This window comes from Pseudomonas sp. FSL W5-0203 (assembly GCF_001896155.1).
Lineage (GTDB): Bacteria > Pseudomonadota > Gammaproteobacteria > Pseudomonadales > Pseudomonadaceae > Aquipseudomonas > Aquipseudomonas paracarnis.
This window is the reverse complement of the sequence record NZ_MPOR01000029.1, coordinates 1-55,569: the sequence shown is the minus strand read 5'-3', so window position 1 is coordinate 55,569 and position 55,569 is coordinate 1. Positions and strand designations below refer to the sequence as shown.

Genomic DNA, 55,569 nt, shown 5'->3' with positions numbered 1-55,569 from the left:
GCACCGGGATCGGCACGTTGATACCGACCATGCCCACCTCGATACGCCGCGCAAACTCACGAGCAATGTTGCCATCGCGAGTGAAGCAACTGACGCCGTTGCCAAACTCGTGGTCGTTGACCAACTTCACCGCTTCGGCAAAGTCGTTGACGCGCACACAGGCCAACACCGGGCCGAAGATTTCTTCGCGGTAGATGCTCATGTCCTGGGTCACGTGGTCGAACAAGGTCGCGCCGAGCCAGAAGCCGTTTTCCAGGCCGGGTTCGGTGGGCACGTAGTCACGGCCATCGAGCAGCAACTGCGCGCCGGCTTGTACACCCTGCTCAATGTAGCCACTGATGCGTTCCAGCGCGGCCCGCGACACGATCGGGCCCATCTCGGCTTTGAGATCGCGGCCATCGGTGATGCGCAGCAACTTGGCGCGTTCGGTCAAAGCGGCGATCACCTTGTCGCCCACATCACCCACCAGCACCGCCACCGAGATCGCCATGCAGCGCTCGCCGGCACTGCCGTAGGCGGCGCCCATCAGCGCATCCACGGTGCGTTCGATATCGGCGTCGGGCATCACCACCATATGGTTTTTCGCCCCGCCCAGGCCTTGCACGCGCTTGCCATTGCGGGCGCCGCTCTCGTAGATGTATTGGGCAATCGGCGTGGAGCCGACGAAGCTCACGGCCTTGACGTCCGGGTGTTCGATCAGCGCGTCCACCGATTCTTTATCACCCTGCACCACATTGAACACGCCTTTGGGCAGGCCGGCTTCATGCAGCAACTCGGCCATGAACAGCGACGCGCTCGGGTCAGTCGGGCTGGGCTTGAGGATAAAGGTGTTACCCGCCGCAATAGCGATGGGGTACATCCACATCGGTACCATCACCGGGAAGTTGAACGGCGTCACGCCGGCGACCACGCCCAGCGGCTGGCGCATCGTCCAGTTGTCCATGCCACGGGAGACCTGGTCGGAGTGTTCGCCCTTGAGCAGGTTGGGAATGCCGCAGGCAAATTCGAGAATGTCGATGCCACGGTCGACTTCGCCCTGGGCATCGGTGAAGACCTTGCCGTGCTCGGCGACGATGATGCGCGCCAGGTCGTCCTTGCGTTCGCGCAGCAGGTGCAGGTATTGGAACAACACGCGGGCGCGACGGATCGGCGGGGTGTCGGCCCAGCCGGCAAACGCAGCCTGGGCGGCGGCGACGGCTTCGGCCACGGTCTGGCGGCTGGCCAGGGCCACACGGGCGGTGACTTCACCGGTGGCCGGGTTGTAGACGTCCTGGTAACGGTCATCGCGGCTGACGCGCTGGTCGTTGATGTAGTGCTCGATGGTTGCAGTCATGGCAGTCGATCCAGATGGGTGGCGTTGGTCCACACGATAGGCTTTCGCTTTGTTCCGAACCAGAGCAGAATTCAGAACTTATTGTCCTTATATGCGAACAATACACCCATGGAAAAGGCTGAGATCGAAGGGTTGTGGACCCACATTCACTGGCTGTCAGTGCTGGAGGAACAAGGCACCTACACCGCTGCCGCCGCGCGCCTGGGGGTGAGTAAATCGGCGGTGAGCCAGCGCATTTCCGACTTGGAAAAGGCCACCGGCACGCGGCTGGTGACGCGCACCACCCGCAGCGTGCGGCTGACCGATGCGGGGCTGTCGTTGACCCGCGAAGTACGCAGCGCCTACGCGCAGATCGCCCGCAGTTTTTCCTCGGTGCGCGACTCGGTCGGGGAAATACGCGGGCTGGTGCGCCTGACCGCCCCCGTGGCGTTCGCCCGGCAACAACTGGTGCCGCACCTGTCCGGCTTTTTGCAGCTGTACCCTCAGGTGCGTATCCAATTGGACGTCTCCGATGCCTTGAGCTCATTGGCCGCCGAGGGTTACGACCTGGCGGTGCGCCACGGCTTCCAGGTGCCCGAAACCCACGTGGCCTGGAAGCTGTGCGACACCAACTCGGTACTGGTCGCCACCCATGACTACCTGCAACACCACGGTGACCCCCTCGAGCCGGGCGACCTGTCGGCCCACAACTGCCTGTTTTACCCACGCGGCACCGACCAGCCCGCCTGGACCTTTGAACGCGGCAGCCAGCCCCTCGAGCGCCTCACCGTGCCTATCGCCGGCAGCTTCGCCACTAATAACAGCGAAGCCTTGCGCGACGCCGCACTCAACCACCTGGGCATCGCCCTGCTACCGGACTTCAGCGCCCAGGCGGCGCTGGCCGCTGGCAAGGTGGTGCAGGTATTGAAGGACTGGACACTCAAAGGCGCATTTGCCGATGAGATTTACCTGATTCGGCCCTACTCACCCCATGTGCCCAAGTCGGTGAGTGCGTTGGTAGCCTACTTGAAGGCGCAGCTGTCGGGAGGGTTCCAATAGGTGGGAGCGCAGGCCTAATCCTGTCAAATACTTGCCTGATCCTCTGAACTTGAGGGCAATCGGATAGATAGCCCTTGCGCGTTGGTCTAGAGTTCGACGATGGGCGACTTCCAGTCGCACCGCTCCTATAAGAACTCAGCACCACCAACCGATGATCAGCAGGTGAGCCCGCATGGAATTACGTATCAACCAAAAGGCCTATCAGGTCGATGCCGAAGCCGACACCCCGTTGTTGTGGGTGATCCGCGATAACCTGGGCATGACCGGCACCAAATACGGCTGCGGCCTGGCCCAGTGCGGCGCCTGTTCGGTGCTGGTGGACGGCAATGTGGTGCGCGCCTGCGTGACGCCCGTGGCCGGCGTGGTCGGTCGCGAGATCACCACCATCGAGGCCGTCGAGGCCGATGACGTGGGCAAGCGTGTGGTGGCGGCCTGGGTCGAACATCAAGTAGCGCAATGCGGTTACTGCCAGTCCGGGCAGGTGATGGCGGCCACGGCGCTGCTCAAGCACACCCCCGCGCCGACCAAGGCGCAGATCGACGCGGCGATGGTCAACCTCTGCCGTTGCGGCACCTACAACGCCATCCATGCCGCCATGGATGCCTTGGCCGCCGGGAAGGAGACCGCCTGATGAACACCAACGAGATCATTCCCGGCGTGACCCTGGGCGAACCGATCAACCTGTCCCGTCGCCGCTTCCTGGCCAGCACCGCGGTGGGCGCGTTGGTGATCGGTTTCGGCTTGCCACTGGGCACCTCCCGCGTGCAAGCCGCGACCGGCGCCGCCGCTGAACGCGGCACTCAAGTACCCGCCTTCCTGGAAATTCGCCCCGACGGCAGCGTGCGCCTGCTCAGCCCCTTCATGGAAGGCGGCCAAGGCACTCACACCGCCATGGCGCAGATCGTCGGTGAAGAATTGGATGCCGACCCGGCCACGTTCATTGTCGAAGCGGCCCCGCCCGGCGAAGCCTATGTGGTGATGGAAAATGGCCTGCGCATCACCGGCGGCAGCATGTCGGTGCGCATGAGCTACCCGACCATGCGCCGCCTCGGCGCCCTCGCCCGCGCGATGCTGATGCAAGCCGGCGCCGAGCAACTGCGCGTACCGCTCAGCGAGCTGACCACCCAGCCCGGTCGCGTGGTGCACGCCGCTTCCGGCCGCTCCCTGGGCTACGGCGAACTGGCAGGTGCCGCCCTGGATATGCCGGTGCCCGACCCGGCCAGCATTACCCTGCGCGACCCGAGCCAGTTCCGCTGGATCGGCAAACCGGTCAAGCGCCTGGATGCCTATGACAAATCCACCGGCAAGGCGCAGTACACCATCGACCTGAAAATCGACGGCATGCTCCATGCCGCCGTCCAGCATGCGCCACGCCTGGGCATGACCGTGGGCAGCCTGCGCAACCAGGCGCAGGTGCAAGCCATGAAAGGCGTGCATTCGGTTCACACCCTGCCCGGCGCCGTGGCTGTGGTAGCCGAGCGTTGGTGGCATGCCAAGCGGGCCGTCGAAGCCATCCAGGTCGAATGGCTTGAAGCCGCCGCCGACTCCACCGTGCGGGCGATGCCGGCGGATTTTTCCAGCGACAAGTACCGCGACTTCCTCGCCGCCCAGCAAGGCCCGGCCCGCGATGACGAAAACGAAGGCGATGTGGCCGGCGCACTGGCCAGCGCCAAAACCCGCGTCGAAGCCACCTACCACAACCAGTACCTCAACCATGCCCAGCTGGAACCGCCTTCAGCCCTGGCACGCTTTAACCCCGACGGCACGCTGGAGGTGTGGCTGCCTAACCAGGCGCCGGATATGTTCCGTGCCGACATCGCCAAGCGCACCGGCCTGAGCACTGAGCAAATCACCCTGCACTCACCGTTGCTGGGCGGCTTTTTCGGCCGGCATTTCCTGTATGACTCGGCAAACCCTTACCCGCAAGCCATTGCGTTGGCCAAGGCGGTGGGCCGGCCGATCAAGCTGATCTGGAGCCGTGAAGAAGAATTTGTGCGCGATGTATTGCGCCCCGTCGCCGTGGTCAAGTTCCGCGCCGCACTGGATGACAAAGGCCTGCCGGTGGCCATCGAAGCGGTCAGCGCCACCGAAGGCCCCACAGAAGCCATCGCCGGCAAACAGGGCGACGCCATCGACCCTACCGCCCTGGAAGGCTTGTCGGGCAAGAGCTATGCGATCCCCAACAAACGCATTGCGCAGATCTACGTCAAAGGTCCCGCCATGCTCGGTTACTGGCGTTCGGTGGGTAACTCGCTCAATGACTTTTTCTACGAAGCCTTCCTGGACGAACTGGCCGACAAAGGCGGCCATGACCCCTATGAACTGCGCCTGCACCTGCTGCGCGACAACCCGCGCCTGACCACCCTACTGCAAGCGGCCGCCGAGCTGTCTGGCGGTTGGAAGCGTGGGCCCTACACCGCCGAAGACGGCACCCGCCGTGCACGCGGCGTGGCCATGGCCTCGCCGTTTGGCTCCCATGCAGCGGTGGTGGCCGAGGTGTCGATCGAGAACGGCCAGGTCAAGGTTCATCACATCTGGGAAGCGATTGACCCGGGCAGCATCGTCAACCCGGCGATTGTAGAGGCGCAGGTCAACGGTGCCGTGGCCTTGGGCCTGTCGCAAACCTTGTTGGAGGAAGCGGTGTACGTGGATGGCAAGCCACGGGCGCGCAACTACGACCTTTATCCGGTGCTGCCGCCTTCGCGTATGGCGCAGGTACACGTGAAGATCGTGGAGAGCGGAGAAAAAATGGGCGGTATCGGCGAACCGCCGTTGCCGGCTGTGGCCCCCGCCGTGGCGAATGCCGTGGCGCAGCTGACCGGCCAACGCATCCGCAGTCTGCCTTTGAGCCGTTACACCTTCAGCTAACCGACAGGGAATGCCCATGAATAACCGCCGATTCGCAAGAACCGCAGGGTGGCTGGTGCTGCCCTGCGTGGTCGCCGCCGGCCTGCTGGCCTGGTATGTCACCCGCGAGCCTGCCTCGCCTTTTGAACAGCAACAGGCCACGAGCTTCGACCCCGCGTTGGTCACTCGCGGCGAATACGTCGCGCGAGTGAGTGACTGCGTGGCCTGCCACAGCCTGGCCGGCAAGCAGCCATTCGCTGGTGGCCTGGAAATGGCCACTCCGCTGGGGGCGATCCACGCCACGAACATCACCCCCGACCGCGAGCATGGCATCGGTGCCTATAGCCTGGCCGACTTCGACCGCGCCGTACGCCACGGCGTAGCACCGGGCGGGCGACGGCTCTACCCGGCCATGCCCTACCCGTCTTATGTGAAGCTCAGCGACGATGACATCCAGGCGCTGTACGCATTTTTCATGAAAGGTGTGCAACCGGCCAACCAGCCTAATATCCCCAGCGACATTCCCTGGCCGCTCAACCTGCGTTGGCCCATCGCCCTGTGGAACGGTGTGTTTGCACCGACCGCGACCTATGCCGCCAAGCCCGGCCAGGACGCACTGTGGAACCGGGGCGCCTATATCGTCCAAGGCCCCGGCCACTGCGGCAGTTGCCACACGCCACGAGGGCTGGCGTTCAACGAAAAGGCCCTGGACGAATCCGGCGCGCCGTTCCTGGCCGGTGCCCTGCTCGACGGCTGGTACGCCCCCAGCCTGCGCCAGGACCACAACACCGGCCTGGGGCGCTGGAGTGAGGAACAGATCGTGCAGTTCCTCAAGACCGGTCGCAACCAGCATGCCGTGGTCTATGGCTCGATGACCGAAGCCTTCAACAACTCCACGCAGTTCATGCAGGACGATGACCTGGCCGCAATCGCTCGCTACCTCAAGTCACTGCCCGGCGACCCGCAGCGTGACGGCAGCCCCTGGCAGTATCAAGCGGCAACAGCGCGCCAGGATGCTCCCGGCGCCCATACTTACGCGACCCGCTGCGCCTCCTGCCATGGGCTCGACGGCAAAGGCCAGCCCGACTGGATGCCGCCCCTGGCCGGCGCCACCTCGGCCCTAGCCACGGAAAACGCCTCCGCGATCAACATCACCCTCAACGGCTCACAACGCGTGGTCACCGCCGGGATGCCAGACGCCTACCGCATGCCCGCGTTTCGTGAGCAATTGTCCGACCAGGAAATCGCCGACGTGCTGAGCTACGTGCGCGGTACCTGGGGCAACCACGGCGGCGCGGTCGATGCAAAGGCCGTGGGCAAGTTGCGTGGGCATACCGACCCGGCGAGCAGTAGCCCTATCATCCTGCATATGCGCTGATCGGTCGCGATCAACTATGGGAGCTGGCCATGCATTGCCCACAAAATCAGCGCCTGGCACAGGTCCCCTGTGGGAGCGGGCTTGCCCGCGAAGGCGGACTGTCAGTCACTGCATCGTTAACTGAACCACCGCTATCGCAGGCAAGCTAGCTCCCACATTCGGCAATGAGCATCAATGATATAAGCGGCGGCTGGCAGGCCGCTCTATTTGCTCTCGTCCGCCTTGCCTTCCCGCATCTGCACCGACGACTGGGTGCCACTGTTGTTGTCTTTAGTGGCGTTGTCAGCGTTGTCAAAACAGCCGTGCAGCAGGAACGCGCTGCACAGGCCCACGCACATATAAAGCTTCTTCATGATCGTTCACCTGTTGGCAAGTGTGTGTTATCGGCGTGACGAAAGCAGAATTCGTCCGCCCATGATCTATCTGTCTGGAACAGAAGCGCTGGCGTTCAAAAAATAGCCCCTTGGCTGACGAATGGGGCCGCGTGTTATTCAAACGGGATCACCGAAATCTTGCCGTTGCGCTCAAGAATCGCGAAGCGGATCTGCTTGAGTTCGACAAGCCCTTGGGTAGACCGGGCCGCCTCAAGAATGTCGCCCTCGTCCAGGCGCGCATGCTTGAGCCTTTTATGCAGCACCTGGCCTTGCTCGACCAGCACCGTCGGCCCGCCATCGAGCACCCGTGCGAACCAGGCTGAACACTGCTTGGCCAGCGAGAAGCCAATGTCGATGGCAATGAGGGTGGCGATGACCAGCACGGCGTTGGTCATCGAGAAATCTTCGCCCAGCAACGCCTGTTGGGTGGCTTCGCCGATGACCATCAACAACACCAGGTCAAAGGTGGTGAGCTCGGCCAGCGTGCGCCTGCCGGCAACTTTGAACAGCACCAGCAGCACCAGGTAAATCGCCACAGCCCGCAGTACAGAGTCCATGGTTGCCCCCTCGGATCATTGAATGGGAAACGACCGATTCATACGGATTAGGTGACCACCGCGCCGCGGTGGTTCATTCTTTCGACACGTCTCGACCACCATCTAAAAAGATGATGGTTTCAGCGCAACTGAATCGTTGAAATGATCGAAATTTCGGCAATAACCCAGTTGATACCGGTGCGTTGGCAGCGGGTCACAGCTCTATATCGATCACGCTGAAGAAGGAACCCCTGTCATGAACGACTCACAACGCGCCTGGGAACTGGCTATGGTGCTGATTGCCAATGGCCGGATCCCCTTCGACCCCGCCAACCCGAGTGGGTCGGTGAAAATCCTTTCCAAGCATCTGCAAGCGCTCGAAGAAGCACTGCGTGAACAGGCCACAGACGTCGCCACGCATGAGCGCCTGGGCAAGAACAACAGCCGCAGGCCCTCGTTGGTGTGTGCCGACTAGGCGTCAGGCTTTGGTTCGGTTACAGCCGATCCGACTCGGCAACTGGCCCTGCCTGGCCTTCAGTGTGGCTTGCAGCGCTTGCGGCAAGGTGCTCCAGAACGTCAGCCCGGAGCGCTCTTCGATGTGATCCACGGTGACCTGGTAATCACAGAAGTCTGCGCCCTTGGGGGTTTCCTGGTTCATCACGAATGAGGCGTACAGGCCCGTTTCCGGCGAACTGCCGACCACGATGATTTTCCAATAGCCACTGGGGATGGTGTGCACTTTGTTCGTGCCCGGCAACGAGCCGACAAAATGTTCATACAACGGGCCGGTAGCCACATACACCTGATCGACGCCTGGTTCCTTGCTGAGGTTGCGCTCCTGGTCTTCCAGGCGCGCCCAGGGCCCCTGGTTGAGCTCGGCCTTTTGCGGGGTGATGTTCGACAAGTAGTTGAGCGTTTGCCAATCGGCCACCCCGGCCATCGAAGCCAGGTTGGCCTGATGCCCACGGTCGATTTTGAGCGCGACGTTGGCGCCGTTGTAATCCACCGGGTCCAGGGTTTCCCCGGCTGGAATATCCGGGTCGGTGCGCCAGTCACGGGAGCGCCCGCTGGCGGCAGTGGTCTTAGTGATCTTGTAGGAGACCCAGTTGGCAAACTTGGTCGAGCCGTTGTTGTTCAACGTGTAGGCCTGGCGGTTCAACGTCACTGGGCTGCCGCCGGTGGGGCAGCCAACCGCGCAGTTATCGAACGGCAAGGCTGGCGCAGGGAGGACGGCGGATTGGCGTGTGGGCGTGGTACAGGCGGCCATCAACGGGATCAACGAAAACGCCAGGTACTTGAACGATGTGCTTCCTTGCATGGTGTTACTCCTTGGGATGTATCTGTTAAAAGACTGAATGGCCTCGGCCGATGCGCTTCCTGCGCAAGTCGAGATAACCATTGGAACACATAAACATTTCTAAACAACGACCGCAACCAGGCCAACAAACGTAACCCCTTCGCACCCTGTAACTGTGCTATAGCGGGCGATAGCATCGCCTCATCAATGCACAAGGGACTGTCATCAAGCACGTGGGGGCAAATGTTCAAACAGAGGATGCTCCACGACCATGGCTGAATACCTTCTTCCTCCCGCTGCCCCACACTGGCTGATCCGCCAAGCCACCCCCGACGATGTGCATGCCTTGGTCGCACTGGATGCCTACGCAACCGAGCATGCCAGCCGTCGTGTGTTTATCTATGACGCCGTGGTTCGCCAGCAATGCTTGGTAGCCGCCGACGCTAACGTGTGCGCCGGCTACCTAGTGCTCACCCACGACTTTTTCAACCATGGGTTTATTGCGCTGGTGGTGGTTTCACCGCTGTACCAGCGCCAAGGCGTCGCCCTTCGTCTGCTGTCAGCGGCCGAAGCAGCCTGCAAGACGCCCAAGCTGTTCGCATCGACCAATGCCTCCAACGGCGCGTCCCAGGCCCTGCTGACGAAAGCCGGCTTTATTCCCAGCGGGCAGATCGAGAATCTGGACGATAACGACCCTGAACGTGTGTACGTCAGGTTCATTCGCTGAGCTCCATAAGGTGCCTTCTGCGCGGGCGGGAACCTTTTCTCGAATGCACAATCTGTGGTTCACCCTTTTGAACCGATTGAGACCCTGCGCATGCTTGTGAAAAAAGCCGTCCTCTGCCTGGCACTGCTAAGTGCCGGCTTCATCGCAGGCTATGCGGCCAAACCCACCCCGCAGTTGCAAGTCACCGCTGGCCAACTGATGGAGTGCGGCGAACTCATGATCCCGACGCTTGGGATGTGAGCCGCGCATACCCAGGTAAAAGCCGTTTCAGCCGCTCGACGTCACGTGCGCAGGATGCACGTTGAACCCATTGCGCCCCGCCGCCTTCGCACCGTAAAGCGCTGCATCGGCCGCCTCGACCAAACCCAACACCGGCTCCAGCCGTGAGCCCATGCCCGTCGCAACGCCGATACTCACGCTCACGCGCCCGAAGGGGCTGCCTGGGTGTGTGATGTTCTCCTGCTGCAGCCGCGAAAGAATACGTTGCGCGACCACCGCAGCGCCTGTGCTGTCAGTCGCGGGCATGATGATCGCCATTTCTTCTCCGCCATAGCGCGCCACCAGGTCCGACGGGCGCCGCACGCACGTTTCCAATAACGTGCTGACTGCCTGCAAGCACGCATCTCCCGCGACGTGACCAAAGGCATCGTTGAAGCGTTTGAAATGGTCGATATCGAGCATCAGCAATGCCAGCGACGTACCTTCGCGCTGCGCCCGACGCGCTTCCACGGCCAGCGTTTCGTCAAAACAGCGGCGGTTGGCCAGGCCGGTCAGCGCGTCCTTTTTCGCTAATAGCGCCAATTGCCGATTGGAGTCGAGCAACTGTTGCTGGGCGACACGCAACGCCTCTTCCGCCGCCGTACGCCTGCGGATATCCAGGATCAGAAACCAGCCGATCAGCCCCGTCAGCCCCAGCAGCCCCGCCACCACGACCGCTGACAGTGCCGCCTCGATGCGCCACGCCGCGAGGGCTTCGTGCTTGCCCAACGCGACCGTGGTGATCAGCGGCAGGGTTTCGCTTTTGCGAAAGGCATAGAGTCGCTCTACCCCGTCCAGGCTGGAGGTATAGGCCGCAGTGCCCACAGGCTGGTCGACGAGGTACTTGGAATAAATAGGCGAGGTGGAAAAGTTGCGGCCCATGTCCTGCTCGCGGAAGGGGTAACGCACCAGCAACGTGCCGTCGGCGTAGGACAGGCCGATGGCGCCCTCCTGGCCTACATCGAGCTTGCCGAATACCCGCAGAAAGTTTTCCACCCCCAGGGTCACAGCGACCACGCCAGCGAAGTTGCCGGCCGCGTCGTTGAAACGGCGGCTGATGGTCACCACCCATTCATGGTTGGCGCGGCTTTGAATCGGCGGGCCAATAAAAGGTTCAGCGCTCGGATCGTCGCGATGGTGGATGAAATAGGCCCGATCACTGCTATTGGCGCCCTCCGGAATCGCACGATTGGAAGACAGCAGCCACCGGCCCTGATGATCATAAATGGTGATGCCGCTGAGCTGCGGCATCAGCGGCTGCTGTCGGTTGATCAGCGTACTGATGCGCTGGATTTGCACCGGGCCACTGCCTTCGGTTTCCAGGCGCTCCACCAACCCCAGCAACAGCAACGAGCTTTGCCGCACGATGCCTTCGGTATAGGTGTTAAGGGCCTGGGTCAGGTTCAAGCCATGCACGTCCACTTCCGCCAGCGCACGGTCGCGGGAAGACAGGACTTTCCAAATCGTCAGCGAAGTCAGGGAACAGCCGATCACCAACAGCAACAGCATCACAAGACGGGTATCACGCTTCACGTCAGCACCTTAAGGAAGTCCGGTTTCCATCCAGCCATCATTCGAACGTCGGTACTCACAGGGGCAACCGGTTCCAGAGTGCCAGCATACAAGCAGTCTGTGCGAGCTGCAGCTACAGAGTGTGCGGCTGAGCGCCGGCCAGAGGAGCCAGCGCCTTTAATGACCACTATCAAAACAGGGTATTGAATGCTAAACCAACCGTTAAGGTCGCTATTAATTCAATATCAATCGACGCAGAAAAACTTATACGAAGCGGCACTTTCTGAGCCTACTTGTACAAGTTTCATCTGCCACTCTACCGTTCATCGCCCTTTTTAAAAAATTTCAAAACATCTGCGCACTTTCCCTTATCAGAAAAGATGTCCGTTGCATAAACGGGCAACTAGCGAAACGACATTTCAAAACTGGGAGTATTGTTATGACGACGAGCAATAAAAACCCTGGAAACTTTGCCAACGATCGCGAAAAAGCATCAGAGGCGGGAAAGAAAGGTGGACAGGCCTCTGGCGGCAACTTCGCCAACGACCGCGAGAAAGCCTCGGAAGCCGGGCGTAAAGGCGGCCAGAACAGTCATGGTGGTGGACGTAAGTCCTGACCACACGGGCAGTACCGCTGTTCCGTTCGTTAACAAAGGGCATTGATCATGCGTGCGTCCATTGATAATCAGCGCGGCGAGCCAGCTCGCAGGCCGATTGTAGAAGTGCGAACTAAAGCAAGGACTGGCCTGCGTTCTAATACGTCTGCGTGTTACGAACATCAGCAACTTGCTGAACAAGCCGAAGCCACGATAAGTGCATCTAAAACGCCACCCTTGTGTGAAAGGCACTTATAACCGTGCAGCTTGACTCACGCGCCTAAGTGCACGTTTCCAGCACAATCGAAGTGAACGTTACATTACCGACATAACGACGAGGTAACTGAACATGACTACTCAAGACAAGCAAGGCCAGATGAGCGTCAGCGAAGCCGGTAAAAAAGGCGGCGAAGCCACTTCTGCGTCCCATGACAAAGAGTTCTACCAGGAGATCGGCAGCAAAGGTGGCCAAAACAGTGGCGGGAACTTCAAGAATGATCCCGAGCGCGCCGCTGAAGCCGGCAGCAAAGGCGGCCAGAACAGCGGGGGCAATTTCAAGAATGACCCCGAACGCGCCGCCGAGGCGGGCAGCAAAGGCGGCCAGAACAGTGGCGGCAATTTTGCCAACGACCGTGAAAAAGCTTCCGAAGCCGGGCGTAAAGGTGGCGAACACAGCCACGGCGGCGGACGCAAAAGCTGATGTGCTTGATGCAGGGGAGCCATGCTCCCCTGCTTTCATTGATGAGGGACACCATGCCTTTACACATTATCAACTTCACCGCACCGGTCACCGCTTCTACGTGCAGCCAACTGATTGAAAAAGCCTCGTTGGCCGTACAACAAGATGCCCAGGGCCTGGTACTGAATATCGCCACCATGGGTGGTGAATGCAGCTACGGCTTTACGATGTACAACTTTTTATTGTCCCTGCCGATTCCGGTGCATACCCATAACCTCGGCACCGTGGAATCCATGGGCAATATCATCTTTCTGGCTGGTGAGCGCAGGACCGCCTGCAAGCACAGCAAATTCCTGTTCCACCCCTTCCACTGGCATGTGCAAGGCGCGGTTGACCATTCGCGCATGTCCGAATACGCGATGAGCCTCGATTACGACTTGCAGTTGTACGCACGCATCGTGGCCGAGCGCACCGCCGATGCCGTCGAAAAACTGGAGACCGAAAAGTACCTGATCGCCGCGCCCCGCATTCTTGATCCGCAACAAGCGCTGACCGCCGGCTTGATCCATGGGATCGAACTGCCCGTGATCAAGGCGGAGTTCGTGAGCAGCTTCATTCACTCCTAGCACCTTTTATTCAATAGGGGAGCCTCACAATGGACGAAGAAACGATCCGACTCACCGCGTACCGCATTTGGGAACAGCAAGGGAAGCCTGACGGTCAGGATTTCGTGCACTGGTTACAAGCCAGGGAGGAGCTGACAACCCCGCCGACTGACGGCCTGGCAGGCTCGATAGAAAGTAGCGTCACCCCGCCCAACCCGGACCGATCAAAGCGCCAGGCGACCGCCGCCGGGCAAAAAACCCGCAGCAGAAAACCCAACAGTTGAACCCACAGAGCCGAGAGTGAGGACGCGCCTGTCGATAAACCTGCCAGGGTTCTAAAACATCGGCAGCCGTCCAAGCGTCATCCCCGCCCCGCCGCCTCTCGATACTGGCATTAAAACATCAACTAATCGCTTGTTTGAATTCTTCCTTTTTAGCAGTTGAAAACGCCCATTTCTTAATCGAGAGTGGCCGTTCATTCAGGGAGGAATCGATGTGATCCATCTACAAGCGAACCGAAGTTGCCTGCAATGCAAACAACCCTACGAATCGACGCTGGATGACCCCGACTTTCTGGTGTCGTCGGCCTCTGACATGCTCTGCCCGGCCTGCAAGCAACACTATGCAGCCGACCTGATGAAAGAGGCACTTCAACGCAGCGTGCAAAAGTTGTGCATGTTGCAGGAGCGACGCAAACAACAGTAAACACGCGCCTCGCCCCTACCGCCACCCGCATGGACACCGTCCATTAAAAATACATTCATTCGGGTGGCGGCGGCACATAAGGCTTTGCAATAAACGGGATACTCCCAGACGGGCGCCATCTTACATTCTCAAGACCGTAGCGCTCGGCCAGCGGTTTACTGATGCGTTTGATCTTTTCATTACGCGACCTGGGAATAATGCCAATGCCTGCATCGCAACAGGCCCAATGCCACGCCTCTGCGTTATTCATCACCTCCGCTCTTATAATGAAAGACTTAGGCTCGTGGTGGTATTCGTATTCGATGACATATAAAGAATTTTTCATAACCTCTCCTTCTGATTTTTTTGTTATTTGCTCAGAACGAAGGTTCAGAAATTTTAATGTTTTAATGACGACGATCACGCACTTGCTGTTGCACTACCGTTCGTCGGCCTCGCATTAAAAAAATAAAACTGCTCATGCTTCTTTTGTTTCTTAATACTGAGTCTGTTCACTCCAGGCTCTTGGTAAAAACTCCTGTCTTGCCCGCACTCTGTGCGGGCTTTTTTATTTTGCCGCACGCTACACCCTATGGCGAGGGAGCTTGCTCCCGTGACGGCCGGGCAGCCGACGCTTGTCCAACCGACGCACCGAGGTCCAAGCTTGCCTGTCGGACCAAAATCCTCGTCGGCTGTCAGGCTGCCTTCGCGAGCAAGCCCGCTCCCACATTTGGATCGTTTGGGATCAGGAAGATAGGCGCCGGCTGTCAGGCCGTCATCGCAGGCAAGCCAGCTCCCACATTCAAGATCGCGGAGCCACTCAATCGTCGTCGTGCACGTGAGCGTCAGCACAGGGCAGTCGGCCGGACTCACCTCCGGCAATCCGTTCCGCCTGATCAATACCGCGTTTGAGCGCGTCATTCACCGTCCATTCGGCACCCGGCAACTGCTTGATGCGTTCAACCACGCATTGCCCCGTCGCGGTATAAACGCAGAGCAGCACTTCAATATCAGCGTCCTCCCGCTCTCGGGCCCTGACTTCGATATGGCAGCCGTTTTCGACTTCCCGGGTGAAGCATTTTTCTTTCAGTGCTTTTGAGACCCAGGCTTTATAGGTGTTGCCACGTATAAACATAGCGCTTCTCCAAAACCGTTAGTGGGGTTGGCCATCAACTAACGACTGAAATCCCTAACCAGAATTCAGACTTTCTGCAAGGCCACCTCCATCATGCACCGATGAAAACCTTTTACCGTTTCGCCTGTTAAACCGTTCGTCAGGCGAGGAAACAAATTGTTAAACCAACCCACCGGGCTCTATTCAAAATGTTCGGGAGCGCGGCGAAAGGCGCCCTGCAGAGCGGCAGCAAAAGCCAATAAAACCGAGCAGTAGAAGCACTTTTTCTACTGACGGCACCTTATTGCCGAGTGTTTAACACCTGACGGCTCCTGAGGTTAACAAGCGCTTCGCTTAGTTAACGCTTGAGCACTGATTCGGCACAGCAAAACGCAAGTTTCCAATACAGGAGCAAGGCATGAAACGAGCGATGGGTTATTGCCTGGTCACTATCACCAGCCTCTTCTTACTCACCAGTTGCAACCTGGTGGTATTCAACCCCAAGGGGCAAGTAGCAACCGATGAGCGCGACCTGATTATTCTCGCTACGGGCCTGATGCTGCTGGTGGTCGTTCCGGTGATTGTGATGATGTTTGTCTTCGCCTACCGCTACCGCGCCACCAATAAAAAAGCGCGTTACTCCCCCCGCTGGGCCAGTTCGCACAAAATCGAAGCGGTGGTATGGGGCGTTCCCCTGCTGATCATCATCGTCCTGGGGTGGGTGACGTGGGAGACCACCCACGCACTCGACCCCTATCGCCCGCTGGAGTCAGACACCCCGCCGATCAATGTGCAGGTGGTGGCCACCGACTGGAAATGGCTGTTTATCTACCCTGACCTGGGCATCGCCAGCGTCAACGAACTGGCCCTGCCGGTACACACGCCGGTAAGTTTCACCGTCACCTCCGACGCGGCCATGACCTCGTTCTTTATTCCCGCACTCGGCGGGCAGATCTACGCCATGGCCGGCATGCAGACCAAGTTGCACCTGATCGCCAACGAAACCGGTGAGTTCAGAGGGATTGCCGCCAACTACAACGGCCCCGGTTTTTCCGACATGCATTTCACCACGCTGTCCTTGAGCACTGCCGACTTTCAAACCTGGGTGACAAAGGTCAAGGGCGCGGCCACCTCTCTGGACCACAGCACTTACGCGCAATTGGCCAAGCCGACCCTCAAGCACCCGGTGACCTATTACTCGGCGGTACAGGAGCGCTTGTTCCTGGACATCGTCGATAAATACGAAGGCATGAACAAGGCCAATAAACCCCGGCGCTCGCCATTGAGCGACGCTGCACAACGCACCGATCAACACCCAAGTCTGCTGGCTGAGGAGCGGTAACCATGTTCGGAAAACTGTCGTGGGACGCGATCCCAACCACTGAACCCATTGTGATGTACACCCTGGCCATCGTCGGCCTGATCGGGGTGGCGTTGGTGGGCTCGATTACCTGGAAACGCAAGTGGGGCTATTTGTGGCGCGAATGGTTCACCTCGGTGGACCACAAGAAGATCGGTTGCATGTACATCATCGTCGCCCTGGTGATGCTGCTGCGTGGGTTTTCTGATGCGATCATGATGCGCACCCAACAAGCCATGGCCGCCAGCGGCGGGCCGGGTTACCTGCCGCCGGAACATTACGACCAGATCTTCACCGCCCACGGCGTGATCATGATCTTCTTCATGGCCATGCCCTTCGTGGTCGGCTTGATGAACATCGTCGTGCCGTTGCAGATCGGCGCTCGGGATGTGGCCTATCCGTTTCTCAACGCCCTGAGTTTCTGGCTGTTCGTGGTGGGTGCGGCGCTGGTGAACATTTCGCTGGGGGTCGGTGAGTTCGCGCGCACCGGCTGGGTCGCGTATCCGCCGTTATCCGAGCTGGGCTACAGCCCCGGCGTCGGCGTGGATTACTACATCTGGTCATTGCAGATATCCGGCATCGGCACGCTGCTCACGGGGGTGAATTTCTTCGTCACCATCCTGAAGATGCGCACCGAAGGCATGACGCTGTTCAAGATGCCGGTGTTCACCTGGAATGCGCTGTGCACGTCGGTGCTGATCCTGGCGGCATTCCCGATCCTCACCGCCACCCTGTTGATGCTGACCCTGGACCGTTACCTGGGTATGCATTTTTTCACCAACGAGGCCGGCGGCAACCCGATGATGTACGTGAACCTCATCTGGGCCTGGGGGCATCCGGAGGTGTACATCCTGATCCTGCCCGCGTTCGGGGTGTTTTCCGAGATTGCCGCCACCTTCAGCAGCAAGCGGCTGTTCGGCTACGTGTCGCTGGTATGGGCGACCATCGCGATCACCGTGTTGTCGTTCATCGTGTGGCTGCATCACTTTTTCACCATGGGCGCGGGGGGCAACGTCAACGCGTTCTTCGGCATCATGACGATGATCATCGCGGTGCCGACCGGGGTGAAAATCTTCACCTGGTTGTTCACCATGTACCGCGGCCGCGTGCGCTTCGAAACGCCCATGCTGTGGACCCTGGGCTTTATCGTGACCTTCAGCATCGGCGGCATGACCGGGGTGCTGCTGGCGGTGCCGGGGGCCGATTTCCTGCTGCACAACAGCCTGTTCCTGATCGCGCACTTTCACAACGTGATCATCGGCGGCGCGGTGTTCGGCTATATGGCCGGCCTGACGTATTGGTTCCCCAAAGCGTTCGGTTTCCGCTTGAACGACAAGCTGGGGCGCATCGCTTTCTGGTGCTGGCTGGTGGGCTTTTACTTCGCGTTCATGCCCTCCTACGTGCTGGGTTTCATGGGCATGACGCGCCGACTCAATCATTTCGACAACCCCGAATGGCGGCCCTGGCTGCTGCTGGAGTTGGTGGGGGTGGCAATCATCCTCTGCGGCGTGGCGGCGCAAGCCTTGCAATTGTTTGTCAGCATCCGCAACCGTCATCAATACCGCGACCTCACCGGCGACCCGTGGGACGGGCGCACCCTGGAATGGGCCACCGCGTCCCCGCCGCCGCTGTACAACTTCGCCGAGCAGCCCAAGGTCAATGACCTGGACGCGTACTGGGGCATGAAGGAGCGCGGCGTCAGCACCCTCAGCCACACCGACTATCGCAGCATTCACATGCCGCGCAATACCGCGTCGGGCCTGGTGATCAGCCTGTTTGCGCTGGTCTGCAGCTTTGCGTTGGTGTGGCACATCTGGTGGATGGCGGCGTTCGGCCTGGTGGCCTCGGTGGTGGCGTTCGTGGTGCGCAGCTACGACGAAGACACCGATTACTTCGTGCCCGCGCAGGAAGTCGCGCGCATCGAAACGGCACGTCTCAAAGACCTGGCAGAGGCTTGACCCATGTCCAATATCGTTATGGAAAAAGACATCGCCCACACCCACGAACAAGGGCATGAAGACGCCGGTTCCCTGAGCCTGTTCGGGTTCTGGATCTACCTGATGACCGACTGCATCCTGTTCGCGACCTTGTTCGCCGGCTACGCCGTGTTGCGCGACAGCGTGGCGGGCGGGCCGTCGAGCATGGATATTTTCGAACTGCCCTATGTGCTCGCCGAAACCATGCTGCTGCTGTTGAGCAGTATCACCTACGGCTACGCCATGCTCGCCATGAACCACGGCAAGCAACGCGATGTGCTGCGCTGGCTGGGGCTCACGTTCGTGTTGGGCGCGGGCTTTATCGCCATGGAGATCAACGAATTCCACCACTTGATCGCAGAAGGCTACGGGCCGGACCGCAGCGGCTTCCTGACGGCCTTCTTCACCCTCGTCGGCACCCACGGCGCGCACGTGTTCACCGGGTTGATCTGGATGGCGGTGCTGATGGTCCAGGTCAAGCAACGCGGCCTGACCAGCACCAACGCCACCCGGCTCAGTTGCCTGAGCCTGTTCTGGCACTTTTTGGACGTGGTGTGGATCTGCGTCTTTACCGTGGTCTATCTGTTGGGGGTGGTGTGACATGTACAAGCAAAGCTCGCTTCACAGCAGTGCCGGTACCAGCCATGGCAGCAGTCGCTCCTATCTGGTCGGGTTCCTGGTGTCAGTACTGCTCACCCTGATCCCGTTCGGCCTAGTGATGTTCCCGTCACTGCCGCGCACCTTCACCGCCTGGCTGGTGGTGGCGTTGGGCGCAATACAAATCGTGGTCCACCTCAAGTTCTTCCTGCACCTGGACACGGCCGAAGAACAACGCTGGAACCTGATTGCGCTGATTTTCTCGGCGGTCATCATTCTTCTGTTGGTGGGGCTTTCGTTATGGATCATGGACAGTATTCATCACAACATGCTGGCGCACTGAAACACTGGCGGGGGCTGTTCAATACCGCCATCGAGCTCACCAAGCCGGGCATTATTGTCGGTAACCTGGCCTCGGTGCTGGGCGGTTACCTGCTCGCTGCCAGCGGGCATATGGCATCGGTGACACACGGGCTGGCCACCCTGCTCGGCACCGCCCTGGTGATCGGGTGCGGTTGTGTCATCAACAACTGCATTGACCGCGACATCGACCGGCGCATGGTGCGTACCTGTCATCGGCCATTGGCATTGCGCGCCATCAGGGTGTCCACTGCCGCAGGCTATGGGATCGTCCTGGGCGCCTGCGGTTTTGGCTTGCTGTGGGCCGGCAGCAATGCGCTGGCGTGTGGGCTGGCAATGGTCGGGCTGGTGATCTATGCGGGGGTCTACACCTACTGGCTCAAGCGGCGTTCCCACTGGGCCACCTTGATCGGCAGCGTCTCCGGGGCGATGCCGCCGGTGATCGGCTATTGCGCGGTCACCGGGCGGTTTGACCTCACGGCCATGCTGCTGATCGTGGTGTTCTGTTGTTGGCAGATGCCGCATTCACACGCCATCACCGTGATGCGCCGCGAGGATTTCCGCGCCGCAGGCTTGCCGCTGTTGAGCCTGGCCCAAGCCCATCGGCAGATCCAGGCGTACATGCTGGCCTTTCTCGCCAGCGCCCTGATGCTGGGCGCGGTGGCGCAGATGGCGGCGCTGTATTTTGTGGTGATGCTCGGGCTTGGGGGGTATTGGCTCAACCTGGCGGCCAGCAGTACACGGCTGACTGATCCGACCGGCTGGGCGCGCAGGATATTCGGGTTTTCAATTGTGCTGGTGCTGGCCCTTAACCTGGCGTTGGCGGTGCTGAGGTAGCTCTGCGGGCGGGCACCCGTGGAATGCAATGCTCAAAGCAACGAAGATCAACTGTGGGAGCTGGCTTGCCTGCGAAGGCGGTCGTGCTGTAACAGATGCAGTGACGGACACACCGCCTTCGCGGGCAAGCCAGCTCCCACATTTTGAGCGCATTGGCCTGCTCGATCAGGTATCGAGCACCGCCCGGATTTTGCGCGGCAAATCAGCAGGCTGATACGGCTTGGGAATCAACTCGAACTCATGCACCTCTATCTCCGCGCGGGCCAACGCGTCTTTCGCATAGCCGGTAGTCAGCAAGATCCTGATGTGCGGATACAAGCGCGACACCTCCCGCGCCAACGCCGCGCCATTCATCGCGCCGGGCATGATCAAGTCACTGAACACCAAGTCATACGTCGCCTGTTTGAGCATGCCCAATGCCTCGGCGGCATTGAGGGCGATGTCCGTGTGGTAACCGTAGTCAGACAGGATCACCTGCGCCAACTCGGCCACCTCGGGCCGGTCCTCTACAATCAGGATGCGTTCGTTACCTTGCGGTGAGATGGCTGTGGGTGTCTGCTCGACCCACAGCTGGCTGTCATCTGCAGGAAAGTACAAGCGAATCGTCGTACCGATGCCCGGGTCTGAATGAATCCGCGCCGTGCCGCCCGATTGCTTGACGAAGCCATACACCATCGACAACCCCAGGCCTGAGCCCTGGCCTTCTTCCTTGGTGGTGAAGAACGGCTGCATGACTTTGTCCTGAATACCTGCGTCGATGCCGTTGCCGTTATCCGAGACCGAAATGCTCACGTAACAGCCCTCGGTCAACCCATCACGCTCGGCACCGACATCGCCCGGTACCTGGACGTTGCAGGTCTGGACGGTTACCGCTGGGTCCGCACGCCCGCGCAAAGCATCCTGGGCATTGGATAACAGGTGCTGCACTGCCAGCTCCGCCTGGACAGGGTCGATGCGGCAGTTCCACAAATCGTCGGCAAGTTCTACATGCAACTCGACGCCCTGCAGCGCACGTGCCATGAATTCGGGGCGGCTGAGCAAGCTGTTCAAGTTGATCACCCGACTGTCGAGCCGTTGCTTGCGCGAAAACGCCAGCAACTGCTGGGTCAGGGTCTGAGCTTTTTCCGCCGCTGCCCTGGCACGGCTGGCACTGTTGACGATGCGCTGCGGATCGCTACCGGGGCGCTTGGCGCTCTGCTGGATCAAGTCCAGATAACCCATCATCACTTGCAGCAGGTTATTGAAGTCATGGGCAATGCCACCGGTCAGTTGCCCCAGCGCTTCCAGGTCTTGTGCGCGACGCACGCGCTGTTCTGCGTCGTGGCGCCGGCTCACGTCCAGCTGCGATGCGAAAAAATACACCAGCTGCCCACGTTCGTTGAACAACGGCGAAATGAACAGCTCGTTCCAGAAGGTCGAGCCATCCTTGCGGTAATTGAGCACCTCGACACAGGCCTCATGGTGCTGCTCAACCGCGCGCTGCACCTGGTGCAGCGCGTTTTTGTCGGTTTGAGGCCCCTGCAAGAACCTGCAATTACGTCCGATCACTTCGTCCAGTTCAAAGCCTGTCAGGGTCAGGAACGCCTGGTTGGCAAAGATGATCGGGTTATCAGGCCCCGCGGGGTCGGTCACGATCATTGCACTGTGGCTGGCTTGCATGGCCGCAAAGAACAGGTCTTTGCGGCTGGCAGACAGCATTGCCAATTCCATACCGTCGACCACAGGCTTCTTCTTTGTCGCCAAGGTTCACCTCCAGATACGTGGTACGTGTTCCATGGACCGTGAAAACGCTGCGCAGTGCCATCTTGTGCCGAGCGGACGCGGCGCCCCCCAAGGGCACCGCACGTGTCTTTAACGCTTGGCTTGTGTGTCAGGCGCCTCAGAGCGTTGCAAAAACGCTTGCGTAAGCTCTGGCAAGTGCGCGAGCAACCACTGAGCCATGGCGACTTCCTGGGGTAGAATCTTTTCGCACGCCGCTTGTGTCTCGGCATCACCCGCTGCCTTCGCGGCCGCGATGAGCACCGTGTAGCTGGCCACTTCCATATTTTCAAACACGTAGCCGGCCATCGCGCCCTTGATCACCTCGTCACTCATCAGCGAGCCACCGACCGCCTGACCGAAAGCCATCAGCTTGCCGCCCACGTCTTTAAGGGTCGAAGCACTGCTTCCCAAACGCGTCAGGCATTCGTCAATCAGTTGCTGCTGCCCAAGGGTTTCCTCAATGTGCTCGTCGATTCGCGCCTTTAGTTGGGGGTAATTCTCCAGGCGCTCGGACTGTGCCTTGAGCATTTTCTCGGCCTGTTGCTCCATCGCATGGGCATCACGTAGCCAGTCGAGCAGGTTTTCCTGTGGGGTTGCCATGTCGTTGTCCTCGTCAAGAAAGTCGAAAGCACCGCACGCCCTTCAGCGTGCGGCTGTTCTCAATCAAAGGTCGGGCTTGGGCTTGAGGCCCGCCCCCAGGTCAGCGCCGGTGGTGGGGTCGCTGGTGGGGTCCGAGAGCGTGCGGATTTTCATCGCGCTCAGCACCGCTTCATCGTCGGCGTCCAACTGCACGCTGGCGGTGCCGTCACCGCCATCGACCGCCGGTTGTGGGTTTTCCACAAACTCCCAACCGTCACCCTGGTTCCAGGGCCCGCGCAGGTTCTCCGCGCCTTGGGACATGTTGAAGTACACCTGGGTGAACTCCGGTTTGCCCGGCAACTTGCCCTGGGGAAAATTCGGCTGGATCGCATGCAGCGCTTTTTCGAAGGATATCTGGTGAGCGATTTCCCGCGTCATCAAAAACCCCAGCGCATCTTTTACACCCGGGTCATCGGTGACGTTCATCAACCGCTCATAGACAATTTTGGCCCGGGCTTCGGCGGCGATATTCGAGCGCATGTCTGCGGTGGGTTCACCAATAGTGTCGATGTAGGCGGCGGTCCACGGCACGCCGGCAGAGTTGGTCAAAGGCGAACCCGCCCCGTACAGCAGGCTGGTGATATGCGAGTCATTGCCGGCGCCATTGAGGGCACGATACAACTCGCCCTCCTCTTCCACGCCTTCGGCCATTCGCCCCTTGGCGCCCTTGTTGAGCATGACAATGATGGAGCCGACGATCTCCAGATGGCTGAGTTCTTCGGTGGCGATGTCCATCAGCAAATCTTTGCGCCCCGGGTCGTCTTCCGCCAAGGCTTGGGTGAAGTAACGGGACGCGGCGGCCAACTCACCTTGAGCGCCGCCAAACTGTTCGAGCAAAAGGTTAGCCAGGCCCGGGTTGGGCTCGGCGACACGCACGGTGTATTGAAGTCGCTTGTTATGTAGAAACATGAACAAATCTCCTCAGGCTTACGGAAAAAGGCGCCCTGCTGGAATGCGCGCCTACCTTGCATGGGAAGTGGCCTGCGCATGGAAAATTTCAAAATAAACCGGCGCCTCACGACCAGCGGTAATACGCTGCAGGCCAAGCGAAACGGCGCTTGTAGCGCAGCTCTCTCAATCGGCACCGTGGTTTTCCGACTCGGGCACGACGTCGATGCCGGGCGTACCGCTGGCGGGTTTGATGCTGGCGTCAGCGGGTGTCGCGGCGCTGTCGGGATGGTCCCAATCGGTGGTCGCGTTGGGGTCTTCGTCGCGCCCGGCAGTGCCGATGACGCAACCGTCTTCATTGGGTGCGTCTGGATGCTCGAGCGGCCGGTACTGTGGGTTGGATGGGTTGTGTTTCATGGCTGAAAAGCTCCCGTTCACAGGTTAGGAACCTCGTTGGAACCACACCCTTTTTTAGAGTGCGACGAAAAAGACGAATGGCAGGACCGCTAACTAAACCAGCCGTTTCGATCTGATTAATATCAAAGCGCTGGCCGGCAATAAAAGTTATACGAAGCGGCGTATCAACCGCATCTTTGTATAACTTTTTTCAACCAAATTACCGTTCGTCGCCGGTTAGAAAAATCGGTAAAACATTTTTCAAAAAGCCAATATCGGAATAAGTGTCCGTTGCGAAACGGCCAACTAACGAAACGCAAACTTAGCGACTGGAGAACTATCATGACTACAGGTAATAAAAACCCGGGCAACTTTGCCAATGATCGCGAAAAAGCCTCCGAAGCCGGTAAAAAAGGCGGCCAAGCGTCGGGCGGCAACTTCGCCAACGACCGTGAAAAGGCCTCTGAAGCAGGTCGCAAGGGTGGCCAGCACAGCCACGGCGGCGGTCGGAAGTCGGGTTCTTGAGTAACGGTAGGAGGGGCAGCCTGGCTGCCCCTTCAAACCCAATAGTTTGAACAGGCTACACCTTATATTCCCCCTTCATCCTGCCCGCTTGATTTAACAACGAGCGAACCTTCAGCCCAAGTTTCAAGTAGAGGCTTTCGACGCAAAGTTGTGGACGACCCTTCTTACAAAGCCATCACCTTGCCAGTATTTACGCCCCGTCATTATGAGCTAGCCTTACCGCGCTGAGTCCTTTATGCGGTGAACTCATGGATACGTTAACGAAAGCCGAAATCGAAACGGCCCTGTCCGCTCGCCTTCCCAAGTGCGCGGTCAAGTGCGCGCTCAACCCGGACGGCAGCCTTTCAGTCACTGTAACGGCGCACGGTATGGACCAATTCACCATCGCCAACATCAACCGCGCCCACTACCACGGTGTTTCGGGGATCAACCGGCTTGTGCGGGAAATACGTGAAGAAATGGTCATCGCCAGACAGTCTTTCTGGCTGTCATCGGTGGGGTAACAGATATGCCAGACGCTACTGACGCAACGCTGCAACCGGTCAACATTCAATACCTGCATGACACGCTGTTCGGTGTGAACACGCTCGCCAGCGAATGCATGGGGCAACTTGTGCGCACTGCGCCCGCCGTGCAGTTGCGGCTTGCACCGCCATGGCCAAAGCTATTGCCGAAGGCCCACTGGATTAGCTTTGAATGGAATGGTCAGGCCTATCGTGGCGTGGTGCAGGAGGCTGAATCCTTGACCAACGGCGACTTGCTGATGGACATCGAACCGCAGCCGTAAACGCGCACACTTGGCAGCATTAGGCGCGTTCACCGACCATCGCCCGTTGGTGAAAATGCGGCAGCCATTTCAATGCATGAAGAGACGCGGCCAACTGCACCTGCTCACGAGAACCCATAAAGCGTTCCTTGCGACTGAACACACTCAGTGCCCCGCCGTTTCGATAGGCCCAGGCAAAACAGACAGTGCCTGGGGGAATGCCATCAATTCCATCCGGCCCCAGCAGGCCAGTGGTGGCGACCGCCACATCAGCGGGGCTGTCGCGCAGCGCGCCTTGGGCCATTTCCTGGGCGACCTCACAGCTGGTGAGATTGAAGGTATCGATGGTATAGCGACGCACGTTCAACAGCCGCTGTTTCGCTTCTGGCGAATACACCACGTACCCGCTTTCGATCCACGAACCGCTGCCGTCGACCTGCGAAAGCAAGGTGATGATCTTGCCTGCGGTACACGACTCCGCCGTCGTGATGACCAACTGATGGTGCTTGAGGTATTCAACGATAGAAGCAGCGACCGACATGCTGAGTGCTCCTGTGCAAGAGGGATTTGCTCATTGATTTTTGTCAAAAAAAACGATTTGTAAAAAAGAATTTCAAAATTCTGCTGGGGTCTACAGAGGAACATCCCCCAGGAGACAGCACCATGAAGTTCGCGAAATTCTGCCAAAAACTCTCCAACCAGGCGGGCAGCTCAAAAACCTTTCTGACAGCCGTCAGCTTGATTGCTGTTTGGGCGCTCACCGGGCCTTACTTTCATTACAACGACACCTGGCAGTTAATCATCAACACCTCCACTACCATCATCACCTTCCTGATGGTGTTCCTGATCCAGAATACCCAGAACCGTGACAACGATATTCTTCATCTGAAACTGGACGAGCTGATTCGTGCCACCAAAGAAGCTCACAATGCGGCGTTAAGCCTGGATAAGCTTGGGTCGCGTGAGTTGCAAAAATTGCGCGAGCAATACAGCAAGCTGGGGCAACCCAATGCGGCCGATGACATCAGGCAGGAGACAGATTCTCCAAGCGGCCCAATCTGAGCCCCACCGGTCAGCGTACCTTGCACCGTCTATCAGGCTGCAAGGTACTCGGCCAATGTCGCGGCACAGGCCTGCACCGCCCCATCCAGAATCAATTCATAACCATGGGTATTTTCCGTTGGAATGGCCAGGCAGCCGGCGCGGGCGCAGGTCCCGTTACTCATGACCGCACTGGCATCCGAAGCGAAATCCACCAACAGCGCATATTGGGGGCTGTAGCCGCAGCGCTCTGCGGCAGCCGCCAGGTCGTTGACCACCGCTCGGGTGTAATAGCCTTTCTGGTCCCCCGTATTGATGATCGGGTCGACGGCCAGGCGCGTGCCGTATTCCTGCATGACCGGCCCCACCTCCACCGCGATGGTGGTGTCGCCGGGTAGCGTCGACGCGGCATACATTGCCCCGGCATTGCACTCCTCTTCGAGCGTGGTGAATACCAGATAGACATCCCTGGCCAACGCCTCCCGGCGCGAAGCCAGCAGCTGGGCTGTATGCAGAACGGCAGCAATCGGGGCGCGGTCATCCAGAAAATGCGCGGCAATGGCATCGCCCACTGGGAAGGGCTCACGCCAATGACGGCTCAGCACCACACGGCTTCCGGGCCGAATGCCGTACTCGCACAATGCCTGGGCAGTGCATCGCGTGATCACATGAACGTCGTTCCAGTGCACATCGCCCGAGAGCACATCAGCCCCTTGTGCTGTATTACTGGTGGCGTGCATCGAGCCAAAGGACAGCACGCCAGGAAGGATGCGTGTGTCCCCCAGGATATCCACCGGACACACGCCAAAGTTGACCGGGTTGGCCCCACCCAGCGCCGTCACCCGCAACGTGCCATCCGCCTCGACGCGTTTAACCACCATGGCGATTTCATCCATATGTGCCATGACTTTAACCGCACCGGCAGGCTCGGCATCGTTGTGCTTGCCCTTGATCAAACCCACCACATTACCCGCCCGATCGACCCAGGCCTCATCGCACAACGGCGTCAGGCTTTCCAGGCAAATGGCGCGCACCTCGTCTTCCTGACCGCCCGGCCCGCGTGCCCGGAGCAATTGGGTAAGCAGCGTCGACGCTCGATTTTCAGTCTTATGCATGGGATGAACACCTCACTGGCAGGTAAGCAATTGCGCTGTCAGCGCCTCTATAAAAAACGACCTGATGACCGAGTGAGTGTTCAACTCAAAGCATTTTGAACGCCCTGTACGCGCGTCTTTCCAACGAGAACAGGATCAGCCCTGACGCAGATCCTCGAACGTGACCATACCGGCAACAGGAGGCAGCCGACCATGACTGACACCCCAACCCATCGAGTGACAAAATCCCTATCCGCCGCAGTTGCGCTGTCCCTGCTCAGCGCCTGCGCTGGCAACAACTCACCTTCGAATGTCGAGGCACCTGGGAAGCCGACAACGCCTTCGACCCGAACGCTGGAAGCCGGCGCCGCCCTGCTGCAATCACGCCCACCGATTGATGCCCTGAACGCCTACCTGGACGGTTTTCACTTCTACAACGGCCATCCCGATGTGCAAATGGAAGCCCATCACTACTGCGCAATCCTCAACGAGGAGGTCATCCAGTGTGTGATCTACGACGGCAACCGCAAGGATGCCAAGTTGATGGGCGTGGAGTACATCATCAGCGAGGCGCAGTTCAACACGCTGCCCGCGCCTGAAAAGGCGTTGTGGCATAGCCATGTGCATGAAGTGAAGTCAGGGCAACTGGTCGCGCCGGGCATTCCTGAGGCGGCGGAACATGCGCTGATGGAGAAGCTGGTGCACACCTACGGCAAGACCTGGCACACCTGGCATACCGATCTGGATAAACGCCTGCCGTTAGGCGTGCCTCAGTTGATGATGGGGTTTACCGCAGACGGCCAGGCTGACCCGCGTATGGTCGCCGAACGAGATAAACGACTGGGCATCGACAGTGCCGACAAGAAAAAGACGCGTGCCGATATCCCCGCGCCGCCCATCGCGCCCGGCGCGGACGCGTGGCGCCAGGGCACGGTTATCCAGATCGCCGACCCGACCCTGAAGGCCCATCAACATTGACACCGCCATTCAGTCATTTGGATTGAACGATCATTTGCGGGCCCTTCTCTACCCCAAGACCAGCCAAAGGAGGATGTCATGATGATTGATACCGCAACCGGAATGAGGCCTGGCGAGCGATACGCCGTGGAAAACCTGGAGCGCACACCGAACTTCAGCGGGTTTTTCCTGGACGGAAAGTACTACCTGGGCCCTGAACTGATGACAGCAGTCGGATGGCTTGAGGGCCAGACGTTTATCTATGATGAGCTCGACGCCACAGGCGAACCGGTATTTCCCGACCGCGTCGCTGGCACCCTCGAGAACCTGACCCTGGTACTGACTGACGGTACCCGCTTGCAACTGCACCCGGTGCCCGTCCACGTGCCCGAGGATTCGCCTGGCGTCATGCAGGCCAAGGGGAAACTGCACGGCAAGACCGTGGTGATCACCGGCGCCTCCAGTGGCATTGGTCGCGCGGCTGCTCACGCCTTTGCCGAGCAAAGTACCCGCTTGGTATTGGCGGCCCGAGATGAAAAGGCCTTGGGAGAGGTCGTCGAGGAATGCGCTGCGCGTGGCGCCGAGGCCATCGCCGTTAAAACCGATGTAACCCAGGGCGACCAGATGCGCGCCCTTGCCGAACAAGCGGCGGCCTTCGGCAATGGCCGCATCGATATCTGGATCAACAATGCCGGAGTAGGCGCCGTCGGCAGTTTCGAGGACACGCCCCTGGAAGCCCACGAACAGGTGCTGCAAACCGACCTGCTCGGGTACCTGCGCGGCGCCCACGTGGCGTGGCCCTATTTCAAAGCCCAGCACCGCGGCACTCTGATCAACACCTTGTCGCTGGGCAGTTGGGTAGCCCAGCCCTATGCCGTCGCCTACTCGGCCAGTAAATACGGCCTGCGCGGCCTGACTGAGGCACTGCGCGGCGAGCTGACTGACTACCCGGATATTCATGTGTGCGACATCTATCCCGCCGTGATGGACACACCGGGCTTTCGCGATGGCGGCAATTTTACCGGCCACGAGTTGACGCCACCGCCACCGGTCTACGACCCACATAAAGTCGCGCAAGCGATGGTGGCCTGTGCGCTGCAACCGAGGGACAGCACCACGGTAGGCAGCGCTGCCACCGTGGCCCGCGTCGCGCATTTTTTGCTGCCCGGCTTTGCCCGGTTATCCGGTTGGCTCACCCGCCTCGGCCTGGAGCGCAGCCAGCGCGCCGCGACCTCTACGGGCAACCTCTACACCCCGGCAAGCGGCGAACGTCGTGTCGAAGGCGGCTGGCGGCAAACCCGCCGTACGCCCTATGGGATGGTTGCAATAGGCGCAGCGCTGCTAGTGGGCGGCGTTGTCGTTGCGCGCAAATATTCGGCTCGTCACAAATGAAAACGGGGCAAATCCCGAATAGCAGCCAGTCAAGCACAACTCCTCTGTGGGAGCGGGCTTGCTCGCGAAGGCGTCGGTCCATTAAACATTGATGTGACTGATCCACCGCTTTCGCGAGCAAGCCCGCTCCCACATTTGATCTTCGTTGTTCCCTTTACATGAGGTAACCCAGCATGTCTTACGACTACCAAGGTATTGCCAGTGTCATCACTGCCTCGCGCCATCTTGGAACACCTTCAAATGAATGCCTTAACGAATCAAAAAACATCCAAATGACAAGTAGCGGTAAACCGACCATCGCGCGCCTGGACTTTGACACGCCAATGGATTGGCCAGGCAATCCCAACTTTATCACCGTCAATTTGCCCGACGGATCCTCCGTCAGCGGTGTCATCGCCGAGCTGCAACGCCCGGCCGATGGGCCCGGATGGGTCACCTTTACGGTAGATGATTAGGCTTCATCCATGCCTTGCGCCCAGTCATCGAATTGTCGGACAACTTATTTGAATTATTTTTGACGTCAAATATCTGTAGTTCATGAGTATCAAGGAGGCCTCATGAAACACAACGACCTATTCACTATCGAGTACCAGCTGCATGGCGAGCCCAAGTCCTTCATCGTGCGCGCACCGCGCATGGACAATGCCGAGGCTTGGCATTGGGCCAGTTGTGACGCTGGTGTGGCGGTGATCCCCAAATTTGGGCAACACACGTTCAAGCGTGTGTCCAAACCGATGGCGGAGAAATACGGCATTACCCAGGTGCGCTGGAGTGGCGCGGCACAGATTCAATGGGCGGAGGGCCTCAGAGGATGAACAGTCAGACTCTTGGTTACACAACTACAAACAGGCGGGACGACGAGGTCACGCGAAACGCCGAGATGTTCTTCGAAGCGGATCGATTGGACGCGTTGGCGTACGAGATTATTGAGTCCTACAGCGGCGATGCGCAGACGTGGGCACGGTTTACCGAGGCGAAGAAACGTGCGGATGCGCAGCGTACAGTGGCCTATCGGGAGTGGATGCGAATTCATCGTTCCAAGCGCAAATAACGTCAGCCTGTGGGAGCTGGCTTGCCTGCGATAGCGGCCTGACAACCCATCAGGATGTCAGGCCGAGTGTATATCCCCTCGCGTTCACGCCCCTGACTCAGGGTCTGTCGAAGGCCCTCCGGGAGCAACACCGCCTTGCTCCTTTGCCTGTTGTCCGCCTGCCGGTGCCTGCGATTTATCGTTTCGCTTAGCCGCCGGCGGGCGCACCTTGCGCTCAGAAGGATTCGGCTCGTGGTGCTTCGAGGCTTCGCTCATACCGCCCTCCTCAATCACTGATCAAAGTATCGGCTTGCCACCCGTCACGCCGTAGCGTTCGCCGGAGATGTAGCTGCCTTCATCCGACGCCAGCAGCACATAGATCGGCGCCACTTCCACTGGCTGGCCTGGGCGTCCCAATGGGGTGTTGCCGCCAAAGTTTTTCACCATGTCCGGCGTCATCGTCGAGACGATCAACGGCGTCCAGATAGGCCCGGGTGCCACGCTGTTGACGCGAATCCCCCGCTCGCCGAGCATCTGCGCCAGGCCGGCGGTGAAGTTGGCAATCGCGCCCTTGGTGGCCGCATAGGGCAACAGGCTGGGGTTGGGCATATCGGAGTTGACCGAGCTGGTGTTGATGATCGAACTGCCCTCGGCCATATGCGGCAGCGCGGCCTTGCAGATGCGAAACATCGCGGTGATGTTGACGTTGAAGGTTTTCACCCAGTCCTCGTCGGGGATGTCTTCCAGCGATTGATAGGTCATCTGGAACGCTGCGTTGTTGACCAGCACATCGATGCGGCCGAACTTCTCCACGGTGTCGTTGACGATGGCCGTGCACTGCGCCGCATCGCCCAGGTCGCCGGGCAGTAACAGGCATTGACGACCCGCCGCCTCGACCCAGCGTGCGGTCTCCTTGGCGTCTTCATGTTCATCCAGATACGACACCGCCACGTCCGCGCCTTCACGTGCGAAGGCAATGGCCACGGCCCGTCCGATGCCGCTGTCGGCCCCGGTGACCAAGGCGATTTTATTGGCGAGCCGGCCCGAGCCTTGGTATGACTGCTCACCGCAATCGGGCATCGGGTCCATCTTGCGCTGCTCACCGGGTACGGGCTGTTGCTGGGCGTTGAAGGGTGGTTTTGGGTAGCTGTTCATCAGAACGTCTCCTGGGTGGGTTTCTCTTTGCGAGGGTTCGCCAGGAAGCGAAGTTCAGACGGATTTTCAGAAAATCGGATAACCGTGCAACCGCGATGGCCACTCGTCAGTTTGATTAAACCTTCCGCAGGTTGCGCGCCTCAACCGGCAGTAAGTGGTCCGTCGAATGACCGGGTGGCTTCAAGGCTTTTTTTGTTGGCAGCAGGTTTTCAGCTATATTTCACTGTCGGTTCAGCCCTCGCCCACGTTGTTCAAGTTCTTCCCCCTACACCCGTCTTCCTGTGCGCCGTTATCCAAGGTTGGTATTTATGAAGTCTGCCCCCCCGCGGTCCCCCAACGTTCCGCAACGCAAAGATCTGACCCCCAGTAACTTGAATTTCCCGGTGGTGGGTATCGGTGCCTCGGCGGGCGGGCTGCAAGCCGTGAAAGCGTTCTTCGAGCACATGCCCAAAGACTGCGGCATGGCCTTCGTGGTGGTCCTGCATCTTTCGCCCGACCATCAAAGCGTGGCAGACAAGATCATCCAGGAAACGACCCGCATGCCGGTGTCGCAGGTCAATGACGCCACGCCCATCGAAAAGAATCACGTGTACGTCATCTCCCCGGCGCAGCTCTTGAAGATGAACGATGGTTACCTGGCGGTCTCGCCTGCCGTGCGCGAAGGTGGATCGCACATTGCCATCGACCTGTTTTTTCGCGACCTGGCAGACACCCATAAAGAACGCGCGTTTTGCCTGATCCTGTCTGGTACCGGCTCAGACGGTGCGGTGGGGCTGTCGCGGATCAAAGAACAAGGCGGTATCACCCTGGTACAGGCGCCGGAAGACGCCGAGTACGATGGCATGCCGCTGGCGGCCATCGAAACCCAGATGGTCGATCTGGTGCTGCCGGTGGTGGAAATGCCGCAAAAGCTGCTGGAACTGTGGCGCAATGCCCAGTCGATTGTGCTGCCCACCGCCAACGACCCTGAGATCAAGACCACCCCACCCAGTACCGAACGCGATGCCGCCGTGGCCGAGCAGCTGTTGCTGGATATTCTGATCCAGTTGCGCGCCAGTACCGGGCATGACTTCAAGCATTACAAGCGCGCCACGGTGTTGCGTCGTATCGAGCGGCGCTTGCAGGTCACGGCCCAACCCGACCTCGCCACCTATTACAACTTCCTCCAGGCCAACCCGGACGAAACCAAGGCTTTGCTGGGCGACATGCTGATTGGCGTGACCAACTTCTTTCGCGACCGCGAGGCCTTCGAAGCGCTTGAGCGAGACGTAATCCCCAACCTGGTGAAGTCACTGGAAGACAGCGTGCCGCACCGTGAGGAAGTGCGTATCTGGTCGGCAGGATGCTCCACCGGCGAAGAGGCCTACAGCCTGGCGATGCTGGTGGCCGAGCAACTGGCGCTGGACGCCAGCGGTGCAAAGATGCAGGTGTTTGCCACTGATATTGATGAGCGGGCCATTACCCATGGCCGCAACGGCGTGTACCCCGAAGCGATCATCACCGACGTACCGCCTCAACGGTTGCGCCAGTACTTTGCCAAGGAGAAGAACCAGCACTACCGGGTGCGCAAGGAAATTCGCGAAAAGGTGCTGTTCGCCAAACACAGCCTGTTGGCCGACCCACCGTTCTCGCAGATCGACCTGATCGTGTGCCGCAACCTGTTGATCTACCTGGACCGCGAAGTGCAACGCGACATCCTGCAAATGTTCCACTTCGCGTTGCGTCCCGGTGGCTACCTGTTCCTCGGCTCCTCGGAGTCGGCCGACGGCTGCCTGGACCTGTTTGTACCGGTGGACAAGCGCAACCGCATTTTCAGGGTGCGTGCCGGCTCGTCCGCCGTGCGCCGCGCCCCGACCATGCCGCGAGGCGGCTATCTGCGCCCGAGCGCCACGACGCTGGCGATTGAAACCAAGGCGCCCAGCAAGGTCTCGTTCGCAGACATCCATCTGCGCGCCCTGGAAAAAGCCGCGCCGCCCAGCGTTATCGTGAATATGCAGGCCGATATCCTGCACATGAGCGAAGGCGCTGGTCGATTCCTGCGCTACGTGGCCGGCGAGGTGACGCACAACCTGCTGACGTTGGTGCATCCCGATTTACGCCTCGATATCCGCACCACCTTGTTTCAGGTCCAGCAATCGAATAGCCCGGTGTCTTCGCGCAAGATCCGCATCCAACGCGAGCAAGGCCCCTTCCTGGTGGACATCAGCGCCCGCCCCTACCGCGATGAAGCGACCGAAAACGACTACGTGCTGGTGATCTTCCAGGAAACCGCCGTCGACCCACAGCTGCCCGACATCGACACCGTCAGCCAGGCCGAAAACGCGATCATGAGCAACCTGGAGCGCGAGCTGCAACGCACCAAGTTGCACCTGCAGGACACCATCGAACAGGCGGAAGTCTCCAGCGAGGAACTCAAGGCCTCCAACGAAGAAATGCAGGCCGTCAACGAAGAACTGCGCTCGGCCACCGAGGAGTTGGAAACCAGCAAGGAAGAGTTGCAGTCGATCAACGAAGAATTGCTGACCGTCAATTTCGAGCTCAAGACCAAGGTGGAAGAGACGGACAAGGTCAACGACTACCTGACCAACCTGATCGCGTCCACCGACATCGCCACGGTCTTTGTCGACCGCAACATGCGCATCCGTTGGTTCACGCCACGGGCCACGGATATTTTCAGTATGTTGCCGGTGGACACCGGACGCTCATTGCTGGACATCACCCACCGCCTCAATTACCCGCAAATGACCGAAGACGCCGCCACCGTGTTTGAGTCCCTGAGCTTGATCGAGCGGGAAATCAGCAGCAACGACGACCGCTGGTACATTGCGCGGTTGCTGCCTTACCGCTCCAGTGAAGACCACATTGATGGCACCGTGCTGACCTTCATTGATATCACCAAGCGGCGTCAGGCCGAAGAGGAACTGCGCCTGGGCGAGGAGCGCATGCGCCTGGTCGCCGAGAGCACCCATGACTTTGCCATCATCATCCTCGATGACCATGGCGCCATCACCGACTGGAACACCGGTGCCGAACTGATCTTCGGCTACACCAAGGACGAGGTGCTGGGCGCTTACTACGATCTGATTTTCTCCCCGGAAGACCGCACCGCTGGCGTGCCGGAGAAAGAACTGCGCACCGCCCGCGAACATGGGCGTGGCGAAGATGAACGCTGGCATGTGCGCAAGGACGGCAGCCGCTTCTATTGCAGCGGCGAGGTCACCCAGCTCAAGAGCAATAGTTTGCGCGGCTACGTCAAGATTGCCCGGGACCTTACCGGCCACAAACGCACCCAGGACGAACAGAATCAGCGCTTGAAGGAAACCCAGACCAACAGCCATCTCAAGGATGAGTTCTTCGCGGTGATGTCCCACGAACTCAAGCATCCGTTGAACCTGATCCAGCTGAACGCCGAACTGTTGCGGCGCTTGCCAGCCACCAAGGTCGCGGGCCCGGCCATCAAGGCGGTCAATACCATCTGCGAAGCGGTGTTCAGCCAGGCGCGGATCATTGACGACCTGCTGGATGTCGCCCGGGTTCGCACGGGCAAACTGAAGCTGAAAAAGCAACCGATCGACCTGATTCGCACCCTCAAGGACATTCACAGCGTGGTCCTTGCCGACGGTCATCGTCGCCAGGTCAGCCTTCAGACACCTTCGGTGCCGGGCCCGTTGATCGTTGACGTAGACCCGACGCGCATCGAGCAAGTGATCTGGAACCTGGTCAACAATGCCCTGAAATTCACTCCCGAGGACGGCCAGGTGCAGTTGGTAGTCAGTCGAACGGACGGGCGCGCACAACTGGATGTCATCGACAGCGGCGCAGGCCTGGCCGCAGACAGCCTGGAGAAAATCTTCGACCTGTTCGGGCAAGCGGAAAACCAGCACCAGACTCACCAGCGCGAAGGCCTGGGGATTGGCTTGTCGTTGGTACGGCAGTTGGTGGAGGCCCATGGTGGTTCGGTGAGTGTGCACTCGCGAGGGCTGGGCTTTGGTTGCACCTTCTCGATCTGGTTGCCGCTGTGCGAACAGCAGGATCATCTGCTGGATAGCGGCGCTACCCACAACGAAGATCAGCGCCTCAATGGCCTCAAGGTTTTACTGGTCGATGATTCAGCCGAAGTCCTTGAGGTGCTGAACATGCTGCTGGAAATGGAAGGCGCCCAAGTGAGCGCCTTCAGCGACCCGTTAAGCGCACTTGAAACAGCCCGGGATGCCCAGTACGACGTGATTATTTCGGACATCGGCATGCCGAAAATGAATGGCCATGAGCTGATGCAGAAGCTGCGTAAAGTAGGCCACCTTCGACAGGCTCCCGCCATTGCATTGACCGGCTACGGCGCAGGCAATGACCAGAAAAAGGCGACTGAATCAGGCTTTAATGCGCATGTCAGCAAGCCCGTGGGACATGATTCGTTGATCTCCTTGATCGAAAAACTGTGCAGCTCACGCCGTTAGGGTCGGGGCTGACGGTCAAGGGTAAATAAACTGAGAAAAGCGCACGGACGCCCCTGTGGGTCGCGACACCTGGGTATCCACGCTGCCCACCGTGTCGCTGCGCAAGGTCAGGTACAACACGGCCTGGCCGGCGCTGTCACTCAGCATCCAGACGCTTACACCCTCCCCGGCCGCCCTGGCCTTGAGCGGCTGCGGCTGGAGCGTCTCGATATTGAAACCGCGCAGCAGCTCACCGCTCAGCTCGACCTCCAGGGGTTGTTGCGCCTTGCCTTGCACATGAATCACCAGCCCATCGGAGGCGCCATTGCGTAAAAAGCGTTGGTACTCCACGCGCAACTGCCCATCGGCACTGCGCACTTCGCGAGTGCTCAGCGGCCCGCTGGAAAACAGGCCCGCCAGGCTCAGCCCCATCAGCACCAGCAGCGCGTACCAACCCACCCGCTCAAAGCGCCAGACCTTGCGCTGCAAGGCCATATCTTCCGGTACCGGGTAGTTGCGGCTCTGTAAGTCGTCGGGGCCTGGGTTGTTCATAGCGCGGCCCGGACTCAGCCCTTGCTGTGCTCGGGAGAAGACGGCCCCTTGGTGACACCCCTTGGGCCGGCAATCGCCCATATTGCGGCGCCCAGGAACGGCAGGACCACGACTACCGCACTCCAGCCTGCCTTGCTCGCCGAGGCGTTATCGCTGCGCCAGATGCTGTTGATGATCCACGCATCAAGCAGTACGAGGATCACTGCCAGGCCTATCCAGAAGTAAGTGGTTTGCATGATGCACCTCCAGGTTATGTAACTTTGGGTGCACAGGCGCAGGCAGGGTTCATTATTTTTAAGGGCCTACCGTTGGACTCATCGACACTGAGCAAGCAGACACCCAACAGCCCCATCGGACTCGCCGTCTTCGAGGCTGCTTTTGACAATCGCAGGGTGCCATTGCTGGATCTCACCAAACTTCTTCATCACGCTTCAGGCGCGTTGTGCACGGCGTTCAAAACAGCGGAGAATTCAACCATTGGCATCGTATGACCCTTTGAATAGACAGCCCGGCGATCCCGGCATCAGGGGGGCCGGGATCGGTTGATGCTTACGCGTCGAACTGGTGATACACCTTGGCAATCACCTTCCAGACACCCTCAATTTTGATCAGTGTCAGGTAGTCGTTGTAATCGGCGCCAATCGCATCGTTTTCCATATCGACACGTACTACTGCGGTGCTCGGCGTAATTGCCAATACGTCAAGGCGAGTGGTGATTTGGGGTGCGCCGCCGTTCTTCGCAACGAAATCAAACAGCTTGTTGATCGGGCCGCCGAGCAACTCGCCATTGGTGAACCCATACATCACTGCGTCTTGATGGAAGGCTTGTGCAACGCTTTGAGCATTACCGGTACGCAGACCTTCCACGTACTGATTGGCTGTGGCGATGACAGCGTCGTACTCGTGGGTGGGTACTGCCTTGATATTCTTCGACATGCTTGTTTTTCCTTTCATGGGGGATTAGATGCCACACCGCTCGCCTGACATGGCCGAGGGGTCTTGCTGAATGAGTCAATGACCGCCGCCCGCTACCAATCCTGGCGCGTCGGCGAGATGATCAAGTCATTGACGGTGACGTTTTCCGGCTGGTTGAGCGCGTAAATCACTGCACGGGCGACATCGTCAGGCCCAATAGCAATCCGATTCAGCGCCTGGGCAGCCTTGCGCCCCTGCGGATCACTGACCTTGTCCGCCCACCCTGTATTGATGACGCCAGGGCTGATCGTGTTAACGCGAATACCGTGCTGCACGCCAAGTTCTTTGCGCATGGACTCGGTCATGGCCTGGACGAAAAACTTGGTCGCACTGTAGACACCCGCAGACGGCCCTACCTGATGCCCTGCAACAGAGTCCATATTGAGAATCTGCCCGGACTTCTGTTCCAACATGAACGGCAATACTGCAGCCGTCATGTTGAGGTAACCCTTGATGTTCACATCGATCATCTTTTCCCAATCCTGCACGGCCAGATCAACCCAACGGGAAAAAAGCATCAGGCCAGCGTTGTTCACCAGAATGTCGATGGCGCCGTATGTTTCACGGGCAAACCTGGCAAGTGCCTGGGTTTGATCCGGTTGAGTCACATCAGTAGTAAACGCGACCACCTCACTTGCGGCCTCGCGCAGGTCAGCGACGAAAGACTCCAACGCCTCTTCATCAAGGGCGGCGGCAACCACGCGTGCACCTTGCGCTACCAGCGCCCGGGTGGTTGCCGCGCCGATGCCTGAGGATGCGCCCGTGACGATGGCTACCTTGTTTTGCAGGTAATTCATGTTCAATACCTTTTTGCAATGAATGCTATTGCGACGCCTGCGCCTTAATTAGCGCGGGACCTTGCTATTGAGGCGTCAGCGGTTGGCCAATCGATGTAACCTTTTGCACCCCCGCCGTAGTAACTCTCGCGTGGAGCGATGGTCAGCTCAACACCGCGACGCAGACGCTCGACGAGGTCGGGGTTGGAAATGAACAAGCGACCAAATGCAACCGCATCGATCCGGCCCTGCGCCCGGCGTTCGATTGCCATCGCCAGGTCATAGTTGTTATTGCCTATGAATGGCCCTTCAAACTGGGCACTCAGTGCATCCAGGTCCACGCCTTCGGGCACGGTGCGGGAGGTCGCCGTGGCGCCTTCAACAAAATGCAGGTACGCCAGGTTCAATTGATTGAGCTGCTGGATCAGGTAGCCATAAGTCGCCATGACATTGCTGTCAGGAGGCGTATTACCGGCATCAGGGGTCACCGGTGAAAGGCGAATACCGACACGGTCGTTACCCCATATCGAAACCACGGCTTCGGTGACTTCCAAGGTCAGTCGCACCCGGTTCTCAATGGAGCCACCGTATTGATCGGTGCGTTTGTTCGTGGAATCACGCAGGAATTGATCGAGCAGATAGCTGTTGGCCGAATGCACTTCTACGCCATCAAAACCGGCTCGCTTGGCGTTCTCGGCGGCCCGCTTGTATTGCTCGATGATCCCTGGGATCTCCGAGGTTTGCAGCGCACGAGGCGTCGACACCTCGACAAAGCCATTTTCGGTGTAGGTGCTACCTTCAGCCTTGATCGCCGAAGGCGCTACGGGGGCATCGCCGTTGGGTTGCAACTCGACACTGGAAAAACGCCCCACGTGCCACAACTGACTGACAATTTTGCCGCCCGCCGCGTGCACTGCGTCGGTGACCTTTTTCCAGCCGGCCACCTGTTCTTGCGACCAGATTCCCGGAGTCATGGCATAGCCACGTCCTTGGGCAGAAATGTTCGTCGCTTCGGCAATGATCAAGCCGGCACTGGCACGTTGAGCGTAGTAAGTGGCGTGCATTTCATTTGGCACACCGTCGTCGGCCATCCGGCTACGTGTGACGGGCGCCATGACTATCCGGTTAGCCAATTGCAGCGCCCCCAGATGCATGGGAGAAAAAAGGTCGGTATCCGTGGTGATATCGGTCATAAAGCCTCTCGATAAATTAGACCGGTCGTCTAGTAAAGTGGTAAAAAAAACGCCCCTATGCCAGCAGGCGCTTACTCGTGTTCAGCGCTGTTTCGAAAGCAGCCGTTGTGTTTCGCACCTTCACTAACAGTGAAGCCCCAAGCCACAGTTGATACAACGATTCAGCCAATGTCTCGGCGTTCTGGGTCGACGTGATGGACCCGTCAGCCATCCCCTGTTCAATACACCGGGTGATCCTCTGGATAATCAGCGCGGTGCCCGCTTCAAGTACGCTGCGCATGTCCTCCGAGAGGTCGCACACTTCTGCGCCGAGTTTCACCACCAGGCATTTCTCCTCGGGATGATCGAACGCCTGTGTCTTCGCCCAGTAACTCAGGTAGCCAATCAGCCGCTCGGCGCCAGTCCCTTGCGCTGCCATGACGATGTCTACCCGACCGATATACTCTTGGAAATACTCTTCCAGTAGTGCCTGGCCGAACTCCTCCTTGGAGCGGAAGTAGTGATAAAACGAGCCCTTGGGCACGCCCGCCGTCGTCAATACTTCCATAAGACCGACGGCGGTATAGCCCTTGTGGGTCATCAGTGTCTTCGCTACATCGATGATGTGCTGTCGCATGTCCAGATTAGATTTTTTCATAATGACGAGAGCCTATCCAAAACTAGACCGGTCGTCTACAAAACATTAGCAATACCTGACGAATGACCTCCTGCGTTCTCGCCTATCGTTGCTCCTGCAAACGACTAGACCCGTGCGGCTGGATAATCCGTTGAAGGTCTGAGCTCGACCTTTTCCCACTTGGCGATGACTAACGGCGCAATGGCATTGCCCAACACGTTCAACGTAGTGGTACCACTGTCGATGATCCTGAAAATGCCAGCGATCAACGCGACGCCTTCCAGTGGAAGACCTGCTGAGGCCAATGTCGCTGACAAGATGATGATGGCGAAACCTGGCACCCCTGCTGCGCCCTTGGAAGTCAGCACCATGGTCACCACCAACAGGATCTGCTGGGATAACGACAGGTCGATGCCATGGAGTGCGACAAAGATCGTCGCCACCCCAAGAAAAATCGACGCACCATCGAGGTTGAACGCATACCCCACCGGCACCACGAAACTGACGATCCGACGCGGCACGCCGTAACTTTCCATTTTTGTCATCAACTGCGGCATCACTGCGGCTGAGGCGGCACTTGAGAATGCGAGCATCAACTCATCGCGCAAGTACCGGATCAACTTGAAAATGTTTTCGCCTATCAAGTAACAGATACCGCCAAGTACCACCAACGCGAAAACAATCAGCGCCAGGTACACAACACCAATCAACTTGAGCAATGGCAACAAGGAAGCGAAACCAAACGTCGCCACGGTCGCGCCGATCATGCCGAACACACCCACAGGCGCATAAGCCATAACCATGGAGACAACCTTGAACATCGCATCGCAAACACTTTGAAGCAGTGCGATGACCGGTGCGTTTTTCTCTTTCGGTAAGGCGTTCAATGCCAGGCCGAACAGCACGGCAAAAAACAACACCGACAGCAACTTCCCCTCCGACATCGCAGCCAATACGTTATCGGGCACGATGTTCTGCAATATTACCAGCGCTCCTTTCGGCGGCTCCAGCGTGATGGATGCGGCACCGTGCGAAACACCGGAAATATCGGTACCTGTTCCCGGTTCGAAGAGATTTGCGAAACACAAGCCTATGACGACGGCCAGCGCGGTAATCGCAAAGAAATAACCGAGCGAGCGCACACCCATGCGGCCAAATGACTTGCTGTCTGGGCCACCTGCAATGCCCAGAATCATGCAGCAGAACACGATTGGCACAACGACCATCTTCATCATCTTGATAAAGATGTCACCAAGCGGTTTCAGAACCTGCACGCTGACCCATGCCTGATAGAGCGGATGGGTATTGAAGTACCAACCGACAAGCACGCCAAGCGACAGCCCGGCAACGATTTGCCACACCAAGGGAATACGTTTCATGTCTAGCCTTCTTGTTGGAATGAAAGGTCTGCGTTATCAGCAGTTGCTAGAGTCATGAGCTTGCAGCTCACGTGAGCCCCCATGGCACAGCTCAGCTGTGCCATGGGTGTTCTTATTTCGCGAAGAGCTGGCCCATATCCTTGAACGCCTTGAATTCAAGAGCATTGCCGCAAGGATCAAACAGGAACATGGTGGCTTGCTCGCCAACCTGACCTTTGAAACGAATGTACGGTTCGATCACAAATTCGGTACCAAACGACTTCAGTCGCTCGGCCAGCGCTTCCCATTGCTCCCAACCCAGAATGATGCCGAAGTGCGGAACAGGAACATCATGACCATCGACCGGATTGCTATGAACACTTTCTTGAGAGGCGGTTTTGGGATGCTCGTGAATCACCAGTTGATGACCATAGAAATTGAAATCGACCCATTGAGTGCTGGACCGCCCTTCTTCTAAACCAAAAACCTCACCGTAGAAGGTCCGTGTTGAAGCCAAGTCGTAAACAGGTATTGCGAGGTGGAATGGCGAGAGGCTCATCAGATCTCCAGTGCTTTTTTTGTGGGTTTGGCGAACATTCCCCCGTCATTGCCTCGCTTGGCTCAGCCGTTGGCGGGAATGGAAAACATCGTAGGACGGAAAACCCAACATAAAAATCAATATATATTTCTTAGAAACACAATTAATATTTATGAATGATCAAAGAACTCAAGACACTCATCGCTGTTGCGCGGGAAGGCACTTTTGCCGCTGCCGGCAACAGAATCGGCCTGACCCAGGCCGCTGTGAGCGCGCAAATCCAGCGCCTCGAAGCTGAACTGGGCGTCGAAATTTTCGACAGAAAAGGACGCTCTGCGCATCTCAATAGAATGGGCCACCAGGTACTCTTGCAAGCTCAGGAATTGCTCAATCTTTACGACAACCTGGGCTCCTCGACAATGGGACAACCCACCCACGAGCGGGTGACTATCGGCGCTATCGCGTCGGTGCAGCGCTCATATTTGCCCGAATCGCTGGCCAGGTTTCACCAGCAATGCCCGCAATGTCGCACGCGAGTCATTCCAGGGCTGTCGATGGAATTGGTCAACCTCGTCGACGCTGGCGAGATCGACATGGCCACCATCATTCGCCCACCCTTCTCGCTTCAGAGTGACCTGCACTGGACGACGCTGGCGCGGGAGCCCTACCGGCTAATAGTACCGAGCGAAGTGCCGGGTGAAGACTGGTCGGCGCTCCTGTCCAGCCATCCTTTCATTCGCTATGACCGCTCATCGTTCGGCGGCAGGCAGGTTGATCGTTTTGTGCGGCAGATGCATTTCACGCTGCATGAGGTGTGCGAACTGGATGAGCTGGAGGCCATCCTTCAATTAGTCAAAAAGGGCGTAGGCGTCGCATTGGTGCCGCAAACGTGCAGAGATCCGGAGTGGCCTATGGGTGTTCGAGCACTCGATCTGGGCATACACACCTTTCACCGCGATATCGGACTCATACACCGTTCTCGCCAAAGCCTTACCGAACCCGTGCGGATGCTGGCTGACCTGACAGTGACCAGTTCATGCGTGGCTTGAACTAACCACCCTCTCGCTCATGGCCATCACTGCGCCACGCCAATGGAATAACTTCTGTAAACGGGACAAGGTGAAACGTATCAGCTGAATGAAAAACTCAAAAAATGCATAAATGCATTTTTATCCTTGACCCACAGATCCGAGTCTTTTAAATTCGAATCACTGTATATAAATACAGTGACTTGAATCCCTACATGGACGAGGTTTCCTATGAAAAACACCCCTTCGAAATTTGGAAAAACACCCCATCAACCCAGCCTGTGGACCCGAGCCGATGCGCTTAAAGTGCGTGCGGACGACCCCACCACCACCCAGCCACTGGTCAGTGCGAACTTCCCGGTATTGAGTGACGAGGTTTTTATCTGGGACACCATGCCGCTGCGTGATATCGACGGCAACATCACCTCCGTTGACGGCTGGTCGGTGATCTTCACCCTCACTGCGGATCGCCATCCGAACGACCCGCAATACCTCGATCAGAATGGCAACTACGACGTCATCCGCGACTGGAACGATCGCCATGGCCGGGCAAAGATGTACTACTGGTTCTCTCGCACTGGCAAAGACTGGAAGCTCGGCGGCCGAGTGATGGCTGAAGGGGTTTCACCCACCGTGCGCGAATGGGCCGGTACACCGATCCTGCTGAACGAACAAGGCGAAGTGGACCTTTACTACACCGCCGTCACGCCCGGCGCGACCATCGTCAAGGTGCGTGGCCGCGTGGTGACCACCGAGCATGGCGTCAGCCTGGTGGGCTTCGAAAAGGTCAAGCCGCTGTTCGAGGCGGACGGCAAGATGTACCAGACCGAAGCGCAAAACGCCTTCTGGGGCTTTCGCGATCCATGGCCGTTTCGCGACCCGAAAGACGGCAAGCTGTACATGCTGTTCGAAGGCAACGTGGCCGGCGAACGCGGCTCGCACAAGGTCGGTAACGCCGAAATCGGCGACGTGCCACCCGGCTATGAAGAGGTCGGCAACTCGCGCTTCCAGACCGCCTGCGTCGGGATCGCCGTGGCCCGCGACGAAGACGGTGACGACTGGGAAATGCTGCCACCGCTGCTGACCGCGGTCGGCGTCAACGACCAGACCGAACGCCCTCACTTCGTGTTCCAGGACGGCAAGTACTACCTGTTCACCATCAGCCACACCTTCACCTACGCCGACGGCGTAACCGGCCCGGACGGGGTATACGGCTTCGTCGCCGATTCGCTGTTCGGCCCGTATGTGCCGTTGAACGGCTCTGGCCTGGTACTGGGCAACCCGTCCTCCCAACCGTTTCAGACCTACTCGCACTGCGTCATGCCCAACGGCCTGGTGACCTCCTTCATCGACAGCGTACCGACCGACGACACCGGCACGCAGATCCGTATCGGCGGCACCGAAGCACCGACGGTGGGCATCAAGATCAAAGGGCAGCAAACATTCGTGGTCGCCGAGTATGACTACGGTTACATCCCGCCGATGCTCGACGTTACGCTCAAGTAACGGAGGCTATGAGGTAGCGGGTTTGAGCTCGATGACAAACCCGCGGTAGATATCCGCTGCTCCCGTAGCGGTCTGACAGCCGCCATCGCAGGCAAGCCAGCTCCCACATTTTGGTCCGTGGGGCGTCAGGTAGGTATGTGTCGGCTGAGGGGCCGTCACGGGAGCAAGCTCACTCGCCACAGGTTCAACAGCCCATTGTGTGGGTATTCAGGAAATATAAATGCCTGCACCATTGAGTTGAGTCATGTTCACGCCAACCAACGTCACCGAGTTGTCGCCAAAGGACAACAGGGCATTGTCCTCGAACATCGAGACATGGGAACGGTAATCGTATTGCTGGCCCAGGTCAGGAATCCCCATGAACACCAGCTTATCGCTGGCCTGGTAGCCCTCGACCCGATCATTGCCAAAGAGGCCGTTGAACAGGAAAGTGTTGCTGCCCCCGCCCGACACCATCAGGTCATTGCCCGCCCCGCCGACGAACACATTATTACCCTGCCCACCGATCAAATGATCGTCGCCGCCCAGACCGAACAACCATTCCCCCGCAGCATGAGCGGTGAGGACATTGTCCTGCGCATCGCCGTTGGCAGAGGCCGTGTAGGGCGTCAAGGCTGTGCCGGCCAGCAGGCCTTGGCCGGTTACGTTATAGGTGACGTCGTGGGTGCCCCAGGGGATTGAATTCCACATGATGTAGGACTGCTCTTGGCTCACCAATGCACCGATATCGCGGGTCATACTGATGCCGCCATAGGCGTCGTTGATGTAGAGCGTGCCATCGCCATCGTTGGCAAAGCCGAAGCTGGCCAGTGGCTTGTGCAGTTCGAAGACGTTATCGCCCTGCCCGCCCAGCAGGATGTTGTAGCCGCCATCATCGCGAAAACGATCATGACCGGCGCCGCCTTCCAGGAAGTCGTTGCCGACACCGCCCTTGAGCAGGTCGTTGCCCTCGGTGCCGAGGATGAAGGTATTGCCAGTGTGTTTTTCAGCGTAACGGTTCAGGTCTTGTACCCAGGTGGTTTCACGCGCAGCCTCGGTCAGGCTGGAGACCACGATGGTCGAATCCTTGCTGGTCAGGTCGTAGAACTCGGAGGACGCGATACGCCCCAAACCTTGGATGTAACCGTCCAGGGAGTGAGCCTTGGCCACGCCCCAATTCAGACTATTAGGTAAATGTGCCGAGAACGACGCGTAATTATCGGTAAAACTGACGAGGTTGTTGGCGGCCGCATCCCAGCCCCGGTCGTTGCCCCAGAAGAGTGCCGAGGTATTGATGCCTTTGCCATCAATGGCTTTGAACACCGGGTCATTTTCATAGCCAATATTCAACACCGGGGTATCACCCGAGCGTTGAGCGGGTGAGGCAAAGGTTACGTAGTTGGCATCCTGATAAAAGCCGCCCCAGTGATCGTGGCTCAAGGTCGCCAGGCTGTTGGCGCCCAGTGCGCCGAGGCTATGGCCGGTGACCAGGATATCCTTGCCGCTCAAGCCCTGGCTCGCGGCGTAACGAGCGACGTTTTCGAGCAAGGCGCTGAAGGCGAACTTGGCGTAATTGGCGGCGTATCCAGGCAGTGCTGCGGCCGCCAGGTCGCTGGCCACGTCGCCCGCGCCATCCCAGGTCAAGCCAAAGGACGTGCCACGAAAGGCAATCCCCATGGCGATCAGCCTGCCAAGCCCATCGTACTGCCCCAGAATCTCGACGTTGGCCGAAGGGGCCAAGGCTGTCTCGCCCCAGAAGGTGCCTTGCTTGTCCACATGCTGCGTCACGCCCAGGGCCTGCGCACCGATAGGCGCCCAGCCACCGGTTGCCAGGGGTTGGCCGGTGGAGTCATACGCGTACTCGGATAAAGCCAAGGCGTTGCTCAGCAGCGCCTTGGCGGGGTCGCCCTTCATGCCCTTGTAATCGAAAACGCCCATGCCCTTGGTCCCTTTTCAGATGACGTGCCAGATGGCCTCGATTCGGATGGCCGGGGTCGATTGAGTGCGGGTCACGGGGGCCTGTCAAGGGTTACCTAGAAATTCAATAGTGCTCATTTTATTGAGCGCTTGCCCTCCCAGCATTGACGACATGGACAGAAGGCACCCGTACACGCAGCGCAATCAGCAACGCAGCCAGCAACATCAGCACCGCCGCCGCTATAAATACGCCCGCGCTGCCACCGAGGCTGAACACTGCACCGCCAGCGGCGGCGCCCATGGCGATGGCGGACTGCACAGAGGCCACCACCATACCCCCGGCGCTTTCCGCCTGGTCAGGTACCGCGCTGGCGACCCAGTTCGACCACGCCACCGGCACACCGCCAAAGGCCAAGCCCCAGATTGCCAGCAGTACCGCCTGCCCCGGCAACGAGGGTGGCAACAGCACCAACGCCAGTGCTGCAACCCCGACCAGCGCAGGCATTAACACCAGAGTCGCCAGCGGGCGGTGCTCCAGCAGCCTGCCAGCCAACAGCGTGCCGAAGAAGTTCGCCACACCGAACCCCAACAACATCAGCGACAGCCCTTGCGAGCCGATGCCGGTAGTACCTTCAAGAAATGGCCGAACGTAGGTGAACATCGCGAAGTGACCGCTATGCACCAGCACACAACCGAACATCCCCATGGCGATGCCTGGGCGCTGCAACACGTCGAAAACCGTGCGCAGACGTGCTGGCCGGCGCGGCGCGAGGCGCGGTAAAGTCAATGACTGAAACGTCAGGGTCACCATGCCTACCGCCGCCGCTGCAAAGAACGCGCTGCGCCAGCCGTATAGCCCGCCCAGATAACTGCCCAGTGGCACGGCAACGACCGTCCCGATGGCAATCCCACTGAAAATGATCGACAGCGCCCGAGGCAACAAAGCACTCGGCACCAAGCGCATCGCCACCGCCGCAGCCATGCTCCAGAACCCGCCCAGGGCAATCCCCAGCAAGATGCGCATCAACAGCAGCACCGCGAAGCTGGAAGAAACGGCGACCAACAGATTGGAGGCAACCATCAACGTGGAAAACCCCAGCAACACCCAACGTCGGTCGATGCCGCGGGTCAGGCCTGGCACCAACAAACCGGCGAACAACGCTACCACTGCTGTCACCGTTACCGCCTGGCCAGCCAGCGCTTCGGACACGCCCAGATCAGTCGCCATCAGTGTTAACAAACTGGCCGGAAGGTACTCCGCAGTCAGTAATCCGAACACTCCCATTGCCAGTGAGAAGACGGCCATCCACGCGGGGGCCGCAGGCTCTGCCTCCGAGAAGGCGCCGGGATGGCGGTTGGATACGGCGTCACATACACAGTCAGTCATTACAGGGATCTCCCAATCATCATTGCGACCCGCAGTCTAGGCGCGCGAATCTGGATGATCTATGATCCAAAATCTCTCATTTTTGACTAAAACACCTGAACAATGTCTGCAGAACAGTTTGCTCTTTCCTCGGATCTCATCAACGAACTGTTGCGCGGTATGCGCCTGCGTGGCGTCGAATACCGGCGTATACAAACGAGTCCGAGTTTCGGTTTGGGCTTCGCTGAAAAACCTGGGCATGCCTGGTTCCATTTCATGGCCGTCGGCAATGCGGTACTGCGAATGGAGGACGGCACCACCTACGCGCTGTCTGCCGGCAACGCCGTGTTCATCTCCCACGGCGCGGCCCATCAACTGTATTCCCATGCGGACGTACCCGTTCAGGACATCGAACGCCTAGACCGCGTCCCCCTCGGTGACACCGTATGCGCGGTTGACACCGGAACCGATGCCAGCCCAACGCCGAGCACTATTTTGTTCAGTGGTTGCATGGAGTTTGAACTGGGCAGTATCCATGGCCTTGGCAAGCTGATGCCGGGCCTGATGTTGATTGATGCCGGCGGCCAGCGCTACCCTGGACTGGTGCCCATCCTGACCACCATGGAACGCGAGGTCAGCGCCGCACGTGTGGGCTTCGCCGGCATCCTCGCGCGGTTGGCCGACGTGGTGGCCGCCATGGTCGTTCGCGGCTGGGTAGAGTGCGCTTGCGGTAATGCCTCTGGCCTGGTCGCCGCCTTGCGCGATCCACGCTTGGCCAGTGCACTGCTCGCGCTCCATCAACAACCGGGCCGCGACTGGACCGTTGCGCAGTTGGCAGAGCAATGCAATACCTCACGCTCAGCCTTCGCGGATCGCTTCCAGATGACGATTGGCATGACGCCGCTGCGCTATGTCACCGAACTACGAATGCGGCTTGCAAGCCAGTGGCTGACCCTCGAAAGGCTGCCGATCGAAGAGGTAGCACAACGCTTGGGCTATACATCCCAGGCCGCTTTCAGTCGCGCGTTCAAACGTGTTACGGGCAAGACACCGGGGTTAAGTCGCAAGGTGAGGCAGCCCATTGTTACTTGACGCTGAGCGCACGTAGTCGACGGTCTGTGCCTCTGAATCATTTAACGCCCGTTACGTCGAGTAATGGGTCACGGCAGTGCAACACCGGCTAAAGGACTGTCAAGTATGACAGTAGACGCCTGCGACGACTCATCTGAGAATGAACGCCACGCGGCAAGAATCCCAGCCTCTGATCTTGGGCCTGCACGTTTGCCGCCAGCACTCGATGAGGGGCTCAGTCATGGAGATCACTGAATGCCGCGCCGCAGACAACGTCATCTTGACATTAAAGCAGCCGATGAACGCGCGACGCACACGCCTGCTGTGCGGGTATCTGCGCCAGATCAATCCGCCGGCCGAGTATTTGATCCTGGTCGAGGAATGGACGGCGCAAGCCCATTACGTGCAGTTCAACCAGATTACAGGGTGCGCGCGCATCACAAAAAAACTGCGGCCACGCCCAGCCTGAGCATCCGCTCATGAACATGCGTTCACGTATAGCGATCGGCTTGTTCACCGCCATGGGGGTGGTGTAGGCAGAGCGCGGCCTCATTGAGCCGTCGCAGATACAAGAACTTTTATTGTATGGAGCAATCCTGCTCGCTTTACGAGCGCAGCGCCTCACCAATTTCTTCAATAGCAAAACCAACGTCATGCCCCGCACGAATCAACTCCGCGAACCGCAGCATCACTGAAGAGCCGACATCGTGGGACAGCGCCAAGGTCATCAGTTCGCGTATCGGTTCATCAAGCGCTGCTTCGACGCTGGGAGAACACGCCTGCCCTGTGAGCCAGGCAACAAGGGACGAGACCCTATGGCCAGGGGTATCTTCATCAACACCCAAAATCTCGCCTAACACCATCCCCAGTGTGCCTGCAGGATGTTGTTCCGGGCGGCTCCAAGTCTTGAGTTCAATTGACTCTCGCTGCACCTTTTCCAAGTTCCGCCGAATCTTTCCAGGAATGGTCGCCGCCGCTTTGGGGCGATTGTAGTACTCGCGGTTAGCTAAACTTGCGGCATCCCTGACAACCTTCCAGGCCACCGACCACAGCTGTGAAACACTGTAGGTATGCAAAGCTGCGCGCATAGTACTTTTAATTTCTGCCAGCTCTTGTTCCGACAGATCATGGTTATAGAGTTCGCACTGAGCGTCCAGATAGCGCATGACATCGGCGACTGCGTAATCAAGCCACAGGTTGAACAGCCCGTCAGCATCGGTATACACCCTATCCGACAGGTTACGAATGACCTCGTCCGCACGCCTTGATGCGACATCTGGTGCCAAACGATAGACAACCTGGTCCCTCAACACCCAAATCTCATCGCCCTCCCAATAGTAGGTGCCCGGGCTTGCTTTACTGGGGTCATCAAGGACGAGCCCAGCCTCACGCAATTGCAGCATGAAGTCATCGACATATCGAGGCGCCAGCCCTCGACAATCACCCGGTCTGAAGCCGCCATTGGTCAACCTTGGGGTAACAGCCCTGTCCAACGCCAGCAGAAGCACCACCTGATTATCCGGGACCGCTGAGTAGTCCACCGTACGGGTTAACTGCTTGCGTACGTATTCGGCCAACTGCCGTTCAAGCTCTGCGGCTTTGGTCTTTCTAGCCTCAAGCGCAATGGCGTCATGGTCGTTCTGACAAAGCGTACAAAGCTTCGTGGACCGTTGAGGGACCTTTTTGGTCTCTGAGCGATTTTTGATTTCGATCAGTTCCGCACACTTGGGGCAGACCTGAATATCATCGAATGCATTGCAACGTTGCCGTACGAAGCTGGCGAGTGTAACGCCTGGGGCCATTTCAATAACGTCCGTCAGAGCGCTCACTTTTTCAAGGTACTGCCCTGACTCATCGACAGCCCAGTACCGCTCGATCAGCTCAACTTCTTTAGGGTCTTCGGTCAACATTTGCAGCTTGATTGCCATGTAAGCAGTCCTGTTTCGCGTGTGATTATTTCGCACCCAGTCATCGCTGACTTATGGGCGTTCATAGGTGAGAGCTGTTGCGGCGAGCCTCTCGACCTTGTTCGGTTTTTTCTTTATTTGACGTTCTTCCAACAGAGTCCTGGGCAATACAAACCCTTCAAAACTGCGCTGTGTAATCGGGTTATTAGCCTTCTCCGCTCCAATCCGATAACGCATCAACCCATCGGCGACTGAAAAGGTCAGGTCCACACTGGTGTCGGTGCGGCCATTTAGGTGCCCGCGACTCAGCAGCCGGAACAACGACCACGGCCCGCGGTAGCTCAGGCTGGCGGTGTTGCCGGTGCTATGCACCAGAGTCAGTTGACTGCCATTGCTGTTGCCCAGGCTGTTGGGCCACACCAGACCGGTGCGCTGTGGCGCGCCGTGCTGGTAGGGGATCAGTTGGCCGTCGACGCTGAGCATGCTGCTCAGGCGAGTGGCACTCAGGGCCAGGGGTTCGATGGTGAGCTGCACGGCCAGATGGCCGCGATGGTTGAAGAAGGTCTCGCGGATGCGCTCGGCCGTTTTCAGTTGCTCCAGCACGTCGCTGCGTACCAGGTAGCCGCCGAGGCTGTCGGAGTGCAGGGCATCGAGGTTGTCTTTGAGGAACACGTTCAGGTATTGGTCGTGGAACTGCTGTAGACGCCCCTGCGGACCGAAGAAGGCTTCGAAGTCTTCCAGCGAGGCGTCCTCGCCACTGGCCTTGAACGGATAGCGGCCCGCCAGACGCTCGCGGTAGAAGCTGTAGATTTCACTGTCCCAGCGTTTTTCCAGCTCGCGCAGGGCGGCGATCACCAGCACTTGCGAGGTTTGGTCGGCGAGTTTTCTGACCTGCTGATTCAACGGCTCGGGCAGCCCCACGGCGACGCGTTGCAGGTTGGCGATGGGATCGGCGCCGCCCAGGGAGAAGCGGTTGAGCACGGTTTTAAGGGCGGCTTTACCGGGGTCCGGGTTGTCGTGCACGGCTTTGGCGTAGTCATAGACGGCGCTGACCGAACGCAGGGTTTCTTCGTAATAGGACGGCTGCTCGCCTCGTGCGGTGATCAGCTCTGACAGACTTGAGAATGCGCGCCGAATCCCTGCTGCTTGTTGTTGCTCCTCGGGCACCTTGTCCAGCTTGAGCGGCGTTTGCCCCTCAGCCAGGGGCACGGCCGGGTAGATCACGCTGTTGTCACGCAGGGTTTCCAACAGCCGCCGTAGCGGTGCAGCCGGGCCGGTGACTTGTTCCAGCACCGCCACGCCGTGGCTGAGGTCGTCAAAGTCGGTGACCGCGAACTGGTTCAGCGCACGTCGCCAGCTGTCGACGTAGTCGGCGCTGTACAGGGCTCGGATACGCTGGGTCAGCACTTTGCGGTCTTCGTCGGAGTAGTCCAGGCGTTGTCGTTCGCCAAGGACCCACTGGTCGATCATCGCCAGCTCGATAATGCCCTTGGTGCCGGGTTCGAAATAGTCCTTGAAACCCTTGGCGGTGAGCAGCGGCGGCAATTGCAGACCGCTGCCGGCTTGATCGGTGTTTAGCGGACGGTAGACGATATCGAACGCCGGGCCGACCTCAGTGCGCAGGTCCAGCGGCCGATGCATACGCTCCAGGGCATCCTGTTTCAGGCTCATATAGACCCGTTCGGCCATGGGTAACTGGCGCAGTTGCTGCTGCACTTGGGTGATGCGCTCGCGGTAGTTCGGCAGGTCGGCATCGGCGTATTTCAGCGCGTAGCCCAGGTGGCTCATCAAGTCGGCCTGCAGTTGGCCCTGGCCCGGATAGGCACGCTGCCATTGCTTGGCGACCCACTCCTCGATAATCGCTGGGCGGCGGTTGGGGCGCTCTTCGAGCATGCGGTACACGCGCAAGGCTGCCAGTTGCTGGTTGCTGCCGGCGGGCGCGGTGTTAATAGCCTCCAGCACCCCGCTGGCAATGGCCGGCAGGAAACGCTTGGACAGCAGATTCAAATAGGCTTCATCCACCGTCGGGCCAATCGTCCTGCCCTGGTACAAGCCCATATCCGATAGCAATGGCCAGGCTTCACGGTAATCACCGTAGACCAACACCGCATCGCGAATCTGGTCCAGAGGCAGCAACAGGTTGCGCCCCGTAGGGTCGACCGTGGCGTCGATGTCTCGCTCACTGAACTCCTGACTCTTGGCCAACACGTTGGCCGCTTTGTCGCGGTTGATGCTGAAGTAAAACTGCCAGGTACCCATCGCCACCAGACAGCCCAGGCACGCAACGCTGAACCCGGCGATCAACAGCCGCCGTTTGCTGCGAGCCACCTTGATGTTGTCGCCTGCAAGGCCCGCTTCGGGGTAGATCACCCGCTGGAACAGTTCCTGGGCAAAATAGATGACCGTACCACCGGCCGGTTTGACCTCCGGTGGCGGTGGCGGCAGTTGATACGCCTGCCCTGCTTCTTTGATGAAAGCGTTGCTCAGAGTGCCCTGCTGCAACACCGAGGAAAAATACAGCCCGCGCACCAACGCGGGTGTGGTGAACCGATCACTGCCAAGCATTTCAGTCAGGAAGCCAAACAACACGCGGCGCAAGCCCGCCATCTGATGCATCAGCGCCTGCAAGCGATCACATTCATCCAACGTGCGCGCCTCCCGGGTGCTGTTGAAAACCTGTTCGCAGAGGCAATCGACAAAGGCTTGATATTGGCGCGTCAGTTCCGCCAGCCAGGCATCAAAATCATCCACCGCGGCCAGGCTGAACGTGAAGCCCAGCAGATCTTCGCGACCACTGCGCGATAACCTGGCGAAGAATTCTTCGAAGCCTTCCAGCAGGTCGAACTTGCTCAGCGTCACGTACACCGGCAAGCGCGTGCCCAATTGCCGCGTCAGCTCAAACAGCCGGGTGCGCAGCAGGTTGGCGTGGGCCTTGCGCTGCTCGGGACACTGCGCCAACAAGGCCTGTATATCAATTACCAGCAACACGCCGTTCAATGCCCGACGGCTGCGGTTGCGCGTCAACCAGTCAAGCAGGTGCGACCAAAGGCGCGCATGAGTGCCGGTGGGCAACACCGGCTTGAACTTGCCCTGCTGCTCGACGTTTTCAGCCGGTGAATCCGGGTGGCTGAGAAATTCACCCGGTGGGTCAATCAACACCGCCTCGTCCCCGATCCACCAATCCACCGGGTAGGCCAGTTGCTCTTCCTGAGCCCTGGCCCCAGCCTTGGTCACATGAGACAACGAAAAGCTCTGGTTGGAGCGGGTGATCAGACTGGTCTTGCCGGCATTCTCCTCACCGAGCACCAGGTACCACGGCAGTTGATACAGTGAACGGCGGCGCTCCATATTATTCAGCAGGCTGCCCAGGCTGCGGTCCAACGCCCGCTCTTGAGCCTCGATATAAGGCAAGCAAGGGTCGGCTTGCACGGCGGCCTCATGCTGGCGTTCAACCTGCAAACGCTGATAACGCTCGCGCACGCGCCACGCCCAGATCAGCAGCGGCACCACGATCACCACCACACTGGCCGAGACCCGCATCGCCCACTCGCCCAACGGTTGGCGCTCACGCCACGTCCACTGCGGGCCCAGCCACCAGATGGCGACCAGCAAGAACATCACCCCCAACAGCACCAACACCGGCCATGCCTGGTTGAATTGGCGCAGCACCGGCAGGCCCCAGCGTTTGAGGTAACCCCAGACTGTTTTCATGAATTGCTCCTAACGCTTTTTTAGAGTTCGTTGCTTACACACGGTGAACGCATCCCTGTTGCTCCCGCTGAACCACGCCCAGGGGCATGGCTTGCGTTTTCAAAGCTGGCGATGAATTCATGGAGGATGCGTTTGCTTTCAGCAGCCTCCTTGACACTGGGGCCGCGAATGTTGGCCTCAGGGTCCGGTCTGGGCAGGACCGAGCCGTAGCGGATGCGTACGGATTTGAGGATTGCGTCCCACACGGCCATGGCTTCGTAGTCGGTGAGCGAGGGGTTGACGGGTTCTGGTGACGCGGGTTGTTGCCAGAGAGGCAGTTCGTAGCCTTTGTTGGCGAATTGGGGAAGGGTCCAGCGCACAAGATCCCTGGGTTTATCAGGATCTATGGCGGTACGCTTCTTTCCGCCTGCCGATAGGCGAATACTCATAGCTGGACGGCTTAGGGATGGGTTATCTCGATAGTTCTCGCTGACGAACAGTATTTGACGATGTGTGTCATCACTGAAGCCGATCAAGGATTCTTCGGCTTGCATTCCGGCTAATGTGATTTTGCCTATACGCAGTTGTTCATAATCGCCTGCGAGGAATATTTTCCCGTCTTTTTGGGTTCGGACATGCAAACGTTCGCCATCATCAGGTGATAAGGCGTTGTAGTAGACGTTCAGCGATACGTCTGAAGCGGGGGGGCGAAAATAGAAACTGGCGATCTCATGGTCGTGATGACTGCGAATGACAACCGGCCCAAGCGCAAACCCCGCGACTGCGGTTTCGGGGGTGACTTTGAAGATCTCTTTTGAAAGTTTTAACAGACGATCTTCAACAGGGGCGGTATTACCCTTGAAGGAGTCAGCTCGGAGCATGACGTAAACGTCATCGACCAGCAGGTGGAGTT

58 protein-coding genes (1 of these 58 only partly in view) are annotated in these 55,569 nt (G+C 58.9%); 31 read left to right on the top strand and 27 right to left on the bottom strand.

The features are described 5' to 3' along the window. Positions 1 to 1,333: the 5' portion of a CoA-acylating methylmalonate-semialdehyde dehydrogenase gene (locus tag BOP96_RS21855; protein ID WP_020303231.1), read on the bottom strand. Its footprint begins 167 nt before the window's first position; the window shows 1,333 of its 1,500 coding nt (coding positions 1-1,333); the start codon lies at positions 1,331 to 1,333; the stop codon falls past the left edge of the window. 108 nt (positions 1,334 to 1,441) lie between these two features. Between BOP96_RS21855 and BOP96_RS21850 the strand changes: the two genes are divergently transcribed. The 4 genes from BOP96_RS21850 (at position 1,442) to BOP96_RS21835 (ending at position 6,596) form a co-directional block, all read left to right on the top strand. After that, positions 1,442 to 2,371 (top strand): LysR family transcriptional regulator, encoded by a 930-nt coding sequence (locus BOP96_RS21850; RefSeq protein WP_073454012.1) that lies wholly within the window; start codon positions 1,442 to 1,444, stop codon positions 2,369 to 2,371. A gap of 172 nt (positions 2,372 to 2,543) precedes the next feature. Continuing rightward, positions 2,544 to 3,002 carry a (2Fe-2S)-binding protein gene (locus BOP96_RS21845; protein ID WP_014718046.1) on the top strand — a complete coding sequence of 153 codons (459 nt, stop codon included), beginning with the start codon at positions 2,544 to 2,546 and terminating at the stop codon, positions 3,000 to 3,002. Beyond that, positions 3,002 to 5,239: a xanthine dehydrogenase family protein molybdopterin-binding subunit gene (locus BOP96_RS21840; protein ID WP_032903499.1), complete on the top strand. Its 2,238-nt coding sequence runs from the start codon at positions 3,002 to 3,004 to the stop codon at positions 5,237 to 5,239. Before BOP96_RS21845 ends, BOP96_RS21840 begins: the two co-directional genes overlap by 1 nt. Before the next feature lie 16 nt (positions 5,240 to 5,255). Beyond that, the gene (locus tag BOP96_RS21835; protein WP_019821499.1) at positions 5,256 to 6,596 is read left to right on the top strand and encodes a c-type cytochrome; all 1,341 of its coding nucleotides are present in this window, start codon (positions 5,256 to 5,258) and stop codon (positions 6,594 to 6,596) included. Positions 6,597 to 6,799: 203 nt separating this feature from the next. Here the strand turns inward: BOP96_RS21835 and BOP96_RS30160 are convergent, their stop codons facing one another. Then, a complete protein-coding gene (locus BOP96_RS30160) occupies positions 6,800 to 6,949 on the bottom strand; it encodes a hypothetical protein (RefSeq protein WP_175563007.1) in 150 nt (49 codons plus the stop codon). A gap of 134 nt (positions 6,950 to 7,083) precedes the next feature. Next, the gene (locus tag BOP96_RS21830) at positions 7,084 to 7,527 is read right to left on the bottom strand and encodes a DUF421 domain-containing protein (protein WP_073454010.1); all 444 of its coding nucleotides are present in this window, start codon (positions 7,525 to 7,527) and stop codon (positions 7,084 to 7,086) included. Between the two features lie 235 nt (positions 7,528 to 7,762). Between BOP96_RS21830 and BOP96_RS21825 the strand changes: the two genes are divergently transcribed. Further along, positions 7,763 to 7,981 carry a hypothetical protein gene (locus BOP96_RS21825; protein WP_073454008.1) on the top strand — a complete coding sequence of 73 codons (219 nt, stop codon included), beginning with the start codon at positions 7,763 to 7,765 and terminating at the stop codon, positions 7,979 to 7,981. Between the two features lie 3 nt (positions 7,982 to 7,984). Here the strand turns inward: BOP96_RS21825 and BOP96_RS21820 are convergent, their stop codons facing one another. Next, entirely contained in the window at positions 7,985 to 8,824 is an 840-nt protein-coding gene (locus BOP96_RS21820; protein ID WP_073454006.1) for a DNA/RNA non-specific endonuclease, read from the bottom strand. A 250-nt stretch (positions 8,825 to 9,074) separates the two neighbouring features. Between BOP96_RS21820 and BOP96_RS21815 the strand changes: the two genes are divergently transcribed. After that, a complete protein-coding gene (locus tag BOP96_RS21815; RefSeq protein ID WP_003190483.1) occupies positions 9,075 to 9,530 on the top strand; it encodes a GNAT family N-acetyltransferase in 456 nt (151 codons plus the stop codon). Between the two features lie 90 nt (positions 9,531 to 9,620). Further along, entirely contained in the window at positions 9,621 to 9,770 is a 150-nt protein-coding gene (locus tag BOP96_RS30155) for a hypothetical protein (RefSeq protein ID WP_019821496.1), read from the top strand. Positions 9,771 to 9,797: 27 nt separating this feature from the next. Here BOP96_RS30155 and BOP96_RS21810 read toward each other — a convergent pair whose 3' ends face one another. Further along, complete coding sequence (locus BOP96_RS21810) at positions 9,798 to 11,321, bottom strand: sensor domain-containing diguanylate cyclase (RefSeq protein WP_073454005.1); 1,524 nt, start codon at positions 11,319 to 11,321, stop codon at positions 9,798 to 9,800. A gap of 418 nt (positions 11,322 to 11,739) precedes the next feature. Between BOP96_RS21810 and BOP96_RS21805 the strand changes: the two genes are divergently transcribed. The 5 genes from BOP96_RS21805 to BOP96_RS21785 all read left to right on the top strand — a co-directional run bounded on the left by BOP96_RS21805 (position 11,740) and on the right by BOP96_RS21785 (position 13,884). Further along, positions 11,740 to 11,916, top strand: coding sequence for a general stress protein (locus tag BOP96_RS21805; protein WP_019821495.1), 177 nt, complete (start codon positions 11,740 to 11,742; stop codon positions 11,914 to 11,916). A 328-nt stretch (positions 11,917 to 12,244) separates the two neighbouring features. Further along, a complete protein-coding gene (locus tag BOP96_RS21800) occupies positions 12,245 to 12,595 on the top strand; it encodes a general stress protein (RefSeq protein ID WP_014718036.1) in 351 nt (116 codons plus the stop codon). 53 nt (positions 12,596 to 12,648) lie between these two features. Next, positions 12,649 to 13,200: an ATP-dependent Clp protease proteolytic subunit gene (locus BOP96_RS21795; RefSeq protein WP_019821492.1), complete on the top strand. Its 552-nt coding sequence runs from the start codon at positions 12,649 to 12,651 to the stop codon at positions 13,198 to 13,200. Between the two features lie 29 nt (positions 13,201 to 13,229). Next, positions 13,230 to 13,463 (top strand): DUF2934 domain-containing protein, encoded by a 234-nt coding sequence (locus BOP96_RS21790; RefSeq protein WP_019821490.1) that lies wholly within the window; start codon positions 13,230 to 13,232, stop codon positions 13,461 to 13,463. Positions 13,464 to 13,674: 211 nt separating this feature from the next. Beyond that, entirely contained in the window at positions 13,675 to 13,884 is a 210-nt protein-coding gene (locus BOP96_RS21785) for a hypothetical protein (RefSeq protein ID WP_072435627.1), read from the top strand. A 55-nt stretch (positions 13,885 to 13,939) separates the two neighbouring features. Here BOP96_RS21785 and BOP96_RS21780 read toward each other — a convergent pair whose 3' ends face one another. After that, positions 13,940 to 14,209: a DUF6555 family protein gene (locus tag BOP96_RS21780; RefSeq protein ID WP_003190473.1), complete on the bottom strand. Its 270-nt coding sequence runs from the start codon at positions 14,207 to 14,209 to the stop codon at positions 13,940 to 13,942. A 474-nt stretch (positions 14,210 to 14,683) separates the two neighbouring features. Beyond that, positions 14,684 to 14,998: a hypothetical protein gene (locus BOP96_RS21775; protein WP_020303217.1), complete on the bottom strand. Its 315-nt coding sequence runs from the start codon at positions 14,996 to 14,998 to the stop codon at positions 14,684 to 14,686. A gap of 397 nt (positions 14,999 to 15,395) precedes the next feature. Here BOP96_RS21775 and cyoA point away from each other — a divergent pair, with 397 nt between their 5' ends. The 5 genes from cyoA to cyoE are packed head-to-tail and all read left to right on the top strand — an operon-like array spanning position 15,396 to position 20,107. Next, the gene (gene cyoA, locus BOP96_RS21770) at positions 15,396 to 16,319 is read left to right on the top strand and encodes a ubiquinol oxidase subunit II (RefSeq protein WP_014718031.1); all 924 of its coding nucleotides are present in this window, start codon (positions 15,396 to 15,398) and stop codon (positions 16,317 to 16,319) included. A gap of 2 nt (positions 16,320 to 16,321) precedes the next feature. Continuing rightward, complete coding sequence (cyoB, locus tag BOP96_RS21765; RefSeq protein ID WP_014718030.1) at positions 16,322 to 18,295, top strand: cytochrome o ubiquinol oxidase subunit I; 1,974 nt, start codon at positions 16,322 to 16,324, stop codon at positions 18,293 to 18,295. Positions 18,296 to 18,298: 3 nt separating this feature from the next. Beyond that, on the top strand, positions 18,299 to 18,913 hold the full coding sequence (locus tag BOP96_RS21760; RefSeq protein WP_038449753.1) for a cytochrome o ubiquinol oxidase subunit III: 615 nt from the start codon (positions 18,299 to 18,301) through the stop codon (positions 18,911 to 18,913). A gap of 1 nt (position 18,914) precedes the next feature. Beyond that, positions 18,915 to 19,253: a cytochrome o ubiquinol oxidase subunit IV gene (gene cyoD / locus BOP96_RS21755; protein ID WP_019821483.1), complete on the top strand. Its 339-nt coding sequence runs from the start codon at positions 18,915 to 18,917 to the stop codon at positions 19,251 to 19,253. Further along, positions 19,211 to 20,107, top strand: coding sequence for a heme o synthase (gene cyoE / locus BOP96_RS21750; RefSeq protein ID WP_019821482.1), 897 nt, complete (start codon positions 19,211 to 19,213; stop codon positions 20,105 to 20,107). The genes cyoD and cyoE overlap by 43 nt, the downstream gene beginning before the upstream one ends. Before the next feature lie 165 nt (positions 20,108 to 20,272). Here the strand turns inward: cyoE and BOP96_RS21745 are convergent, their stop codons facing one another. The 4 genes from BOP96_RS21745 to BOP96_RS21730 all read right to left on the bottom strand — a co-directional run bounded on the left by BOP96_RS21745 (position 20,273) and on the right by BOP96_RS21730 (position 23,812). Beyond that, on the bottom strand, positions 20,273 to 21,850 hold the full coding sequence (locus tag BOP96_RS21745) for a histidine kinase famiy protein (RefSeq protein WP_175563006.1): 1,578 nt from the start codon (positions 21,848 to 21,850) through the stop codon (positions 20,273 to 20,275). A gap of 108 nt (positions 21,851 to 21,958) precedes the next feature. Continuing rightward, complete coding sequence (locus BOP96_RS21740) at positions 21,959 to 22,468, bottom strand: ferritin-like domain-containing protein (protein ID WP_073454002.1); 510 nt, start codon at positions 22,466 to 22,468, stop codon at positions 21,959 to 21,961. Between the two features lie 63 nt (positions 22,469 to 22,531). Continuing rightward, positions 22,532 to 23,416 carry a manganese catalase family protein gene (locus tag BOP96_RS21735; protein WP_014718025.1) on the bottom strand — a complete coding sequence of 295 codons (885 nt, stop codon included), beginning with the start codon at positions 23,414 to 23,416 and terminating at the stop codon, positions 22,532 to 22,534. Between the two features lie 165 nt (positions 23,417 to 23,581). Next, complete coding sequence (locus BOP96_RS21730; RefSeq protein WP_056784071.1) at positions 23,582 to 23,812, bottom strand: hypothetical protein; 231 nt, start codon at positions 23,810 to 23,812, stop codon at positions 23,582 to 23,584. Positions 23,813 to 24,133: 321 nt separating this feature from the next. Here BOP96_RS21730 and BOP96_RS21725 point away from each other — a divergent pair, with 321 nt between their 5' ends. The 3 genes from BOP96_RS21725 to BOP96_RS21715 all read left to right on the top strand — a co-directional run bounded on the left by BOP96_RS21725 (position 24,134) and on the right by BOP96_RS21715 (position 25,103). Then, positions 24,134 to 24,316, top strand: coding sequence for a general stress protein (locus BOP96_RS21725; protein ID WP_003190457.1), 183 nt, complete (start codon positions 24,134 to 24,136; stop codon positions 24,314 to 24,316). Between the two features lie 248 nt (positions 24,317 to 24,564). Beyond that, positions 24,565 to 24,819, top strand: coding sequence for a hypothetical protein (locus BOP96_RS21720; protein ID WP_003190434.1), 255 nt, complete (start codon positions 24,565 to 24,567; stop codon positions 24,817 to 24,819). Between the two features lie 5 nt (positions 24,820 to 24,824). After that, on the top strand, positions 24,825 to 25,103 hold the full coding sequence (locus BOP96_RS21715; protein ID WP_014718022.1) for a hypothetical protein: 279 nt from the start codon (positions 24,825 to 24,827) through the stop codon (positions 25,101 to 25,103). A 19-nt stretch (positions 25,104 to 25,122) separates the two neighbouring features. On the opposite strand, the gene BOP96_RS21710 is transcribed toward BOP96_RS21715, so the two are convergent. Further along, complete coding sequence (locus tag BOP96_RS21710; RefSeq protein ID WP_054895711.1) at positions 25,123 to 25,623, bottom strand: CinA family protein; 501 nt, start codon at positions 25,621 to 25,623, stop codon at positions 25,123 to 25,125. A gap of 122 nt (positions 25,624 to 25,745) precedes the next feature. Here BOP96_RS21710 and BOP96_RS21705 point away from each other — a divergent pair, with 122 nt between their 5' ends. After that, complete coding sequence (locus BOP96_RS21705) at positions 25,746 to 26,144, top strand: low affinity iron permease family protein (protein WP_060767481.1); 399 nt, start codon at positions 25,746 to 25,748, stop codon at positions 26,142 to 26,144. A gap of 32 nt (positions 26,145 to 26,176) precedes the next feature. Here BOP96_RS21705 and BOP96_RS21700 read toward each other — a convergent pair whose 3' ends face one another. Further along, entirely contained in the window at positions 26,177 to 27,238 is a 1,062-nt protein-coding gene (locus BOP96_RS21700; protein WP_073454000.1) for a M28 family peptidase, read from the bottom strand. Positions 27,239 to 27,430: 192 nt separating this feature from the next. On the opposite strand from BOP96_RS21700, the gene BOP96_RS21695 reads away from it, so the two are divergent. The 5 genes from BOP96_RS21695 to BOP96_RS21675 all read left to right on the top strand — a co-directional run bounded on the left by BOP96_RS21695 (position 27,431) and on the right by BOP96_RS21675 (position 30,617). Further along, positions 27,431 to 28,195, top strand: coding sequence for an OBAP family protein (locus tag BOP96_RS21695; protein ID WP_014718018.1), 765 nt, complete (start codon positions 27,431 to 27,433; stop codon positions 28,193 to 28,195). A gap of 81 nt (positions 28,196 to 28,276) precedes the next feature. After that, positions 28,277 to 29,566, top strand: a complete 1,290-nt coding sequence (locus BOP96_RS21690) for an SDR family oxidoreductase (RefSeq protein WP_032903514.1) — start codon at positions 28,277 to 28,279, stop codon at positions 29,564 to 29,566. Positions 29,567 to 29,739: 173 nt separating this feature from the next. Next, a complete protein-coding gene (locus BOP96_RS21685) occupies positions 29,740 to 30,021 on the top strand; it encodes a hypothetical protein (RefSeq protein ID WP_073453998.1) in 282 nt (93 codons plus the stop codon). A gap of 102 nt (positions 30,022 to 30,123) precedes the next feature. Then, the gene (locus BOP96_RS21680; RefSeq protein WP_003190423.1) at positions 30,124 to 30,381 is read left to right on the top strand and encodes a DUF6555 family protein; all 258 of its coding nucleotides are present in this window, start codon (positions 30,124 to 30,126) and stop codon (positions 30,379 to 30,381) included. After that, positions 30,378 to 30,617, top strand: a complete 240-nt coding sequence (locus BOP96_RS21675) for a hypothetical protein (protein ID WP_019821471.1) — start codon at positions 30,378 to 30,380, stop codon at positions 30,615 to 30,617. Before BOP96_RS21680 ends, BOP96_RS21675 begins: the two co-directional genes overlap by 4 nt. A 276-nt stretch (positions 30,618 to 30,893) precedes the next feature. Here BOP96_RS21675 and BOP96_RS21670 read toward each other — a convergent pair whose 3' ends face one another. Further along, positions 30,894 to 31,751 (bottom strand): SDR family oxidoreductase, encoded by an 858-nt coding sequence (locus tag BOP96_RS21670; protein WP_014718015.1) that lies wholly within the window; start codon positions 31,749 to 31,751, stop codon positions 30,894 to 30,896. Between the two features lie 308 nt (positions 31,752 to 32,059). Here BOP96_RS21670 and BOP96_RS21665 point away from each other — a divergent pair, with 308 nt between their 5' ends. Beyond that, positions 32,060 to 36,205, top strand: a complete 4,146-nt coding sequence (locus BOP96_RS21665) for a CheR family methyltransferase (protein ID WP_073453996.1) — start codon at positions 32,060 to 32,062, stop codon at positions 36,203 to 36,205. Between the two features lie 15 nt (positions 36,206 to 36,220). On the opposite strand, the gene BOP96_RS21660 is transcribed toward BOP96_RS21665, so the two are convergent. The 8 genes from BOP96_RS21660 to BOP96_RS21620 all read right to left on the bottom strand — a co-directional run bounded on the left by BOP96_RS21660 (position 36,221) and on the right by BOP96_RS21620 (position 42,213). Beyond that, a complete protein-coding gene (locus tag BOP96_RS21660) occupies positions 36,221 to 36,736 on the bottom strand; it encodes a hypothetical protein (protein WP_019821467.1) in 516 nt (171 codons plus the stop codon). A 14-nt stretch (positions 36,737 to 36,750) separates the two neighbouring features. Beyond that, positions 36,751 to 36,972, bottom strand: a complete 222-nt coding sequence (locus tag BOP96_RS21655; protein ID WP_003190416.1) for a PLDc N-terminal domain-containing protein — start codon at positions 36,970 to 36,972, stop codon at positions 36,751 to 36,753. Positions 36,973 to 37,285: 313 nt separating this feature from the next. Then, a complete protein-coding gene (locus BOP96_RS21645) occupies positions 37,286 to 37,672 on the bottom strand; it encodes a nuclear transport factor 2 family protein (protein WP_014718012.1) in 387 nt (128 codons plus the stop codon). A 92-nt stretch (positions 37,673 to 37,764) separates the two neighbouring features. Continuing rightward, complete coding sequence (locus tag BOP96_RS21640) at positions 37,765 to 38,508, bottom strand: SDR family oxidoreductase (protein ID WP_073453994.1); 744 nt, start codon at positions 38,506 to 38,508, stop codon at positions 37,765 to 37,767. A gap of 44 nt (positions 38,509 to 38,552) precedes the next feature. Next, positions 38,553 to 39,680 (bottom strand): alkene reductase, encoded by a 1,128-nt coding sequence (locus BOP96_RS21635; protein ID WP_073453992.1) that lies wholly within the window; start codon positions 39,678 to 39,680, stop codon positions 38,553 to 38,555. 55 nt (positions 39,681 to 39,735) lie between these two features. After that, complete coding sequence (locus BOP96_RS21630; RefSeq protein ID WP_072435642.1) at positions 39,736 to 40,317, bottom strand: TetR/AcrR family transcriptional regulator; 582 nt, start codon at positions 40,315 to 40,317, stop codon at positions 39,736 to 39,738. A gap of 104 nt (positions 40,318 to 40,421) precedes the next feature. Next, on the bottom strand, positions 40,422 to 41,675 hold the full coding sequence (locus BOP96_RS21625; protein WP_073453990.1) for a cation:dicarboxylate symporter family transporter: 1,254 nt from the start codon (positions 41,673 to 41,675) through the stop codon (positions 40,422 to 40,424). Positions 41,676 to 41,787: 112 nt separating this feature from the next. After that, on the bottom strand, positions 41,788 to 42,213 hold the full coding sequence (locus BOP96_RS21620) for a VOC family protein (protein ID WP_014718007.1): 426 nt from the start codon (positions 42,211 to 42,213) through the stop codon (positions 41,788 to 41,790). 155 nt (positions 42,214 to 42,368) lie between these two features. Here BOP96_RS21620 and BOP96_RS21615 point away from each other — a divergent pair, with 155 nt between their 5' ends. Together BOP96_RS21615 and BOP96_RS21610 are read left to right on the top strand one after the other, a co-directional pair. Continuing rightward, a complete protein-coding gene (locus tag BOP96_RS21615) occupies positions 42,369 to 43,241 on the top strand; it encodes a LysR family transcriptional regulator (RefSeq protein WP_073453988.1) in 873 nt (290 codons plus the stop codon). A gap of 210 nt (positions 43,242 to 43,451) precedes the next feature. Continuing rightward, complete coding sequence (locus BOP96_RS21610) at positions 43,452 to 44,726, top strand: glycoside hydrolase family 68 protein (protein ID WP_014718005.1); 1,275 nt, start codon at positions 43,452 to 43,454, stop codon at positions 44,724 to 44,726. A 207-nt stretch (positions 44,727 to 44,933) separates the two neighbouring features. Here the strand turns inward: BOP96_RS21610 and BOP96_RS21605 are convergent, their stop codons facing one another. Further along, entirely contained in the window at positions 44,934 to 46,643 is a 1,710-nt protein-coding gene (locus BOP96_RS21605; protein WP_020303198.1) for a polyurethane esterase, read from the bottom strand. Positions 46,644 to 46,761: 118 nt separating this feature from the next. Further along, positions 46,762 to 48,009: an MFS transporter gene (locus BOP96_RS21600; RefSeq protein WP_032874328.1), complete on the bottom strand. Its 1,248-nt coding sequence runs from the start codon at positions 48,007 to 48,009 to the stop codon at positions 46,762 to 46,764. Between the two features lie 102 nt (positions 48,010 to 48,111). Between BOP96_RS21600 and BOP96_RS21595 the strand changes: the two genes are divergently transcribed. Beyond that, a complete protein-coding gene (locus tag BOP96_RS21595; protein ID WP_073453986.1) occupies positions 48,112 to 49,080 on the top strand; it encodes an AraC family transcriptional regulator in 969 nt (322 codons plus the stop codon). 220 nt (positions 49,081 to 49,300) lie between these two features. Next, on the top strand, positions 49,301 to 49,528 hold the full coding sequence (locus tag BOP96_RS21590) for a hypothetical protein (protein WP_060767487.1): 228 nt from the start codon (positions 49,301 to 49,303) through the stop codon (positions 49,526 to 49,528). A 136-nt stretch (positions 49,529 to 49,664) separates the two neighbouring features. On the opposite strand, the gene BOP96_RS21585 is transcribed toward BOP96_RS21590, so the two are convergent. From BOP96_RS21585 to BOP96_RS21575, 3 genes are all read right to left on the bottom strand, one after another. Beyond that, positions 49,665 to 50,987, bottom strand: a complete 1,323-nt coding sequence (locus BOP96_RS21585; RefSeq protein WP_073453984.1) for a hypothetical protein — start codon at positions 50,985 to 50,987, stop codon at positions 49,665 to 49,667. 51 nt (positions 50,988 to 51,038) lie between these two features. Continuing rightward, complete coding sequence (gene tssM / locus BOP96_RS21580) at positions 51,039 to 54,677, bottom strand: type VI secretion system membrane subunit TssM (protein WP_073453982.1); 3,639 nt, start codon at positions 54,675 to 54,677, stop codon at positions 51,039 to 51,041. A gap of 20 nt (positions 54,678 to 54,697) precedes the next feature. Further along, the coding region (locus BOP96_RS21575; protein ID WP_175563005.1) for a T6SS immunity protein Tli4 family protein at positions 54,698 to 55,569 on the bottom strand (872 nt) is incomplete at its 5' end.

What these genes read in the sequence shown, in the direction of transcription:
- BOP96_RS21850 (WP_073454012.1), top strand. Translation starts at nt 1,442, where the DNA reads ATGGAAAAGGCTGAGATCGAAGGGTTGTGGACCCACATTCACTGGCTG.
- BOP96_RS21845 (WP_014718046.1), top strand. Translation starts at nt 2,544, where the DNA reads ATGGAATTACGTATCAACCAAAAGGCCTATCAGGTCGATGCCGAAGCC.
- BOP96_RS21840 (WP_032903499.1), top strand. Translation starts at nt 3,002, where the DNA reads ATGAACACCAACGAGATCATTCCCGGCGTGACCCTGGGCGAACCGATC.
- BOP96_RS21835 (WP_019821499.1), top strand. Translation starts at nt 5,256, where the DNA reads ATGAATAACCGCCGATTCGCAAGAACCGCAGGGTGGCTGGTGCTGCCC.
- BOP96_RS30160 (WP_175563007.1), bottom strand. Translation starts at nt 6,949, where the DNA reads ATGAAGAAGCTTTATATGTGCGTGGGCCTGTGCAGCGCGTTCCTGCTG.
- BOP96_RS21830 (WP_073454010.1), bottom strand. Translation starts at nt 7,527, where the DNA reads ATGGACTCTGTACTGCGGGCTGTGGCGATTTACCTGGTGCTGCTGGTG.
- BOP96_RS21825 (WP_073454008.1), top strand. Translation starts at nt 7,763, where the DNA reads ATGAACGACTCACAACGCGCCTGGGAACTGGCTATGGTGCTGATTGCC.
- BOP96_RS21820 (WP_073454006.1), bottom strand. Translation starts at nt 8,824, where the DNA reads ATGCAAGGAAGCACATCGTTCAAGTACCTGGCGTTTTCGTTGATCCCG.
- BOP96_RS21815 (WP_003190483.1), top strand. Translation starts at nt 9,075, where the DNA reads ATGGCTGAATACCTTCTTCCTCCCGCTGCCCCACACTGGCTGATCCGC.
- BOP96_RS30155 (WP_019821496.1), top strand. Translation starts at nt 9,621, where the DNA reads ATGCTTGTGAAAAAAGCCGTCCTCTGCCTGGCACTGCTAAGTGCCGGC.
- BOP96_RS21805 (WP_019821495.1), top strand. Translation starts at nt 11,740, where the DNA reads ATGACGACGAGCAATAAAAACCCTGGAAACTTTGCCAACGATCGCGAA.
- BOP96_RS21800 (WP_014718036.1), top strand. Translation starts at nt 12,245, where the DNA reads ATGACTACTCAAGACAAGCAAGGCCAGATGAGCGTCAGCGAAGCCGGT.
- BOP96_RS21795 (WP_019821492.1), top strand. Translation starts at nt 12,649, where the DNA reads ATGCCTTTACACATTATCAACTTCACCGCACCGGTCACCGCTTCTACG.
- BOP96_RS21790 (WP_019821490.1), top strand. Translation starts at nt 13,230, where the DNA reads ATGGACGAAGAAACGATCCGACTCACCGCGTACCGCATTTGGGAACAG.
- BOP96_RS21780 (WP_003190473.1), bottom strand. Translation starts at nt 14,209, where the DNA reads ATGAAAAATTCTTTATATGTCATCGAATACGAATACCACCACGAGCCT.
- BOP96_RS21775 (WP_020303217.1), bottom strand. Translation starts at nt 14,998, where the DNA reads ATGTTTATACGTGGCAACACCTATAAAGCCTGGGTCTCAAAAGCACTG.
- cyoA (WP_014718031.1), top strand. Translation starts at nt 15,396, where the DNA reads ATGAAACGAGCGATGGGTTATTGCCTGGTCACTATCACCAGCCTCTTC.
- cyoB (WP_014718030.1), top strand. Translation starts at nt 16,322, where the DNA reads ATGTTCGGAAAACTGTCGTGGGACGCGATCCCAACCACTGAACCCATT.
- BOP96_RS21760 (WP_038449753.1), top strand. Translation starts at nt 18,299, where the DNA reads ATGTCCAATATCGTTATGGAAAAAGACATCGCCCACACCCACGAACAA.
- cyoD (WP_019821483.1), top strand. Translation starts at nt 18,915, where the DNA reads ATGTACAAGCAAAGCTCGCTTCACAGCAGTGCCGGTACCAGCCATGGC.
- cyoE (WP_019821482.1), top strand. Translation starts at nt 19,211, where the DNA reads ATGGATCATGGACAGTATTCATCACAACATGCTGGCGCACTGAAACAC.
- BOP96_RS21740 (WP_073454002.1), bottom strand. Translation starts at nt 22,468, where the DNA reads ATGGCAACCCCACAGGAAAACCTGCTCGACTGGCTACGTGATGCCCAT.
- BOP96_RS21735 (WP_014718025.1), bottom strand. Translation starts at nt 23,416, where the DNA reads ATGTTTCTACATAACAAGCGACTTCAATACACCGTGCGTGTCGCCGAG.
- BOP96_RS21730 (WP_056784071.1), bottom strand. Translation starts at nt 23,812, where the DNA reads ATGAAACACAACCCATCCAACCCACAGTACCGGCCGCTCGAGCATCCA.
- BOP96_RS21725 (WP_003190457.1), top strand. Translation starts at nt 24,134, where the DNA reads ATGACTACAGGTAATAAAAACCCGGGCAACTTTGCCAATGATCGCGAA.
- BOP96_RS21720 (WP_003190434.1), top strand. Translation starts at nt 24,565, where the DNA reads ATGGATACGTTAACGAAAGCCGAAATCGAAACGGCCCTGTCCGCTCGC.
- BOP96_RS21715 (WP_014718022.1), top strand. Translation starts at nt 24,825, where the DNA reads ATGCCAGACGCTACTGACGCAACGCTGCAACCGGTCAACATTCAATAC.
- BOP96_RS21710 (WP_054895711.1), bottom strand. Translation starts at nt 25,623, where the DNA reads ATGTCGGTCGCTGCTTCTATCGTTGAATACCTCAAGCACCATCAGTTG.
- BOP96_RS21705 (WP_060767481.1), top strand. Translation starts at nt 25,746, where the DNA reads ATGAAGTTCGCGAAATTCTGCCAAAAACTCTCCAACCAGGCGGGCAGC.
- BOP96_RS21700 (WP_073454000.1), bottom strand. Translation starts at nt 27,238, where the DNA reads ATGCATAAGACTGAAAATCGAGCGTCGACGCTGCTTACCCAATTGCTC.
- BOP96_RS21695 (WP_014718018.1), top strand. Translation starts at nt 27,431, where the DNA reads ATGACTGACACCCCAACCCATCGAGTGACAAAATCCCTATCCGCCGCA.
- BOP96_RS21690 (WP_032903514.1), top strand. Translation starts at nt 28,277, where the DNA reads ATGATTGATACCGCAACCGGAATGAGGCCTGGCGAGCGATACGCCGTG.
- BOP96_RS21685 (WP_073453998.1), top strand. Translation starts at nt 29,740, where the DNA reads ATGTCTTACGACTACCAAGGTATTGCCAGTGTCATCACTGCCTCGCGC.
- BOP96_RS21680 (WP_003190423.1), top strand. Translation starts at nt 30,124, where the DNA reads ATGAAACACAACGACCTATTCACTATCGAGTACCAGCTGCATGGCGAG.
- BOP96_RS21675 (WP_019821471.1), top strand. Translation starts at nt 30,378, where the DNA reads ATGAACAGTCAGACTCTTGGTTACACAACTACAAACAGGCGGGACGAC.
- BOP96_RS21670 (WP_014718015.1), bottom strand. Translation starts at nt 31,751, where the DNA reads ATGAACAGCTACCCAAAACCACCCTTCAACGCCCAGCAACAGCCCGTA.
- BOP96_RS21665 (WP_073453996.1), top strand. Translation starts at nt 32,060, where the DNA reads ATGAAGTCTGCCCCCCCGCGGTCCCCCAACGTTCCGCAACGCAAAGAT.
- BOP96_RS21660 (WP_019821467.1), bottom strand. Translation starts at nt 36,736, where the DNA reads ATGAACAACCCAGGCCCCGACGACTTACAGAGCCGCAACTACCCGGTA.
- BOP96_RS21655 (WP_003190416.1), bottom strand. Translation starts at nt 36,972, where the DNA reads ATGCAAACCACTTACTTCTGGATAGGCCTGGCAGTGATCCTCGTACTG.
- BOP96_RS21645 (WP_014718012.1), bottom strand. Translation starts at nt 37,672, where the DNA reads ATGTCGAAGAATATCAAGGCAGTACCCACCCACGAGTACGACGCTGTC.
- BOP96_RS21640 (WP_073453994.1), bottom strand. Translation starts at nt 38,508, where the DNA reads ATGAATTACCTGCAAAACAAGGTAGCCATCGTCACGGGCGCATCCTCA.
- BOP96_RS21635 (WP_073453992.1), bottom strand. Translation starts at nt 39,680, where the DNA reads ATGACCGATATCACCACGGATACCGACCTTTTTTCTCCCATGCATCTG.
- BOP96_RS21630 (WP_072435642.1), bottom strand. Translation starts at nt 40,317, where the DNA reads ATGAAAAAATCTAATCTGGACATGCGACAGCACATCATCGATGTAGCG.
- BOP96_RS21625 (WP_073453990.1), bottom strand. Translation starts at nt 41,675, where the DNA reads ATGAAACGTATTCCCTTGGTGTGGCAAATCGTTGCCGGGCTGTCGCTT.
- BOP96_RS21620 (WP_014718007.1), bottom strand. Translation starts at nt 42,213, where the DNA reads ATGAGCCTCTCGCCATTCCACCTCGCAATACCTGTTTACGACTTGGCT.
- BOP96_RS21615 (WP_073453988.1), top strand. Translation starts at nt 42,369, where the DNA reads ATGATCAAAGAACTCAAGACACTCATCGCTGTTGCGCGGGAAGGCACT.
- BOP96_RS21610 (WP_014718005.1), top strand. Translation starts at nt 43,452, where the DNA reads ATGAAAAACACCCCTTCGAAATTTGGAAAAACACCCCATCAACCCAGC.
- BOP96_RS21605 (WP_020303198.1), bottom strand. Translation starts at nt 46,643, where the DNA reads ATGGGCGTTTTCGATTACAAGGGCATGAAGGGCGACCCCGCCAAGGCG.
- BOP96_RS21600 (WP_032874328.1), bottom strand. Translation starts at nt 48,009, where the DNA reads ATGACTGACTGTGTATGTGACGCCGTATCCAACCGCCATCCCGGCGCC.
- BOP96_RS21595 (WP_073453986.1), top strand. Translation starts at nt 48,112, where the DNA reads ATGTCTGCAGAACAGTTTGCTCTTTCCTCGGATCTCATCAACGAACTG.
- BOP96_RS21590 (WP_060767487.1), top strand. Translation starts at nt 49,301, where the DNA reads ATGGAGATCACTGAATGCCGCGCCGCAGACAACGTCATCTTGACATTA.
- BOP96_RS21585 (WP_073453984.1), bottom strand. Translation starts at nt 50,987, where the DNA reads ATGGCAATCAAGCTGCAAATGTTGACCGAAGACCCTAAAGAAGTTGAG.
- tssM (WP_073453982.1), bottom strand. Translation starts at nt 54,677, where the DNA reads ATGAAAACAGTCTGGGGTTACCTCAAACGCTGGGGCCTGCCGGTGCTG.